This is a genomic window from Brevibacillus porteri (assembly GCF_003013475.1).
Classification (GTDB): domain Bacteria; phylum Bacillota; class Bacilli; order Brevibacillales; family Brevibacillaceae; genus Brevibacillus; species Brevibacillus porteri.
Genome location: NZ_PXZO01000053.1, coordinates 115343 through 157235 on the forward strand (window position 1 = coordinate 115343; position 41893 = coordinate 157235).

General features: G+C 49.9%; 33 protein-coding genes and 1 riboswitch (1 of these 34 only partly in view). Of the genes, 22 read left to right on the forward strand and 11 right to left on the reverse strand.

Annotated features, from left to right (window positions below; genetic code table 11):
* The 13 genes from C7R92_RS25415 to C7R92_RS25475 form a co-directional block, all read left to right on the forward strand.
* A protein-coding gene (locus C7R92_RS25415; protein ID WP_017250500.1) for a DUF6760 family protein crosses the window boundary here: on the forward strand, positions 1 to 93 show its final stretch. The gene continues 99 nt to the left of window position 1, outside the view; 93 of the gene's 192 nt are visible here — the last part of the coding sequence; its start codon lies off the left edge, out of view; the stop codon is at positions 91 to 93.
* A gap of 5 nt (positions 94 to 98) precedes the next feature.
* Entirely contained in the window at positions 99 to 563 is a 465-nt protein-coding gene (locus tag C7R92_RS25420) for a phage tail protein (RefSeq protein ID WP_106836073.1), read from the forward strand.
* Between the two features lie 33 nt (positions 564 to 596).
* Positions 597 to 4484 carry a hypothetical protein gene (locus C7R92_RS25425; protein WP_106836074.1) on the forward strand — a complete coding sequence of 1296 codons (3888 nt, stop codon included), beginning with the start codon at positions 597 to 599 and terminating at the stop codon, positions 4482 to 4484.
* Positions 4485 to 4541: 57 nt separating this feature from the next.
* Positions 4542 to 5177, forward strand: coding sequence for a CIS tube protein (locus C7R92_RS25430; protein ID WP_069847664.1), 636 nt, complete (start codon positions 4542 to 4544; stop codon positions 5175 to 5177).
* Positions 5178 to 5184: 7 nt separating this feature from the next.
* On the forward strand, positions 5185 to 6300 hold the full coding sequence (locus C7R92_RS25435; RefSeq protein WP_106836075.1) for a phage late control D family protein: 1116 nt from the start codon (positions 5185 to 5187) through the stop codon (positions 6298 to 6300).
* On the forward strand, positions 6297 to 7022 hold the full coding sequence (locus tag C7R92_RS25440; protein ID WP_106836076.1) for a phage baseplate assembly protein V: 726 nt from the start codon (positions 6297 to 6299) through the stop codon (positions 7020 to 7022). The genes C7R92_RS25435 and C7R92_RS25440 overlap by 4 nt, the downstream gene beginning before the upstream one ends.
* A 16-nt stretch (positions 7023 to 7038) precedes the next feature.
* A complete protein-coding gene (locus C7R92_RS25445; RefSeq protein ID WP_106836077.1) occupies positions 7039 to 7440 on the forward strand; it encodes a GPW/gp25 family protein in 402 nt (133 codons plus the stop codon).
* A 48-nt stretch (positions 7441 to 7488) separates the two neighbouring features.
* Positions 7489 to 10563 (forward strand): putative baseplate assembly protein, encoded by a 3075-nt coding sequence (locus C7R92_RS25450; protein WP_106836078.1) that lies wholly within the window; start codon positions 7489 to 7491, stop codon positions 10561 to 10563.
* A 17-nt stretch (positions 10564 to 10580) separates the two neighbouring features.
* Positions 10581 to 12821 carry a putative baseplate assembly protein gene (locus C7R92_RS25455; protein WP_106836079.1) on the forward strand — a complete coding sequence of 747 codons (2241 nt, stop codon included), beginning with the start codon at positions 10581 to 10583 and terminating at the stop codon, positions 12819 to 12821.
* Between the two features lie 33 nt (positions 12822 to 12854).
* Complete coding sequence (locus C7R92_RS25460) at positions 12855 to 14954, forward strand: phage tail protein (protein ID WP_244195819.1); 2100 nt, start codon at positions 12855 to 12857, stop codon at positions 14952 to 14954.
* Between the two features lie 36 nt (positions 14955 to 14990).
* The gene (locus C7R92_RS25465; RefSeq protein WP_106836081.1) at positions 14991 to 16628 is read left to right on the forward strand and encodes a hypothetical protein; all 1638 of its coding nucleotides are present in this window, start codon (positions 14991 to 14993) and stop codon (positions 16626 to 16628) included.
* 78 nt (positions 16629 to 16706) lie between these two features.
* Positions 16707 to 17531 (forward strand): aldo/keto reductase, encoded by an 825-nt coding sequence (locus tag C7R92_RS25470; protein WP_069847650.1) that lies wholly within the window; start codon positions 16707 to 16709, stop codon positions 17529 to 17531.
* A gap of 187 nt (positions 17532 to 17718) precedes the next feature.
* Positions 17719 to 18465, forward strand: coding sequence for an IclR family transcriptional regulator (locus C7R92_RS25475; protein WP_017250488.1), 747 nt, complete (start codon positions 17719 to 17721; stop codon positions 18463 to 18465).
* A 71-nt stretch (positions 18466 to 18536) separates the two neighbouring features.
* Here C7R92_RS25475 and C7R92_RS25480 read toward each other — a convergent pair whose 3' ends face one another.
* The gene (locus tag C7R92_RS25480) at positions 18537 to 19502 is read right to left on the reverse strand and encodes an NAD(P)-dependent alcohol dehydrogenase (RefSeq protein WP_106836082.1); all 966 of its coding nucleotides are present in this window, start codon (positions 19500 to 19502) and stop codon (positions 18537 to 18539) included.
* 181 nt (positions 19503 to 19683) lie between these two features.
* Here C7R92_RS25480 and C7R92_RS25485 point away from each other — a divergent pair, with 181 nt between their 5' ends.
* The 3 genes from C7R92_RS25485 (at position 19684) to uvrA (ending at position 23546) form a co-directional block, all read left to right on the forward strand.
* Complete coding sequence (locus C7R92_RS25485) at positions 19684 to 20316, forward strand: TetR/AcrR family transcriptional regulator (RefSeq protein WP_069847647.1); 633 nt, start codon at positions 19684 to 19686, stop codon at positions 20314 to 20316.
* 9 nt (positions 20317 to 20325) lie between these two features.
* Positions 20326 to 20829, forward strand: a complete 504-nt coding sequence (locus C7R92_RS25490; RefSeq protein WP_069847645.1) for a DUF4188 domain-containing protein — start codon at positions 20326 to 20328, stop codon at positions 20827 to 20829.
* A gap of 275 nt (positions 20830 to 21104) precedes the next feature.
* A complete protein-coding gene (gene uvrA / locus C7R92_RS25495) occupies positions 21105 to 23546 on the forward strand; it encodes an excinuclease ABC subunit UvrA (protein WP_106836083.1) in 2442 nt (813 codons plus the stop codon).
* Between the two features lie 60 nt (positions 23547 to 23606).
* Here uvrA and C7R92_RS25500 read toward each other — a convergent pair whose 3' ends face one another.
* The 5 genes from C7R92_RS25500 to acnA form a co-directional block, all read right to left on the reverse strand.
* Entirely contained in the window at positions 23607 to 23930 is a 324-nt protein-coding gene (locus tag C7R92_RS25500) for a DUF3892 domain-containing protein (protein ID WP_017250483.1), read from the reverse strand.
* A gap of 71 nt (positions 23931 to 24001) precedes the next feature.
* A complete protein-coding gene (locus C7R92_RS25505; RefSeq protein ID WP_106836084.1) occupies positions 24002 to 24808 on the reverse strand; it encodes a DUF2785 domain-containing protein in 807 nt (268 codons plus the stop codon).
* A 113-nt stretch (positions 24809 to 24921) separates the two neighbouring features.
* Positions 24922 to 26514 carry an alkaline phosphatase family protein gene (locus C7R92_RS25510; RefSeq protein ID WP_106836085.1) on the reverse strand — a complete coding sequence of 531 codons (1593 nt, stop codon included), beginning with the start codon at positions 26512 to 26514 and terminating at the stop codon, positions 24922 to 24924.
* Positions 26515 to 26593: 79 nt separating this feature from the next.
* Positions 26594 to 27775 (reverse strand): alanine racemase, encoded by a 1182-nt coding sequence (gene alr / locus C7R92_RS25515; protein WP_106836086.1) that lies wholly within the window; start codon positions 27773 to 27775, stop codon positions 26594 to 26596.
* A gap of 236 nt (positions 27776 to 28011) precedes the next feature.
* Positions 28012 to 30741 carry an aconitate hydratase AcnA gene (gene acnA / locus C7R92_RS25520; protein WP_069847632.1) on the reverse strand — a complete coding sequence of 910 codons (2730 nt, stop codon included), beginning with the start codon at positions 30739 to 30741 and terminating at the stop codon, positions 28012 to 28014.
* Positions 30742 to 31027: 286 nt separating this feature from the next.
* On the opposite strand from acnA, the gene C7R92_RS25525 reads away from it, so the two are divergent.
* Genes C7R92_RS25525 through C7R92_RS25535 form a run of 3 tightly spaced genes read left to right on the forward strand, consistent with a single transcriptional unit; the run spans position 31028 to position 34542 of the window.
* Positions 31028 to 32785 (forward strand): ABC transporter ATP-binding protein, encoded by a 1758-nt coding sequence (locus tag C7R92_RS25525; RefSeq protein ID WP_106836087.1) that lies wholly within the window; start codon positions 31028 to 31030, stop codon positions 32783 to 32785.
* A 3-nt stretch (positions 32786 to 32788) separates the two neighbouring features.
* Positions 32789 to 33463 (forward strand): response regulator transcription factor, encoded by a 675-nt coding sequence (locus C7R92_RS25530; RefSeq protein WP_106836088.1) that lies wholly within the window; start codon positions 32789 to 32791, stop codon positions 33461 to 33463.
* Positions 33460 to 34542 carry a sensor histidine kinase gene (locus C7R92_RS25535; protein WP_106836089.1) on the forward strand — a complete coding sequence of 361 codons (1083 nt, stop codon included), beginning with the start codon at positions 33460 to 33462 and terminating at the stop codon, positions 34540 to 34542. The genes C7R92_RS25530 and C7R92_RS25535 overlap by 4 nt, the downstream gene beginning before the upstream one ends.
* A gap of 36 nt (positions 34543 to 34578) precedes the next feature.
* Here the strand turns inward: C7R92_RS25535 and C7R92_RS25540 are convergent, their stop codons facing one another.
* The 5 genes from C7R92_RS25540 to C7R92_RS25560 all read right to left on the reverse strand — a co-directional run bounded on the left by C7R92_RS25540 (position 34579) and on the right by C7R92_RS25560 (position 38496).
* The gene (locus C7R92_RS25540; RefSeq protein ID WP_106836090.1) at positions 34579 to 35604 is read right to left on the reverse strand and encodes a ThiF family adenylyltransferase; all 1026 of its coding nucleotides are present in this window, start codon (positions 35602 to 35604) and stop codon (positions 34579 to 34581) included.
* A gap of 4 nt (positions 35605 to 35608) precedes the next feature.
* Complete coding sequence (locus C7R92_RS25545) at positions 35609 to 36316, reverse strand: molybdenum cofactor biosynthesis protein (RefSeq protein WP_017250474.1); 708 nt, start codon at positions 36314 to 36316, stop codon at positions 35609 to 35611.
* A 103-nt stretch (positions 36317 to 36419) separates the two neighbouring features.
* Positions 36420 to 37238: an SPL family radical SAM protein gene (locus C7R92_RS25550; protein ID WP_106836091.1), complete on the reverse strand. Its 819-nt coding sequence runs from the start codon at positions 37236 to 37238 to the stop codon at positions 36420 to 36422.
* 12 nt (positions 37239 to 37250) lie between these two features.
* Positions 37251 to 37964 carry a 2OG-Fe(II) oxygenase gene (locus C7R92_RS25555; protein WP_106836092.1) on the reverse strand — a complete coding sequence of 238 codons (714 nt, stop codon included), beginning with the start codon at positions 37962 to 37964 and terminating at the stop codon, positions 37251 to 37253.
* Positions 37957 to 38496 (reverse strand): methylated-DNA--[protein]-cysteine S-methyltransferase, encoded by a 540-nt coding sequence (locus C7R92_RS25560; RefSeq protein WP_106836093.1) that lies wholly within the window; start codon positions 38494 to 38496, stop codon positions 37957 to 37959. The genes C7R92_RS25555 and C7R92_RS25560 overlap by 8 nt, the downstream gene beginning before the upstream one ends.
* 172 nt (positions 38497 to 38668) lie before the next feature.
* Between C7R92_RS25560 and moaC the strand changes: the two genes are divergently transcribed.
* The 3 genes from moaC (at position 38669) to C7R92_RS25575 (ending at position 41842) form a co-directional block, all read left to right on the forward strand.
* Entirely contained in the window at positions 38669 to 39151 is a 483-nt protein-coding gene (gene moaC / locus C7R92_RS25565; protein ID WP_047071888.1) for a cyclic pyranopterin monophosphate synthase MoaC, read from the forward strand.
* Positions 39152 to 39154: 3 nt separating this feature from the next.
* Positions 39155 to 40402 (forward strand): MFS transporter, encoded by a 1248-nt coding sequence (locus C7R92_RS25570; protein WP_106836094.1) that lies wholly within the window; start codon positions 39155 to 39157, stop codon positions 40400 to 40402.
* Between the two features lie 60 nt (positions 40403 to 40462).
* A riboswitch (SAM riboswitch) is annotated at positions 40463 to 40577 on the forward strand.
* Between the two features lie 83 nt (positions 40578 to 40660).
* A complete protein-coding gene (locus C7R92_RS25575; RefSeq protein ID WP_106836095.1) occupies positions 40661 to 41842 on the forward strand; it encodes a pyridoxal phosphate-dependent aminotransferase in 1182 nt (393 codons plus the stop codon).
* Positions 41843 to 41893 lie beyond the last annotated feature (51 nt).

Genomic DNA, 41893 nt, shown 5'->3' on the forward strand with positions numbered 1-41893 from the left:
GAACGGCGGCGCTGGTGTGAAGAGATATCCGCGATTAACCGCAAGCAAAATGACGAACCCGAAAACGTTTTTGATGTGTTCAAGCGGAGGTGATTCTGGTGTTCGCCAATGAGAATCCGTATTACACCAACCTCCGATTTCGTGTGGACTTTCTTCCGTTTGGATTGGAGATGGATGGCATCTGGGTCGCTGGATTTAGTGAAGTGTCCGGATTGGCCGTCGAAACAGAGCTGGAGGAGTACCAAGAGGGCGGCGTGAATCATTTCGTCCACAAGCTGCCGAAACGCAGCAAGTTTCCCAATCTCGTCTTCAAACGAGGGTTTGTGAGATCAAACGAGCTGTGGAGATGGTATGAGGACTTCCACTTTGGCCCGCCAGAAAAGCGCAAGCGCAAGCAGGGAGCGATTATTCTGATGGACCCAAACGGAAATGATGTGGGGGCTTGGGCATTTGAAGGGGCTTATCCGGTCAAGTGGGTTGGACCGGAGTTCCGGGCCACGCATGGAGAAGTGGCCATCGAGACATTGGAAATCGTGCACCACGGCTTAAAATCGTATTTTTAAGCCTTATCCCGTCTGCAAGGAGCAAAAGAAACGATGATAACGATCAAGGCGCTCCCACCTTCGCGTGGTCCATCACTGCTGCCAAGGGCGTCCAGCCAAGGCTTTGCACAAAGCATCATGCAGAAGTATCGGCACGGGGAAGGGCGCGATCCCGGCTACCTCGCTTTGATCCATCGTGATTTTTCGCCGAGTATCGGAGGGCAGGAAAACCACTTTCATCAAACCTTCATTCATGTACGCATGCAAGTACAAGTGGACTCCTACCTCGGATTGAATCGAGAAATGTTGCCGAACGGACAGGCTGGTTTCCCATGGCCAAAAGAGCGTGCGGTGATAACGCAAGCATCGGGATCAGGACGAAAAGTACAACCAGCTACTTTGATACATGAGCTTTTTCGAAAGTGGGAGTCATCCAAATTAATCGAGAAGGTTTACCTGCCTCGGATCATGGTTGTCTCAAATGGGAGAGATAGATATCGCTGGTCTAGCTATGTTCAGTCTTCGGTTCAGCGAGCAAGCTCACTTGAAAAATGGTTGCCGCTGGGTCGATTCAAAGAGCAAATAGACCCGGTCGATATTACCTCTCCTCTTTGGAAAGCAATCGTTTCAGACAGCAAAGAAACCGTACGGGAAAGATTCAGGACGCCTGAGACTTCCTATGGTTCACCAGAATTTTTGGTACACGGTGATCCTGGTGGACGCAAGAGCATGCAAATTGCACGTGAGCGGATATGGCTCGAATCAGCGACAAGAATAGACGCGATCTCGAATTCACGTGTCAGAGCGACGCGTTCTGAAACAGGGCGATTCGAACGGTTTGGGGTTCGCAATTTTTGGCAGTTGATCGGTAGAGGAATGGAACCAGAGATTGGGACGTGGTCCTTTCCTGTTTTGCTAAAACGAGCAGAAGGACGGGCTGCGAGCTCTTTTTTTGATCGCGCGGTGTGGACAGAGAGAGCCGGAATTGACGGCAAAGATATCACTAGACGAATCGTTCGTGAAAGTGAAAGTACACGTTGGTCCGTAGCTTCCCAGCAGACTGAGCTTTGGAGGCGCTGGTGGGAAAACCTGAGTCTGTGGCAGAAAAGTAGAGCAACATGGCTACCAAGGACGATGACTGTGCATCCACGTCTACGTGTTTTACAGCCAACTGGTTTCCTGAAAAGCCGTCAACATCCGCAAGCGAAAAGCGCATGGATGCTAGAAACGCTGTCCCCATTAGAACGGAAGATATTTCAGAGCAATGAGCTTTCGAAGATGTTCTCGTCCGTATTGCCTAGCATACTTCATCGAGCTGATGCTGGTCGGACCAAGCAGCAGGCTGTAAGGGAACGGTTCAAACAGCTGTTCCATTTGGCTCAACAGTTTTCGAGGGCAGAAAGTGAACGTCGGCAAGCAGTGCTTGTTTCTCGACAGAGGTTGAAGCAGATAGAAAGCAGGCGGGAAGAACAGTCGAGTGCCTTGGCGCATTTGTTGCGTCACCTCATAAGTCGAGAGCGACAAGCAACCGTGCTTGCATCTAGGGTGGAGCAGGAGCAGCCGAGTAGCATTACATTTCACCCGTCACAACTGCTGCTTCCTTTCGAATCCATCGGAACAAGGAATCAGCAGACATACGCGTTCCTTCAACAACTGATATTTCAGGAAGCTAGGTTGAACGAGATTGTCCGGGAGCAGTCCATTCGCTTGCGATCAAGCCATGAGCAAACTCATCCAGGCAAAACGAACATGATCCCGGTTGTCTCTCATGCATCGTATCAGCAGCTTGACGTGCTACAGCATGAGTGGTGGACGGGTTTGTCGTTACGCCTTTTACACCCCTTGCAGGGGCAACTGTTCCCATTGCGTATGACACGTATCACAGATAGCTCCCAAACAGTTCCGCTTCTCTCGCAGCCAATTGTCAGGAAGTCGATCGCTGCTTATTGGATACAGAGCTTCCAGTCCGCCAATGCTCTTGTTTTCTTTGAAAAACGAGGATGGTTGAACCAGCCTTGGATCAAGGAATATCTTGAAACGCATAACGAAATAGAGCGCGGGCTTGCTGGTATAGCTAGTGCTGCACGATTTGCATGGAATCGCTTCGTACCTGTCTTCCATGTGAATCGCCAACTCTGGCAAACGCTACAGGATCAAATCGTCAGTTCTACCCATCAGGAGACGAACAGGAAGTCTGTGATGGCGTGGGTGCATCTTCAACAGAGAGTGGCAAAACAGCTCAGCGCAAGGGAATTCCTTGCAACTAGAACGCATGCGCCAAGGCACCTTCCGTATGAGCCGAGGAATCAATCTCCGTATCCTGTAGGCATCTCCCAACCGTTTTTTCAGTCACCTATTCATTTTCCGGGAAATAAACACGTGTATCAGTTGCCATACGAGACGGTACGTCAGCTACTGTCGTTCCAGGGTAGGAAAAACAAGCGGGCAGATGTTGCTTTCTTCAAGAATCAAGAAAAGTTCAGCCTACCGGGACGAAAAGCGACGATCTCGATGGTACACGAGCATGAGCATAGACCGATACGGCACACCTTCTCCCTAAAAAATGAACAGAGTACAAGTCGAGCATTCTTGCATACTCATCGTCATGATCGGGCTGCCGTTTCCCTCAGGTTGAACGGCTTTGGTTCTGCAATGCTTCGTGTCACAGAGTGGATTGGACTTGAAAGAACAGAACATCAGCGATTGTACAACACGTCTGCGAAGTCGTTTTCAATCAGAGAGGATGTCTCTGACAGGAACTCATTGCGACGGATCGCTGCTGGATGGAGTGCAGAACTAGGACTCACGATCCTCTTGCAAAAAAGCGCGAAGCTGGCTGCGATGCGCGAGTTTTCAAAGGTAGGCAAAATTAGCACAAGTGGGAAAGCTCCCCCGAGCAGTGAAAAGCAATCGAATGATCATCCAAGGTCTCGCCAGGGCGAAAGCAATCCAATACGAGAAAGCCGTCCATCCCGTGAAAGCTACCACTCCCGTTTCTTGCACGAGACAGCCAGCTTGTGGACAAGCTCCGTTGCCCTGCATGCTCGTCTCTATCTTCAAGTCATGGAGCAAATCAAAAAGGCTATCCAGACTGATTTCCGGACGGAAGCCTATATCCAAAACCATCACTCACTCTCGACAGTACTGAATCGTCACGATACACAAATGGTTGTTCAGAAACAATGGAGACCACTCCCTAGCCTTATGCATGGTCAAAGCGTGAGGGTGCCTGACAGTTTCATGCATGAGAGTGGGAGCATACGTGCAACAGAGCTACTACCACGAAAAGGTCGAGTCAACAGCTGGGAGACTTTATCTCGCCACAGCCGTTTTCAACAAACGAACCATGAGCAGATTCTGACGGTCAATCAGAATGGGCAGATGGTCAAACGGCTAACTCATAGTGAGTCACAGAAGATTGAGATTCAAGACGCTCGACTCACCCCCTTGCAAAGAGCAGGGATATTCAACCTGACGTCAACAACGCCAATGGCGGCGGAAAAAGTGGAGCATGCGAAAGAAAACACATCCCTAGCACTTTTGCCAAAGCCAATGCTTGCGATGGCGAAGCAGCCACCACTCCTGCAAGCTTTGCAACAAGCTCAAAGAGCGCCCGGAGAATCCGAACAGCGCTCCCTGTCCGAAAACGCAACCCATACTCATCGACAATCGTTACGCACAGCAGACAGCTATGCAAGCCCTGCTGCTACCGTTCAGTCCCCGCCGTCTATGGAGTTTCTGAGAAAAAACATTCAGCCTCAAGAAACCGCAGTGCAGCAGACGACAACACTTCCACTCCAACGACAAGTCGATCTAGACGTGCAAGAGAGGGCTGGCAATCAGACGTCGTTATCCCCACAAGAGGTGGATCGATTGATGGATAAAATGATGAAGGAGCTGGACAAGCGCCTCATTCAAGAGCGGCAGCGACGAGGTTTATAAGCAGGAACTGCCGCATTCACAGACGACTATTTCTTCGGTAAAGAGAGGCAAAAGCCAATGATGGGTCAGGAGAAAAAGGCCAAAATTTTAGTCGATCGCAACGGGCAAGGAGACTTCAAGGAGAGTATTTCCGTTCTCTTTAACCCTTCGGAATACAAGGTGGATGCTTCCAATAACTACTCGTGGCAAAAGATATTGGGACAATCGGTACCAGTGGGGATGTTCACGAGCGGAGATATCGAGACATTATCGGTCGACTTGTTTTTTGATACATACGAGGCTGGAGTGGATGTGCGTGCATTCACGAATCAGGTGCTGGGGCTGATGGCCGTAGAAAAGAAAATCAGTACACCACCCCTATGCAAATTCGTCTGGGACAGCTTTCAATTCACAGGCGTGGTCGAAAAGGTTTCGCAGCGGTTTACGATGTTTCTCGATCAAGGGACACCAGTACGAGCCACGTTAGGCGTCACGTTTAAAGGCACGAGTGTGAAAAAATCCGCGGACGATATCGGAGCCGCAAGAGAAAAAGTCGCACAACAAACGGTCAACCAAGGAGACCAGTTGTACTTGATGGCGTATCGCTCGTACAGTGATGCATCGAAATGGCGAAACATTGCGAACGCCAATCGGATCGACAATCCCAGACTTCTAAAACCGGCTACTACCCTGCATGTGCCACTTGTGAGGTGACGAAGGAATGAGCGAATTGAAATTGACGACAGACCGCCACTCCTTCGATGACCTGCGCCAAACGTACAATAACTTTCATTCCCCAGCCTTGGAAATACTCGTTGGAGGGAAAAAGCTGATCAGCCAGGTAGGTGTCGCCATTACCAAAGCAACGATCAACTCCAGCTTGGACGGCAAAGCCGATACGTTTTCGTTTTCGGTAACCAATGCTTTTGATACGGCAAAGTGGGAATTTCGCTGGGCAGATGACCATTTGGTTCCTGGAAATGAAATCGAAATTCAGTTGGGCTACGGAACCGAGCTTTCCAGTCTCTTTTACGGGCATATTACAGCCGTTTCGTTTGCATGCGAGGAGACGCCTACCATTACGGTAAAAGGGATGGACAAATCGTTCCTGCTTATGGTGGATAACAAGTCTACCTCCTGGAATAAAAAGAAATACAGCGATGTCGTGAAAGAGTTGGGACAAAAATACGGCTTGTCGACGCATGTGGATGATACGGTTCAGACAATCGAGACCATTACAAAGACGGTCTCCGAGACTGACTTTCAATTTTTAAATCGTCTCGCAAAAATTTGTAACTACGATTTTTTTATCGTCGGGAAGAATTTATATTTCCGTAAGCCACTGAGCAACATGACGCCGGTCCTCACGTTGATCTGGGGAGTTTCCTTGCGCAGCTTTTCCGTCGATGTCAACATCGCTTCCCAAGCTTCCTCCTATACGGTGCGATGGGTAGACAAGGACAAATCAACGGTGCTCCAAGAAGCAAAAGCAACGAGCACAGATATCGGGAAGCTCGGGACCAATTCGAAGACAAGTGCTGATCTGTTGAAAGCAATCGGTGATTATTTTGATAAATACGAGTCAACGAAAAAACTGGACTCACCTGAGGAGATAAAAGCGGTTGCCAAAGCACGCTTGAATCAACTCGCCATGAACCTTCTCGACGGCAACTGTGAGGCAGTGGGTCTGCCAGAAATTCGGGCTGGCCGCTATATCAAGCTAGAGGGCCTGGGGAAAAAGCTGAGTCAGCCTTATTACATCACATCCGTCACACACACCATCGATGTGGCATCTGGCTACGTCACGACGTTTCATGTGAAGGGAAATACGATATGAGCTTTGATCATTGGTTCTACCAGGATGAAATCACAGAAGAAGAACGGGCGAAAATCCACGGTGTCATTGTCGGCATTGTGACGAACAACGAAGACCCGGAAAAGCTCTCGCGAGTGAAGCTGAAGCTGCCTCTGGTTGATAATGAGCGGGAGACGGACTGGGTGCGAATCGCCACGCTTTTTGCAGGAAAAGATCGCGGCAGCTTATTCATTCCGGAGGTAGGCGACGAGGTGCTGGTCGCATTTCATTGGGGAGATGTACGCGAACCATTTGTGATCGGGATGCTCTGGAATCTGGAAAACAAAGGCCCGGAAATGGCGGAAAAAAACAATATCCGAAAAATCACGACCCGTGCAGGCCACGAAGTGATTTTTGGTGATGATCCGAATGACGGGAAGATCACGATTGCCACGAAAAAAGGACAACAGGTGGAGCTGTCGGACAAGGATGAGAGTATTGTGCTTACGGAGAGCAGTGGAAACAACCAAATCTCCATCAAAGGCGGCAGCACCAACGAGGTTACGGTGAAGAGCGGTTCAAGTACGATTACGTTGAATGCAAAAGGGCAAGTGACCATACAGTCAGACACATCGCTGACAATCAAGTCCACCCAGCTGAATCTGGAGGCGCAGGGAGCCATGTCGATTAAAGCAGGAGCGTCCCTGAACATCAAATCTGACGGAATTGTTGCCGTCAACGGTTCGGTGATCAAATTGAATTAATTCATGGGAGGATTCCATGCAGCAGCCATTCGGTGAAAAAGGATGGAAGTTCCCTATTCAGGTGGATCAGGCTACAGGCCGGATTCGTTTGTCCAACTACGAGGATGACATCGCTGAAGCGATTCGCATCATCCTTTCTACGGCAAAGGGAGAGCGTGTGATGCGACCGAAATTCGGGAGCGGATTGCAAGGCTTCATGTTTGATGGCACGGACGGAACGAGTCTAGCTTTGCTCCAGTCGGACATCGCAGAAGCGATCATGATCTGGGAACCACGTGTGCGAGATGTGCAGGTGGAGGCCAAGGTCGACAAGACTCATTCCGAAACGGTGAACGTTGCGATCAGCTATACGGTACGTGCGACAAACAAAGGCTATCAGCTGTTGTATCCTGTCCATCGTCACGGTCCACATGGATAGCGCAAGAGTCACAGTCGCGTGAAGAAAAATGGAAGGGAGGTGGGTAACGTGAAACCACCTTTGGTTGATCCGCGGGACATGCAGGCAGTCATCCGAAAAATGCGCGAAATGGTGCCATTCTACACCCCGGAGTGGCGCTTCACTCCAGAAGATCCTGATGCGGGTACGGCTTTATTTCTCCTTTTCGCAGACATGCTGATGAATAATCGTGAGCGGTTGAATCAAGTACCCGAGCGAAATTTTATCGCTTTTCTCAATATGCTCGGTGTTGGAATGGATCAGGCTAGATCGGCAGAAACCTTTTTGACATTTGAATTGAGTACAGGTGTGCAAAAGCCAGTGTGGATTTCGGCGGGCACAAAAGTTTCGGGTAAGTCTGCCCTTGGCGATGAAGTGGTTTTCGAAACCGATCAGCCTATGCTGGCTACCCCCTCTCTCCCGACAGATCTGTTGTTTTCCAATGGCAGTCGAGATTTTTTAACAGATGTAACGGGGTGGCTTGGAACAAATGCACCGCTCTCTCTCTTGGACTGCAAGGCTTTGCCGAATCATCAGGAACATTGCTGGTATTTGGGGCATGAGGACTTGTTTTGTTTAGGAGATCGTGCTTCGATCCAGCTCACGATGGTTTCCAATCAGGAACGCTATCAGGAATCCTTGCTGACAGAGAAGCTGGCGAATCCAGAGCTGGTCGAGTGGACGTATCTGTCAGAGGGCGAATGGGTTTTGTTCGACAAAGTCGAGGCTGATCAAAATCGGCTGTGCTTGGAAAAAAAGCAGCGGAAAAAATGGGAGTCTAGTGACGTGCAAGGAATCGAAAATCGTTGGCTCCGTTGCAGAGTGAAGCCAGGCATGATTCATGAATGGGTGAAAAATGGCGGGAGCACCTCTCTGACCCAAATCCAGATGAAGACGGATTATTTGCCAACAGATGATCCGGAGGGCCTTTCACCCGACATGCTTTTCTCCAATGATGTACAGGTTTCTGGGAGCGGTTGTCTTGCGTTTGGCGAGCAGCTCGCACCGTATGGCATGTTTTTTTTGTCCTGTGAAGAGGCGCTGACGAAGCCTGGAAGTACGGTTGCCCTTCGTTTTCGGATGAAGACGGTGGCTTATCCCGCTACGCATCTGTCACAACCGGAACCGAAATGGAAATGGATCATGAAGGAATCTTCCTTTGACCCTCCTGCGACGACACCCGTCACGGTCAGCAAGGTGGTATGGGAATACTGGAACGGCAGTGGATGGATGGTGCTCCTGGCAGGAGAGGATCGGGAGAAGCTGTTTGCTGGCACCGATTCGGATGAAGAGATTGTGGTTATCTTTACGTGTCCAGATGATTTGCAGCCGACAACCGTCCAATCACAGCTAGGTTATTGGATCCGTGTGAGAATTCTTCAGGTGGAAGGTTTATACGGCCCGAATCCTGTATACATGGCCCCGTGGCTGGAAGACATGCGCCTGACCTACTCGTACCGAGAGTCGTTACATGAGCCGGAAGCGATTCTCACACAGAACGACTTGGATTGGCAGCACCCTGTCCGTACAGGTAATCATCAGGCTAGCTTCCAGCCGTTTTTGCCGTCCGAATGCTTGCATCCCGCCGTCTACTTTGGATTTGAACAGCCGCCTTTACAAGGACCGCTCTCTTTCTACTTTTCTTTTCTACCGATGGAAGAATCCCCAGGGCCTGCTCCGGTTGTGCAATGGGAATACAAGCGCAAAGAAACAGGAACAACGTCTTGGGCCAAGCTGCAGACAATTGATCAGACCGCTGGTTTTACGGAAAGTGGTACCGTTCGTTTCGCTGGTCCTTTTGATATCGAAAAAAGCAAAATGTTTGAGCGGGAGCGTTATTGGATTCGCGCCGTCAACGTAGACAATCGTCTGGGAGGAGGCGCTTTGGATGCACGACATCCCGTGCTAAGCGGTTTTTATCCGAATACGATACGAGCCATTCAACAGGAGACGACTCGCAATGAAATGGCAGAGCGGATAGCAGAGGGGCCACAAGCCGAGTACAGACTCATCCGACATCCCGTCATGGGCGAAGAGGTATGGGTAGATGAAACAGGCTTCTTTTTGCCGAGTGAACGAAAGAGCTGGCTGGAACATCCAGAAAATCGGGTGGAACTTCTCTATGATTCGGAAGGGAACGAGCAAAAATGCTGGGTTCTGTGGAAGCGAGTAGAGCATCTGCACGATTCGGGCCCGGATGATCGCCATTACTGCTTGGAGAGCGCTACCGGAATAATTTTGTTTGGCGATGGCAGACACGGTAGGGAGCTTCCACAAACCGGACTCGGTTCCGTGAGGGTGACGTATAAGGTCGGAGGAGGAACAGTAGGGAATCTTCCAGCTGGGCAGTTGAATCAACTGGAACAATCGATTCCGTTTGTCCAAGCTGTCAGCAATCCGGTGCCTGCACTTGGGGGAAGTGAGCGGGAATTGCTGACGGACGCCTTGCAGCGAGGTCCTCAAACCATCAAGCATCGCTATCGAGCGGTGACGGCTGAAGATTTCGAATGGCTCGTCCGTGAAGCGCATCCGGGGATAGCCAAGGTGAAGTGTTTACCGAATCGGAACAGCCGCCTGCAAAGAGAAGCAGGGCATGTCACTGTGATTGTATTACCCGCAGCGGGATGCTTCGGCACACAATTTTTGGAGCTTCGGCGTTCTGTCACGAACTCCTTGCTCACACATGCGGCAGCGACGGTAGCCTCTCCCGAGCGGATTCATGTTAGGGAGCCTGTCTACTTGGAAATTGCGGTGACAGCAGAGCTAGCAGTGGGGTCTTTGGAGGAAATCGTTGAGGTGGAGCTGGAGACACTCAGCAAGCTCGCGCGATTCCTTGACCCGATATCGGGAAATCTGCATGGTGGAGGCTGGGAAATAGGACAACGTGTGCACCCGTCGCTCTTGTTTGCCTTGTTGAAATCTGTAAAGGGCGTCCGCTTTGTGGATCATCTGACCTTGGCTGTATTTCGAACGGAAAGTGGGCAACGAAAGGAAATACTCGCTTCTGAATACGAGACGATCGTACATGGGATCGTCACAGAGGGTGCGCATCGAATCAGCGTCCGCGTTCACGAAAGCCAGGCTTTCTTCCCAACCAAACATTGAAAAAGGAAGTGTGCGCTATGCTTCCATCCAAGAATCTGGATGATCGCCACTTTGAAGAGATCCTAGAACAAGCAAAAAACGCGATCCCCAAGCTGCAGCCAGAGTGGGGGGATCACCGTCATCACGATCCAGGCATTACGCTTTTGGAGATGTTCGCGTGGTTGATGGAAATGCAACAATACTATCTCAATCGGATAACGGAAAAGAACGAACGTAAATTTTTGCAGCTCATGGGTGTACACCCACAAAATCAGTCATGTGCGACGACTGAGGTTACGTTTTTCGACGTGTCAGAAGAAGCGATTCTTCCGGAGAAGACGAGATTGTTCGCGGGGAATCTTCCTTTCGAGACGGAACATTCGCTTGTTCTGGTACCCGCCAGTCTGGAGCGTGTTCTGGTTCATACAGAAAGCGGGACGGCGGATGTGAGTTCATCCAATGCGCATAACGGTGTTTCCTACTACGCATTTGGCCAGGAACCAAGGATAGGGAACAAGATTTACTTAGGCTTTGATCGGCCGCTGCCAGTGGGGGAGGCAGTCTCCATCGGTTTGCGTCTGTTTGAAGACTATCCTGTCCCAATGGTCTCGCTTACACCCACGTCCCTTTTCGTTCCATCGGCGAGTCTCGTTTGGGAGTACTATGGACAGAACGAGCGCACGCAAGAAATGGGATGGAGTCCGTTACCGGTCTCGGATGAAACGATGCATCTCTCCTTTTCGGGACGAGTCCTGATCGAGCTTGAAGGGGCAATGAAGCCAAGCATGCTTTACCCCGCCAATGATCGGCCTCGATTTTGGCTCTGTGCGACATTGCGTGCAGGTCGATTCGAATTGGCTCCACGCATGGAAAAAATCGAGCTGAACACCGTGAGCGTCATCCAACGCGAAACCTTCAGTCAAGTGTGGGAGTACGATGGAACGGGTCAAGTGGATCAGACGATCGTGCTTGCAAGCTCGCTATCGTATGAAGGCACAGTAGAGGTTCAATGCAAAAAGGGGCGTTATTGGCAAAGTGGATGGGATCAAGATGAACCAGATCAAGCCGATACAGGTGCATTCTCTTTTCGCGTTTCGCGCGGCTCAGAACAGGGAGCTACGATGATTCGGTTTGGGAGTGCAATACCTGAGGGCCGCAAAAATATTCGGGTCATCGCCTATCGGAGTGACTTTGCAGGGCAGCGATTCATTGGAGAAAGCAGTGGATTGCCACATCAAATGTTCCGGTTGAATGTCCAATCGATCTTGCCAGAAACGTTTGTCATTCAGGTGGCGCGTCAGGTCGAAGGCAGTCCGTTTCCCGTCTGGGAAGACTGGTCGCTGGTCACTGATTTTGACCGATCGGGACCACAGGACCGCCATTTTATGTTGAATGATTCGGACGGGGCAGAAATCGCGTTTGGCAACAATGAGCACGGAGCCATTCCCGAAAGGCTGGAAGGCATGGCGGGCATTCGGATCATATCGTGTCAGACAGGCCAAGGCGCGAAGGGGAATGTACAGGGTGGCCAAATTACTCAGTTCCTTCCGCTCGCCAGGCAGCGAACTACCACGCAGGTGACGAATCCCCGTCCAGCCAGTGGGGGAAGCGAGCGCGAAACGATCGATCGAGCCAAACGCAGGATGAGAATGGAATGGAAGAAACCCCAGCGGGCCGTTACAGCAGAAGATTATGAGGCCATCGCGCTGTCGACTCCCGGATTGCGAGTGGCCCGCGCGAAGGCCATCCCCCTGTATAAAGTAGGGGAAATGGGAGCAACCGAGCAAAACGCAGCCGCTCAAATGACCGTCGTCATCGTCCCGTTCAGCGACCAGCCGACACCACAGCCAAGTGAAGGCTTCCTGCGGACCGTTCGTCACCAATTGGAACAGCGAAGGCTGCTGACGACAGAAGTCCATGTGACTGCTCCAGCCTATATCAAAGTGACCGTTTTCGCGACAATCGTGGTGGAGCCTGCGTTTGCAGACAAAAAGCAGATCGTGCTACAGGCACTGAAGCGGTATTTGACGCCATTGAATGTCCAAGATTCTTCGACTCATCAAGGAAAAGGATGGGAATTTGGTCGACCTGTTTATAAAAGCGATCTTTACGAGGTGTTAAACCAGATCGAGGGTGTGCTATACGTGACGGATTTGTGGGTTTCCACAGAGGGTACAGGCATCATCAGGGATGAAGGGGGAGATATTCAGATTCCGCTCCATGCACTGGTGTACTCAGGAGAACATGTTCTGGAGCTCGTTGTGGATAGAGAAAGATAGACGGGAACAAACGGAGGAGTGGGCGTGGATACAATGAATCGTTTCTTTTCCCTGAACAATCCGTCCGATTGGCAGCGGGGGGCTTGGTATAACCTTCACGTCTCCAACGAGGGGATCGCGCTGAACAAATCGCCCGAATATGTGATCGATCATGTGCATCAAGCTGGGACGACACATCACTCTCGACTCTTGGATTTTTCCATTGCACGCGTCGGTTCGTTGCTTTGGCTGGATGAAAGCGGGCATATCACGCATTACGATGACAGCAACAACTTCAAGGAGACGGTGTTTCGCGCTGGACGCGGGTTGTTTTCCAAAGACTCGTTTCTCGTCGCTGACGATGAATACGTGTACATCATCGATCCCGAAGCGAGGCGAAAAGTCGGAGCGTATTCCATAGCCAACGGCCAATGCGTTTGGAGCTGGGAAGATGGGGACGGACAGCGATTTTTTCCTTTGGATGCAGGGCTAGATGAAGAAGGGCGTCTTTACATCACGACACCTGTGGTCGTAGATCGAGATAACGAACGGAAGGAAATCGCGGCGGGAACACAAGTCGTCGTCCTTCGGCTGAATCGGGCAGGCAAAATAGACGCTACATACGCGCATGCAGAATTGAAAGTAACAGAGAAAGCTACACTCCGTGAGATCAGGCGAAGAAGGTTGTTTCGCCTGTCCATTGCCGAAGCGGGCGAGGCCTATCTATTTTGGGCACAGACGAATCAAGTGTTTCGATTCTCTTCGGAAGGCTCCGATGTGTGCAGCCTGGCGATCCCGTCAGGCACCAAGCCCGCGGGATTTGCAGTGGGTCCAGGTCCCATTCTCTACGTGGGTGATAGTCGTTCCATCGATTCGGCTCATGATCATACCCGATTCATTTTGCGGTTTCAACCAACGGGAGAAGCACTCGGACCACTAACAAACTACCATGGACGAGCAGACAAGCTCGTTTTTGACAAGCAGCAACGTTTGTATGTTTGGGACGCACAGAAAAATGTTTTGACCATGTTGAGGCTCGTCTCGCGGACGTCCACCTTGGATGCGACCGGAATACCGATGGGCATCTACTTCTCTCGTGCATTGGATAGCGCGGAATTTGAAACGGTGTGGCATAAATTTACGCTGGATGCAGACATACCGGAAGAAACGCAATTACTCATCTCGACGTTTTCTTCTGATCGAAAAGAGCATGTGATTCATGGAGCCGTACACAACCTGGATGATTTTTTGCTGGCACCCGATATGGACTGGAAAACCAAGCTGCAAAGGACGGCCAATCTATGGTCGAAGCCGGTGATCAACGCCTCAGATGCGTTGTTTCATTCAGCAAAAGGTCGTTACTTATGGATCAAAATCGAATGGCTCGGTACTGATCGTCACTCCCCGTTGCTCAGGCAATTGCGGATTTACTCGCCGCGCGACACATTTTTGCGGTATCTACCAGCGACTTATCAAAGTGAACCTGCCAGTGCTGATTTTTTGGAGCGCTTCCTCTCCCTTTTCGGGACGTTTTACTTGGAGCTGGAGGAACAGATTGATACCATCTCGCGGTTGTTCGATCCTGATACGACACCTGGTGAATTTGTCCCTTGGCTCGCTTCCTGGTTAGGAATGGGCAGGGAAGAGCATTGGACAGAGGCGCAGCGACGAGAGCTGATTCGTCGTGCGCCGGAGCTGTACGCAGAGCGGGGCACTCGTGCGGGCTTGGAAAAGATGGTGGAGCTGTATACCGGGGAGCGCCCGATGATCGTAGAGTATTTTCAAATCAGGGACATGAAGGCGATCCCGGAGCTGCACGAGCTGATCTCTTCCTTGTACATGGATCATCCGTATCAATTTTGCCTGATCGTTTCACAGGAATGCGCGAAAACAGAGCGGGAGCAGTCGGTTCTGCAAAAGATTTTGGAAGATCAAAAGCCTGCTTTTACAGAAGCGAAGCTCATCGTTCTGCGCCCGGGCATCTACGCCGACTTCCATAGCTACGTGGGGATTAATTCTTATTTGACAGAGCCGTCGTTCCTAACGCTTGATCAAAATTTATCCATACCTTACAACACGGTACTAAGCGGGAAGGACCGCAGCAGACGAATCGATTATGACACGAGGATTGGCCTGGATGCAGAGCTGGAGTAAGAAGCCGAGATTTTTACGCAAAGTGAGGTGTTCGAGATGAAGAATCTGCGTTATTTTCCACATGAACGGAATGTGTATTTCAAAGGGAAGCTGTTGACCGTCAGAGATTTCGAATCAGAACAGCGCTATTTCAATGACAAACGTCGACTCACCAATCGCTTGCTTCACGGGGGTGGAGTGGTATGCGGTTTGCAAGTGATCGCTGTGGACGAAAAGCAGATTTCGGTCGAGGCTGGAGTCGCTCTCGATTATCTCGGGAGGGAAATCGTACTTCCTGAGCCTGTGAAGCTGAAGCTGTCTATGATGGAAGGCTTTAGCAACAACGATTACGCGAAAAATGTGTACGTCTGCTTGTCCTATGATGAAAAAGGCAAAGAACAGGTCTTCTCCGTCTCCGAAACGGTCGAGCAGGAAATGGCTGAATACAACCGAGTGGCAGAAGGATATCGGCTTTTTATCAAAGAGGAGGCACCACATCCTGCTTCCATCGAAGGGGTGCAACTAGTAGAGCAAAGAGTGCTGCTATTTGCAGATCCACAGGTGCGCATCTGGCAGGCGACCCCACGATACGTCAATCCGGGTGAAGTATTTTCCTTACAGTTGCACATTGAGAAGACGGTACAAACGTCGCGTGTGCAATTCCAATACAAGCTGGATGCACCAGGGCTGACAGTCTTGGAGAGCAGTGACGGTAGTGTATCCTTCTTAGAGCCTGTTGACGCGAAAGAGACAGATTACGTCATCTCCATTCCGATCAAGGCTGGCTGGGATCGTGGAACGGTGGAGCTGGCAGTGCTGGGGGGCAAGGCAGAGGTTCAACTCGGCGATCGCTTGGTGCATACCGATCTCGGTTCTGTAGGAAAAATCGAAATCACGCCAGACGATCTGGTAGAGCGTCTCGTGTCCGATTACTACAATCGCAAGCTGGATCAGGTGACACATGCAAACGAACAGCCTTTTCTTTATTTGGCAAAAGTATGCTTGCTGCAAATGAATGCGACCTATGTCATTGAGAAGGTTGTTCCTGTTCCGTTTGGTGAGTACGTGTATACCCCAGCGCTTTTGCAAAAGCTTGCGTTGCGTGCACAGAAGGGGAAGCAAGTCGAGCAAGGGTCCCATGCGGATTCCTTCCGGGTGACCACGCGTGTGAAAGAAATCGCGGCAGGCGATAAGCCGCAGTTTGATGTGAGCTACGATAATCTGGCGTCCGTCTACCAGTTTGAGCTTGGTCTGCCCCGACCCGGAAAGGCAAATGAACAAGTAGCAACTGGCGTGGTGGAAATACCGATTGAGCCATATTCGTCCAACTGGCCGTTTGGAGTCAGGATCGGCAATCGATATTTTTCTGACGAGATCAAGCACTCCCTCGGAAAAGGGAACGTGTATGCCAGTGCAGGAGTCGAGGATTTTCATGCAGATGTGATCGATGAGTTGCTTTCCCAACATGAGCAAGTGATGTACGGGCATAGTAGTGTTTTTGTTGATTCAGAGTATGCGACAGATGCAGCGCATTTTGCCGTAGGGGTCATCGTTTATCCGCAGAAAGGAACGTTTCGGATCGGCGTTCAGGTAAAGGGACCTGTTCAGACAGATCGGGCAAGGATCAGGTGGTGGGCGATCAAACCACTGGCAGCTGAGACAGAGGACGTGGCGCATCAAGATTCACAAGAGTAGCAAGGTTTGCTTCATTCTGTATTTATGCTACACTTTCTTAATGTAAGTACATATCAGCGTTAGACGGGAGGAGATCCAATGGCAACACATATCACAGATCATTCCGTTTTGAACAACGGGGTGAAGATGCCCTGGCTGGGTCTGGGTGTCTGGAAGGCAAAAGACGGAAACGAAACGTTGGCCGTCCGTTCCGCGATTGAGGCGGGCTATCGCAGTATAGACACGGCAGCCATCTACGGTAACGAAGCCGGCGTAGGCGAAGGAATCCGTCAAGCCGGGATTGATCGCGATCAATTGTTCATCACGACCAAGGTGTGGAATGCGGATCAAGGCTACGAGTCAACGCTGAAGGCTTTTGATGAAAGTATGAAAAAATTGAGTATCGATACGCTGGATTTGTACCTGATTCACTGGCCCGTAAAAGGCAAGTACGTAGATACATGGAGGGCTTTGGAAAAGCTGTACCGCGATGGATATGTACGTGCGATTGGCGTCAGTAATTTTCATAGCCACCACCTCGAGGATTTACGCCAACATAGCGAGATCATTCCGGTTGTCAACCAAGTCGAGTATCATCCATTGCTTACCCAAAAAGAATTGCATGCGTATTGCAAAGAGCACCATATTCAACTAGAAGCATGGAGCCCGTTGATGCAAGGAAACCTCGATCATCCTCTCTTGGTGGAATTGGGACAAAAATATGGCAAGTCTCCTGCACAAATTGTGCTTCGCTGGGATTTGGAAAACCAAGTGGTCACGATTCCGAAGTCGATCACACCAGAGCGGATTCGCCAGAACGCAGATGTTTTTGACTTCTCCCTCAGCGCAGAGGATGTAGAAAAAATCACTGCCGTAAATGACAACAAGCGGTTTGGGCCAGACCCAGATAACTTTGATTTTTAAAGGGACAACGATAAGGCATAAAAGGGGAGCCGCAACAGGTCGGCTACCCTTTTTTTCATTCCTGTCTTTGGGTGGTCCTTGGATTCGCTCTTTACTATGCTTTATTTTTTCGTATACTGAAAAGTAGCATATTCGTTTCATCAGACGAAACGATCGGAACAAAGTAGGAAGCAGGTGTCAAACACTTATGGAAGAAGAACAAAAAGCAAACGTTCGGGCAGTCGATCGGGCTTTGGATATCCTGCTCTGTTTTACAGACGCTACGGATCTGGGCCTGAGTGAGATAGCGAGTCGACTCTCCTTGCATAAAAGTACCGTGCATCGTTTGCTGGCAACGCTGGAGAACAAAGGGTTTCTGATACGTGATGTTCAGACGGAGAAGTATCGACTTGGGTTTCGGGTTTGGGAGTTATCCGCCAATTTGTCGCAAAACGATGATCCAGCGATATTGCTGCTGCCGGAGATGGAGCGATTGCGGGATTTGGTGGAGGAAACAATCAGTCTGTACGTGCGGGATGGAAACGAGCGGATACGCGTACAGGCAGTCCAAAGCAAGCAGCCGATTCGCAGGGTGGCGCCAATCGGAGCGCGTATGCCACTCACGGTGGGGGCATCCAGCAAAGTACTTGTGGCATATGCAGAGCCTTTCATTTTGCAGGAAGTCATCAGCGACCCGAATTGGCCTGACTATGTGAACAAGGAGTCTTTTATTGAGCAATTGGATCAAATCAGGAAGCAAGGCTTCGCGACTAGCGTGGAGGAACGGGAGCTGGGAACAGCAGCCGTAGCCGTCCCGATATTCAACCGCAACGGACAATTGGTAGCGTCTATTGCAGCGTCGGGTCCTTCCAACCGCCTGACTCCTGAAAAAATGAGCCAATACGCGCCTTACATCATGGAAGCAGCCTATCGGATGGGGAAAATGATGAAATAACGAAGAAGCCAGTCAAAACACGAAGAGAATGTGTTTTGGCTGGCTTTATTTATTGAACGATCAATGCGTAATCATTGTCGCACGGTTAACACCACGTTTCCTTTCTTATGTCCCAACTCCACATAAGAGTGGGCCTCCACTGCTTGCTCTAGCTGATAAATGCGATCGATGACGGCACGCAGCTTGCCAGCCTCGATCAGCTCCTTTACATACCTCAAGTCTTCCGCGTTTTCCTTCGCGGTCCCACCAATCACCTTCTTACCACTCGTCATGTTCGTCCATAAACCGCGAACGATTGGCAGAGGGCTAAAATGGACCGCTCGCAGGTAGTAACCGTTCGGTGTCAGTCGCTCGACGCATGCCTGAAACGGACTCTTTCCGACCGTATCGAAAATGATATCGTAGATCGTATCGTCGTCCTCGAAGTTTTCTTTTGTATAATCGATGATTCGGTCGGCCCCCAACGATCTTACCAGCTCCACATTCGATGTGCTGCATACTCCGGTCACTTCCGCACCGAAATGCTTGGCGAGCTGTACCGCATACGTCCCGACACTGCCAGAAGCACCGTATATGAGCACACGCCTGCCGTGCTGGATATTGCCCTTCCGGAGAAATTGCAAGGCAGTATAGGCACCGACCGGAACCGCGGCTGCTTCCTCAAACGTCATGTTCGCAGGCTTCAGCGTAATACAACCGTTCTCAGGTAAGCATTTGTATTCGGCATACGCGCCGAAGCCGTTTCCGCAGGCAGCATAGACGGCATCCCCCGGTTTAAACTGAGAAACACCACTGCCCGTTGATTCGACCACCCCGGCTAATTCGAAGCCGAGAATCTTGATTTTCCTCGGCTTCCACAGACCATTGAACAGACGTGCCAGGAAAGGATCTGCCTTGCGTAAACGCCAATCCCCCGCTGCGGCAGTTGCAGCATAGACTTTGATTAATACTTCGTCGTCCTTTGGTACCGGCTTGGCGACATCCCGGAGCTGTAGGACATTGGGCGGTCCGTATTGCTCGTATACGATCGCTTTCATCTCTTCGCCCTCCAATTAGCCTTGGCTGTTTTCCTATTTTATACGGAGTCATTTGATTAAAGTTTTCATTTTTTTGAATAGGAGAGCTGATTTTTTTGCTTACTTGAATAAAAAACTTTACTTAAGTTAATTTATATACTATTATAAATTTAAAGTAGAAATATGGAAAAAGGAGTTCAAGATGGCAGAAGCATTATCGCTACGCGAGAAAAAGAAAGCCAAAACTAAATTCGCCCTTCTGGACGCTGCCTTGGAGCTGATAGGCGACGGGAGCTTCCGAAATGTCCTAGTGGATGACATTTGCGAACGAGCAGAGGTGTCGAAGGTCACATTCTTTAAATTTTTCCCGCAAAAGGAAGAGCTCTTGATTTATTACATGAGCATATGGCAAGCAGAGTGCTTTGTTGAGTTGCGGAGTACAGGTAAGAGGGGATGGGAAGCCGTTCGGCATATTTTTGCCAAGGTTACACGCGATAGTGAGAAGCAACCTGGGATCATGCTTAGCCTTATCAGCTTTTTAGCCGAGCAACAAATGCACCCGTGTGTCCCACTTTTATCTGATGCTGAATTGTATTTGCGCTTCCCCGAGGAAGAGGAGAGAGAAGCCATTCGAGCTACTGATCTGCATGAAATGTTGCAAAAGTGCGTGCAAGAAGCAGCCGAAGATGGACAGCTTGCCCTTCACTTGTCGGAGGAAGAGGCCGTTATTTTGCTATTCTCGATCTTTTACGGAGCCTATCTGACTGCACATTTGTTTCATGTGTCTGATTATATGGCGTTTTACGAGTTGCACCTCAAATCTTTGATAAGGTAGGGGAGTCGGATGGCAAAAGTAGTTCCGGGGCGTTTTACAGCACAAATGGAAGGACCTTTCGTCGTATTTATCATCGGGATGCGAATCAATCGTAGGCTGGCGGTTCACAAATGGATGCCAGTAGCCAACGCCATGGGAGGCATGATGCGAGAGTTGTATCAGCACCCGGAGCTCGGACTGTTGGGTCACACTTCGCATTTTAATCTGCGTGAAATCACCCAAATCCAGTACTGGCGATCCTATGAGCACTTGGAAAATTACGCGAGAAAAAGCCACAATCATTTGAGCGCTTGGAAGAAGTTCAACCAAGCGGTAGGAACGGATGGAACGGTTGGGATTTTTCACGAGACGTACTTGGTTGATGCTGGAAAATACGAATGCCTTTACGGAAATATGCCTGTCTGGGGATTGGCCAAGGCAGGTGAGCATCTACCGGCAGTGGGAAAAAGGGAGACGGCACGCCGGCGTTTGGGCGGTGAGAACGAGCCAGCGGTACCTTCTCCTACACAATAAAAGCTTGTCGCAAACAAGCGGCCCTTTCTTCTTTTTTGAGCGATGCAGCATTGGACTGAGTGTCCAACTGCTGCAAGGTCTAAGGAAGAGAGGGTCGTTTTGTTCGAGAAAAACATTAAAGCTCCATGACGTGATACTTCGTCTTTCTAGCAGTAGTAAAAGGGTCGTTTTTGCAGTAACCTTGGCACTTGCATGAATGTTGTATAGTAGATCAAGCAGGTCGGTCTTCGTCAGCGAAAGGGACTGACATTTCAATCATGAAGGAGGTTTTTTGCATGAAAGACTTGATTCGCATTCGGGGAGCAAGAGAAAACAACTTGAAAAACATTTCTCTCGAGATTCCCAAGCATCGTCTCGTGGTGGTAACCGGACCATCTGGATCGGGTAAATCGACACTGGCACTTGATATTCTGCAACGAGAATGCCAACGACAATATATGGAGTCCAGTGGAATGTCATCTGAATCACTAGCGAAGCCTCGCGTGGATTCGATCGAGGGACTGTCTCCCTCCATTGCAATCAGTCAACATGTGACCAACCGTAATCCTCGATCGACAGTGGGAACCGTTACAGACATGTATACCTATCTGCGGACAGTCTATGAAAAGAAGGGGGAGAGACACTGCCAGAAGTGTCACGCACCAATAGCATCTGCTGCCAATGGCAAAGAAACAGAAGCCGTCACGTGTCCGGTATGTGCCTATATTCATTTCCCTCTGACCAAAGCAGATTTTTCGTTTAATACGCCCCAAGGTGCTTGCCCGACTTGCAGTGGATTGGGGACGGTCGTCGATATTGATGTGGAAGCCGTGTTTGATGAAACAAAGAGCATTCGGGAAGGAGCTGTTACCTTTTGGTACGAGGCGATTAATGAATATCAGGCCAGCGTGATGGAGGCGGCAGGAAAACATTACGGCTTGTCGATGAATCTGCCTTTGAACGAGTACAACGAAGCGCAGTGGGATTTGCTCAAATATGGCGTGGAGAGCGAGGAGTTTTCTCGACACTTCCCTTCTGTTCAGCCTCCGAAAACGGTAGGAAAGGGAAGGTTTAAAGGTGTGATCACAGGGATGTGGCAACGCTATAAGGAAAAAGACGGACAATCGGGTGAAGCTGCTTACTTTCTGACCCAGCCTTGTCACGACTGCCATGGTGAGAGGTTAAAGGAGGAGAGTCGCCTCGTTACAGTGGAAGGGAGGACCCTGCCGAGCCTATCCAAGAGCTCATTGGAGGAGCTGGGGGATTGGGTGGAGAGTGTGCTTGTACGAGCTGTCCGTGAAGGAGACACGATTTTGGAGGCTGTCCTTCATGATTTGCTCATCAAGATCAGGCGCGTCATCCATGTGGGGCTGGGCTACTTGACCCTCGATCGACAGGCCATCTCTCTTTCTGGCGGTGAAGCACAGCGATTGCGGCTCGCTTCCATTCTCGGCTCTGGCTTGACGGGTGTACTTTATTTGCTGGATGAACCAACATCGGGATTACATCCAAAGGACACGGATGGACTCGTGAAGGTCATGAAGGAGCTGCGTGATTTGGGCAACACTGTGCTGCTCATCGAGCATGACCAACGAGTCATTCAAGAAGCGGATCACGTGATTGATGTGGGGCCAGGAGCAGGACGTTTTGGCGGCGAAATCGTCGGGCAAGGTTCGCTGAAAGAATTGCTGAACCAACCGCATTCTGTCACAGGCCGCTACTTGAAAGAACAGAGAGTGCTGTCGTCCAAAGAGCGCAAGGGAACAGGCGAGTGGATTACGATTGAAGGGGCCACGTTGCACAATTTACGGGATGTGACGGTAGCGTTCCCACTGGGAAGGCTGGTAGCAGTTTCGGGTGTCTCTGGCTCGGGTAAATCGACACTCGTCTACGATTTGCTGGCAGCTGCTGCCGAGAAGCGAACGGGAAAAGCAGCAGGATGCCGCGCAATTACAGGACTCGAAGCCATTCAAAGCGTCATAACAGTGGATCAGTCGCCGCTATCACGCATGCAGCGCTCCAATGTCTCCACGTACGTCGACTTGTACACGCTCTTACGCAAAATATACGCTGCCTTGCCCGCAGCCAAAAAGCGTGGTTTGGATGCCAAACACTTTTCATTTAATACGCCGGGCGGAAGATGTGAGCGATGCGAGGGACTGGGGCGAGTGGAAGTGGACATGCACTTTCTATCCAACTTACAGGTCGTCTGCCCGGATTGTCGCGGAAAAAGATTTCGTTCAGAGGTCTTGGAGGTATCGTACCAAGGCTATTCCATTTCCGATATATTGATGCTTAGTATTGAGGAGAGCCTCTCCCTGTTCAGCGAGCAAAAGAAGATGATGCAATTGCTGACCCTGCTGTGTGAGGTAGGACTCGGCTACTTGCAATGGGGGCAGTCCGTGACGACCTTGTCCGGTGGTGAAGGACAACGGTTGAAGCTGGCTAGGGAGCTGAGTGCATCTTCTACAGGGCATACGCTGTACTTACTGGATGAGCCATCGACAGGACTGCATCCAATTGACGTCGAGAAGCTCCATGTCCTCTTGAGCAAATTGGTCGACGCCGGAAATACCGTATTTATGGTCGAGCACAACACAGAATTGATCGCCGCTTCTGACTGGGTGATTGATATGGGACCTGGAGGCGGTAGTTCTGGAGGGAACGTGGTTGCGAGCGGGACACCAAAAGAAGTGGCGGCCACGAAAGAGTCGATTACCGGAAAGTTTATCCACTAATCCAATACGCGTCGATACAAAAAGGTCGCCCCGATTCTGCTGTGGGCGACCTTTTTTCCGTCAAAAGTCAGGTAGACGATCCAAATTGTTTTCCTTGATTCCGTCTGGCTCACTCCGCAGAATGTCTCTCCCATACTTGTGAAACACGTCTACATGAGCCAGCTTGCCAGCCTTTGCATCGTTGAGTGCGGTGATATAGTCGAGCTCACGGCCTGTGTCTGTTTTAAAGGCGATCAAGTCTCCATCGTCGTTTTTCCTGACAGCCACGATTTGCTCTTTTCCTGTATTCGTCAGTGGGCTGTTATCTCCATTTTCCTGGATCGCCTGTTGTTCTCCAGCATTTTTGTAGGCCTCATAAATTTGTTCAAAGCTCCGTTGATCCATGCATCATCCCTCCTCATCAGTAGGGTGCCTAAAACAAAGGAGAACATGCATTCGTTTTTTGCTTTCGGGGACTATGCTCGCTGTGCACTAAGAGGAAGTAAGGTCGCTGCTATCCGCTTATATTTTTCCTGGTCGTGGATGCGATAGTACAGGCTCCGCAAAAAGTTTTTCGCATTGATTCGCCCCGTATACGCTTCGATTGAATAGCTACTATCCAAACGATTCGCAAAACTCCGAACCCATCCATCGATATCATCCAAGGAGAGTTCATCACGATTCCAGACAGAAAGGACAGCAGTCACCAAGCGCTCATCTTCTTCGTGCGCATAAACTGATTTCGCCCCTGTGATTGTTTCGCGGATGACTCCGAGAATTTGCTTCAGGTCAGTCTGATCCAGTTCACTGCATTGGGCCAGGTCATCGAGAGCGTCAGCAGCATGAGCGGTAGCATGTGCCCAGCCCTTTTCTTCCACATAGCCTCGCAGGTCTGTTTCTTGCCGTATGTAAGCGAAAAGTTTGTCTTTCACGTAAAGGATCGCTTCTTTGGCGAGAAAAGGATGATTCCGATGCAGGATCAGGATAAGGGGGAGCAATAAAACGGAAAAGGAGCGCGTGAATACCGAGTCAGTCCCATTTTCACCTATGCGATAAAATAAATGCTGGTCGTCGAGTGCAATCGCTAGCAGCTCTTGTAGCTGTTCAGGGGAGAGCACACCTTCCTCTATCCAATGAGAAAACGTGGAATAGATGAGCTCATCACGCAGTTGGGGATCGGGGGAACCGATGTGCGTAACCATTTCGAGCGCCAATTCAAAAGCATGTGGCGGCGCCAGAAAGCTATTCGCCCGAATCGCGAGCAAGGTTTCTTTTAATGACATCTTCTCAGCTCCTTTATTTTCTTAATTTTACAACATTGCTGGAGACGGCGGCGAAATAAAAAGAGAAGAGGGCAGATTTGCCGATACTGCCCTTTCTCTAAAAGCTGATTCGCTCATTCGGTTGTCAGGCGTAGCAGCCAATCTTTCAAGTCGACGATACGCAAAGTTTGGGGTCCTGTGGCGATCCCGGTTACCAGCAGGGGAACGAGTGAATCTACCTCGTGCAAGGAACCGTGTGCCGCTCCGCCGATATGGGTGGGAGAACTTTCGGTAATGAGCTCATGCCCTGGTTGAACAGTAACGACCACATATCTGCCTTCATGCGAATTCATCGCACCGTAGAGCCTCGCCAAAACGTCCGGATATTTCCCATACGTGATCCGGTTCTTGTTCATGGTCATATCGAGCAGACGAGGATCGCCGCTGAAGGTCCATGTTTGCCCATATGGATCGGTAAAGGGACCGTTTGGTTGATAGCTAAACTCTCGGTTGATTTTGCCTGCTGTAACGATAATCTTTTTGTCTTCCTTTCTTGCAAGGATGTCCAGCTTTGGTTCACGCTGCAAACGTTTTACGATATCGGATAACGGAATACGCGAGTCCAGGGCATAAATATAGGCCATCCGTTCGTTGGCCGAAATCACGATTTGGTCAGCGGGTGTGACAGGCTGACTGATTTTGGCTATTTGATAGTCGGTCAATAAGCTGCGCAAGTCAATGGTAGCGGCCTTGCGATCATCCAGAACAGCACTCTGGGCACTGTCTCCCATGACGATCCACCGCGCTTCTTTGAGTGCCTTGTCCCAAGATCCAAATGCATCGAGTACGGCTTGAAGCGCTTTATCCGCTTTTTCAATTCCTTCGATCGTAGCGGGGCCATTCTTATGTACTTCCATATCATTTTCCGGCAAATAGGTGATGGTAAGAGGCGGGAGCTTCTTGTTGGCGATGAGATAGGCAGCCTCCTGCGCGGAAAACTCATCATTCATCCCGTATTTTCGCCAAATGCGCTTTTCACTCTTTTGATTCGGATCCAGCTGGACAAATGCTGCATACGACATCAGTTTTGGTCCGGTCACATTCAGTTCGTCTGGCAAACGCGTGCCGAAATCAATGAGACGGGGGATTTGTAAGGCGTGCGGCGTTTTGCCTCGCCATAGAATAGCATTGATGGAAGCAGTATCCTTGCCTTTTTCCGCCAATTCTTCATGGATGGTTTTCGTATCACGATTGAGCTGGACCAGGTTCAATTGATGAAGGATATCTAGCAGCACTTGGGGCTGATCGATCTTCAGACCTTCTTTGGGACCATACCCGTAATAAATCATCCGCTTTTCCTTGTTGCTGAACCAGGATAATCCCGGTACATGATGCTCATTGGCATACGTTCCTGTAAGGAGCGTGCTGTCGATAGTTACCGACATGGTGGGAAAAGAACTCACAACTTGCGGGTAATAGCGCCCGTTTGCAAGCAAATAACCTAAAGCAGGAGCGCGACCTTGCCGGATCGCTTCTTGAAGTGGTTTGTCCATTAACGAATCAATGAGAATGAGCAGGACAGGCTTTTGCGATTTATTTCTCTCAGCTGAGGGTTGAGCCTTAAGGCTATGCTGACGGATTTGGGAGGCTGAGTCTGGCTTGCAGCTGATCACAGTCAGACTCAGCGCCAACAGGAGAAGGATGGCGTATGTGAATCGCGACTTCATGTTTCCATTCCTTTTTTGCGAATTTGATTTTCCCTATTTTTTGTTTTCGCGGAAAAATTATTCACCAAGCCTGCCTCATTTAACCTTCCGGCAACAGATGAGAGATCTCGACAACCACCCCTTTTTCCAAAAACAAGCGAGGGATGCGATTACTAAGGGTGGCAACGACTTCATAGTTGATCGTCCCGAGCATTTCGGCAATCTCATCGACAGTAATCTCACGGTTTCCTTGCTTGCCGTAAATCACGACTTCATCGCCTTGCTTTCCACTGCCTTCTCCCAAGCTGACCATCATCTGATCCATCGTCACTCGCCCTGCGATCGGCAACCGTCTGCCTCGATACAGAACAAATCCCCGGTTAGAGAGTGCGCGGGAATAACCATCGGCATAACCGATTGGAATCGTCCCGATGACCTCTCCGCGCTTTGCTATGTATGTAGCACCATAACTGATCGTATACGGTGGCGTCAGCATGGTCTTTACATAGGAGAAGCGCGATTTCAAGCTGAGTGCCGGAACGAGCTTGACGCGATTGAGTTGTCGGATATAAGTGGATGGATACAGCCCATACATGCCGATTCCGAGGCGGATCATATCGGCGCTGTATGCGGGAAAAGCAATGGTAGCAGCGGTGTTGCACATGTGTACGGTCGGAAGCTCGAACCCTTTTTCCTTCAGATAACGAAGATATTGAACAAACAACTCGTGTTGCGCTTTGGTCAATGTGTGATCGGGTTCATCCGCAGTGGAAAAATGAGTGAAGATTCCGGTCCATGCAAGGGAAGAGCTTGACGTTAAGGCCTTCACGACTGAAAGCAACCCAGATCTTGTCCGTACGCCCAAACGTCCCATACCTGTATCGATGTTGATATGGATGTTCAGACGATTGGAGAAAGCTGTTGATTTGACAATTTTATCGGCTTTTTTGATCCAATCAGTCTGGAAGGCAGACAGCTCAATATTCCAGGCGACCGCCTCTTTGACACGTGAAAGAGGAGTGAATCCCAGCACGAGTATAGGGGCTACAATTCCTGCCTTTCGTAAGACGATACCTTCTTCCAGAATGGCGACAGCGAGGGAAGTAGCCCCGTTTTCGAGGGCATGGCGGGCTACTCCAACAGAACCATGGCCATAGGCATTCGCTTTTACAACCGCCATGATTTTCGTCTGTTTAGGAATATGCCGACGTATCGCTCGAATGTTTTTCTTGATGGCATCGAGATTTACCTCAATCCAGGTTTCGCGAAACAACTGTTTCATCACGAATCCCTCCCTTTTTCTGGCAAACGGTTCCCTCTTCCATGCGTATTCACCGTATCTTCCACTTAAGCGTGGCCTACCGGGAAGAGATAATAAAAAGCAGGCCATGTGTAGAGGCCTGCAAACGACAACCATGTGTCTGGCTGGAAACGTAAAAAGAGCAGACTGCCGAATACTCGGAGTCTGCTCTTTTCGTTGGGTGGGTGCTGATACGAACTTATTTTTTAATCGTTTGCTTACGCAGTTACTGGTTTACCTTCATCCAGCAATTGACGCAGAACCGTTTGCAGGATACCACCATTGCGGTAGTAGTCTACGTCTACCATGGAATCGAGGCGCACGATTGCTTCGAATTCGAAAGTGCTGCCGTCTTTCTTAGTAGCTTCTACTTTTACGCGTTGGCCAGGTTGAACATCATCGGAGAGGCCTACAATGTTGAAGGACTCAGTACCGTCGATGCCGAGAGACTTCCAGCTTTGGTCACCAGCGAATTGCAGAGGCAGAACGCCCATACCAACCAGGTTAGCACGGTGGATACGCTCGAAGCTCTCAGCGATAACCGCTTTGATACCCAAGAGGAATGTACCTTTTGCTGCCCAGTCACGGGAAGAACCAGTACCGTACTCTTTACCAGCCAGTACAACGAGTGGAGTACCGTCTGCTTGATACTTCATGGAAGCATCGTAGATGGACATTACTTCGTCAGTTGGCAAGTATTTGGTTACGCCGCCCTCAGTTCCAGGAGCTACTTGGTTGCGGATACGGATGTTTGCAAATGTACCGCGCATCATTACATCGTGGCTACCACGACGAGCACCGTAGGAATTGAAGTCTTTGCGCTCTACGCCGTTTGCTTGCAGATACAGACCTGCTGGGCTAGTTGGCGAGATGTTACCAGCTGGGGAGATATGGTCAGTTGTCACAGAATCACCGAAGAGTGCGATCGTGTTCGCTGCTTTGATGTCTGCGATTTTAGCGATTTCTCCAGCCAGGTTTTGGAAGAATGGCGGCTCTTGGATGTACGTGGATTTTTCATCCCACTCGTACAGGTCGCCAGTTGGAACGTCGATTTTGTTCCAAGCTTCGTTTTGCGTGAACACTTGGCCGTACTCAGCGCGGAACAGAGCAGGATTCATAGCTTTGTCCATTGCAGCTGCGATCTCTTGTGGAGAAGGCCAGATGTCTTTCAAGAATACAGGTTGACCGTCTTTGCCAGTACCGATTGGCTCTGTAGTCAGGTCGATATCTACAGTACCTGCCAGTGCATAGGCGATAACCAATGGAGGAGAAGCGAGGTAGTTCGCTTTTACCTGTGCATGGATACGGCCTTCGAAGTTACGGTTACCGGAGAGTACCGCTGCAACTGTCAGATCTTCGTCAGCGATTGCTTTGCTGGTTTCCTCTGGCAATGGACCGGAGTTACCGATGCAAGTGGTGCAACCATAACCTACTACGTTGAATCCGATAGCATCCAAGGAGTCGATCAGACCAGCGTCAGTCAGGTATTGCGTAACTACGCGGGAACCTGGAGCCAGGGAGCTTTTTACGAAAGCAGGCTTTTTCAGGCCTTTTTCCACAGCTTTTTTCGCCAGGATACCTGCACCCAGCATTACGCTAGGATTTGATGTATTGGTACAGGAAGTGATCGCTGCGATAACAACTGCACCTGTTTTCAGCGTAGCTGTTTCACCGTTTGCATAAGCAACTGGTGCGCTAGCTGCGATTTTCTCTTCGGAGAGACCAAATCCGCCTTTGTCGATCGGCGTACGCAAGCTGTTATTGAAGGATTCCTTCATAGCAGTCAGTTCTACGCGGTCTTGAGGACGTTTTGGACCAGCCAAGCTAGGTACGACAGTGGACAGATCCAGTTCCAATGTTTCGGAGAATACTGGGTCAACAGTCTCGTCAGTACGGAAGAGGCCTTGTGCTTTGGTGTAAGTTTCAACCAAGGAGATGAGGTCTTCTTCACGACCAGTTTGACGCATGTAGTTGATTGTCTCAGCATCTACTGGGAAGAAGCCCATTGTAGCGCCGTACTCAGGTGCCATGTTCGCTACGGTAGCGCGGTCAGCCAGCGAGATGTTGGACAGGCCTGGTCCGTAGAACTCCACGAATTTACCTACAACGCCTTTTTTACGCAGCATTTGCGTAACAGTCAGAGCGAGGTCAGTTGCAGTTGCACCAGCATTCAGTGTGCCAGTCAGTTTGAAACCAACTACTTCTGGCGTTACGAAATACAGAGGTTGGCCGAGCATTCCTGCTTCTGCCTCGATACCACCAACACCCCATCCAAGAACACCAAGACCGTTGATCATAGTGGTGTGGGAGTCAGTACCTACGAGAGAGTCAGGGAAAGCAACCAATTCGCCATCAACTTCGCGAGTAGCGATTACAGTAGCGAGGTACTCCAAGTTTACTTGGTGAACGATACCGGTAGCTGGAGGAACCGCACGGAAGTTGTCAAACGCAGTTTGTGCCCAACGCAGGAAGCGGTAGCGCTCTTGGTTGCGTTCGAATTCCAATTTCATGTTGTTGTCCAGAGCGGACGCGTTACCGAAATCGTCAACCATGACGGAGTGGTCGATAACGAGGTCAACTGGAACCAATGGGTTGATTCGTTTTGGATCTCCACCAGCGCGTTTCATCGCGATGCGCATTGCTGCCAAGTCAACTACAGCTGGTACACCAGTGAAGTCTTGCAGTACGATACGAGCAGGCATGAGAGGTACTTCTTGGTTTTCGTCGCGGCCTTTTGTCCAGGTCGCCAATTGTTGTACGTGTTCTTTCGTGATTGCACGGCCGTCGAACTGACGAACAGCAGCCTCGAGCAGAACTTTAATGGAGAACGGCAGTTTGGAAACATCGCCCAAACCTTGTTCTTCCAACCCTTGCAGGCGATAGTAAGCAAAAGACTTGTCGCCTACTTGCAGGGATGACTTTACTTTGTAAGCATCTTTGTTAGCCAATGTATACAACCTCCCTATAATAACTTGGAGTTTCACCAGGTGAAACGTTGTTTCGTTTCTTCATACGAACCTATTATATACGATTTGTTTCCCGGCTTCTACCCCAAATTCATCATTATTATACAAAAATCATAGGTAAAGAAAAGTGGATCACGAACGTCTTCTTATTATAAAGAAGAAAATTGCACGCACTTCAATTATTATCCCGTTTATATTTCGTTTACATTCATGCAGTATCTTATCTCTTGCAAGAGAAATGAGTGAGGAAAAAGGGGAGAAATAACGAATGGAACAGACCAATCGCGTAGCGAAATGGGGAAACTGGAGGCCTTTCTTTCGATTAATTAAGGAAACAAAACCATCCAAGCTAAAAATCGGTGTCGCATTGTTCATGAGCATCGCCACCACACTGGTTACTTTAGTGATTCCGCTCTTTACAAAAGACTTGGTCGACAGCTTTTCCCTAGCTACGATCACGACAGGACAAATTGTGCTTTTGGTCGTCGCTTTTGTTGCACAAGCCATTGCGGGAGGGCTGTCCATCTACTTATTAAACCATGTTGGCGAAAGTGTGGTAGCTTCGCTCCGTGAACGACTCTGGAAAAAGCTCCTCGTCCTGCCGATCTCTTATTATGACAACAACCGGACAGGTGAGACGATCAGTCGAATGACCAACGATACGGGCGTCGTGAAAAGCCTGATTAGTGATCAATTGTCCAGCTTTTTCACCGGATTGATCACGATTGTTGGTTCCGTCGTGACGTTGCTATACCTCGATTGGCAAATGACCTTAACGATGCTCGTTGCTGTTCCGTTGTGCATGGGGATTCTCATGCCGCTTGGCAGCCAAATGTACAAAATTTCAAAAGGATTGCAAGATGAGACTGCGAGCTTTACAACGATCATGAATCAGGTGCTTCAGGAGATGCGGCTCGTAAAATCCTCCAATGCCGAGGTGTACGAATTGGGGATGGGGACAAAGGCAATCGGAAACCTGTTCCGATTCGGGTTGAGAGAAGGAAGAGTCCAAGCCATCATTGGACCGTTAATGTCCTTTATCCTGATGGTGCTGCTCGTGGTTGTCATCGGCTATGGCGGCATGCGGGTGTCCTCGGGAGCATTGACAGCTGGTGAGCTGGTCGCGTTTATTTTGTATCTGGTGCAAATTGTCATACCGCTGGGGCAATTCACACAGTTTTTCACCTCCTTGCAAAAGGCCATGGGGGCAACAGAGAGAATCATTGCGACACTGGAAGCAGAGGAAGAAGATCTTCTGGCAGGACGGACCCTTGCTAACGCAGGGCTGCCGATTCATGTGAATCATGTTAGCTTCGCGTATGAGAACGGGGAAACGATTCTTGACGATGTCAGCTTTACGATTGGGGCCGGAAAAGTAAATGCGATTGTCGGGCCGAGCGGCAGCGGCAAAACGACGTTGTTTTCAATGGTCGAAAGGTATTATCAGCCACTGAATGGAGAAATCAGGCTGGGCAATGATCCCATCACGGATTTTTCCTTGAAGTCATGGAGAAGTCAAATCGGCTACGTATCCCAGGAAAGTCCTTTGATCGCAGGAACCATCCGAGAAAATATTTGCTACGGGATTTCACGGACGATTAGCGAGGAGGAACTGAAGGAGGCGGCAAAGATGGCCTATGCGGATCAATTTATTGAAGAATTGCCGAATGGCTATGAAACAGAAGTAGGGGAGCGAGGTATGAAGCTATCGGGCGGACAGCGCCAACGAATCGGCATTGCCCGTGCACTGCTTCGTGACCCGCAAATCTTGATGCTGGATGAAGCGACCTCTAGCTTGGACAGCAATTCCGAGATGATCGTCCAGAAGGCGTTGCAAAATTTGATGAAGGGACGTACCACCCTCGTGATAGCCCATCGCTTGTCGACTGTGGTGGAAGCAGATCAAATCATCTTTTTGGAAAAGGGAAAAATCACAGGGATGGGTACACATGAAGAGCTTTTTCAAACCCATGCGATGTACCGTGAATTAGCTAGTCAGCAATTGCTCGTAAAAGAGAGGGTGTAGAACGTGACCACAATTATGGTAGTCGACGACGATCCGCATATTCGCGAGCTCGTCAGCGTCTTCTTGCGCAATGAAGGCTTTACGATAGTGGAAGCCGCAGACGGACAGGAGGCACTGGATAAACTAGAGTCGGTTCAGGCACAACTGGTGATTCTTGACATTATGATGCCGAACATGGATGGCTGGGAGCTGTGTCGAAAGCTTCGCAAGCATTACGATTTTCCCTTACTCATGCTGACTGCCAAGGGAGAGACATCACAAAAAATCAAAGGCTTCGAGTTAGGGACAGACGATTATTTGGTGAAGCCGTTTGATCCGCAGGAGCTGGTCGTCCGGGTAAAAGCGCTGCTCAAGCGTTACCGGATTGCCGCTTCGCATCAGGTTCAAGCAGGAAGACTGCTGCTTGATCGTAAAACGTTTGCAGTCGCCAGTGGCACGAAAACATGGAGCATTCCACTAAAGGAGTTCGAGCTGCTGTTCAAACTGGCCAGCTATCCCGGGCAGACCATCTCCCGCGAGCAGCTGATCGAACAAATATGGGGCTATGATTTTGAAGGCAATGAACGTACGGTAGACGTGCACATCAACCGATTGCGGGAGCGATTTCCGGAAGCGATGTACGGCTTTTTGATCCGGACAGTCCGGGGACTTGGTTATCGTTTGGAGATCGTCGTATGAAAAAGAGGAGGCCAGAACGTCCCCATGTTTTGCTGAAAATCGCAGGCGTAGTGGGCTTATGTGCTGTTTTTGCTTTGTGCGGGCTAGGTGCATTCGGAATTACCTCTCTCTTTTATGGCTATATGGACTATGATCCCCATGATCTTGTAAAAACGTTGGTCAATTCAGTTTTGAGCTGCATTCTGTTTATTGGAATAGGCATGATCATTTCTTTCTTCACCATGCCAAGACATCGGGGCAGGTTTCAACCATTGATTGATGCGCTCAGACGGATTGCCATGGGGGATTTTCGGGTCAATCTCGATATCAAGCTGGCGCACGAATGGGGGGAGTTGGTGGAGGGCATTAACCACGTGGCGGAGCAATTAAACGAGATGGAGAAGCTGCGGCAAGAGTTTATCTCCAATGTTTCCCACGAAATTCAATCGCCCTTGACGTCGATCAGCGGGTTTGCTCGCGCCCTGCATAATGAAAGACTGAGCCCAGAAGATCGTAAACGTTACTTGGAGATTATCGAGTCGGAAAGCAAGCGCCTGTCCAAGATCAGTGACAATCTGCTTAAACTCACTGCGCTAGAGGGCATCCAGCATGATTTAGAGCGGAAGCGGTATCGGCTGGACACGCAACTACGCGCAATCATCCTCGCATGCGAGCCGCAATGGATGGCGAAAGAGATTGAAATGGACATAGACTTGGAAAAAGTCGAAATCGTCGCCGACGAAGATATGCTGAACCAAGTCTGGACTAACTTGCTTGGCAACAGCATCAAATTCACGGAGGCAGGCGGGAAAATTAACGTAAAGCTGGAGAGGGTAAACGGAGAAGTACTCGTGAAAATAATCGACTCGGGAATCGGGATATCCAAGGAAAATCAGGAGCGCATTTTCGAAAGGTTTTTCAAGGCGGACCCATCGCGGAACCGAGCCAATTCGGGCAGTGGCCTGGGACTGGCAATCGTGAAAAAAATAATCGATTTGCATCATGCCACGATCGTCGTTGAGAGTGAAGTAGGGATTGGTACCACGTTTACGATTACATTTGTTCAATCAGATAAAAAAGCTGCCCCTTCGTCCGGATGACGGTCTGGGACAGCTTATTTTCATTACGGGTACCAGTTACGCGCCGATATACTTGGCATGGAGCGAACGTGCTAGGCTAATGTCATCTGTGCCTTGCACGAGGACACGACCATCCGGGAAAATGACGAGCGTGTACGTATCGACACGGAATCGCAGCAAAAATTTGTTTTGCTCGATTTGTCCCAAAGGGGAGAGTCTATCAGCCAATGCATTCAGATCAAGTGTCATGGCATCGGCGGGCGAGATTTGTACGGTGTCTCGACCGCAAAGCGAAACGGCTTGTCCATCCTGGGTATCCGGCTGCAAAAACGAAAATTGCTTGTGCCCACATGTCGGACAGTCGTCTCGGCGGGCATTGACCACCTTGATTTGCTGATGGCGGTTATGCCAAATCTCAAAGTGCTCCAAATTCGGATTAAGCTGATTCGTTGCATCAACTAACAGCTTGAATGCTTCTGTTGCCTGATAGGAGGCGACGATGTGAATGATTGGTCCGATGACGCCAGCCGTGTCACAGGTAGGCATCTCACCCGGGTTTGGTGCTTCAGGGAAAAGACAGCGCAAGCAAGGCGTGATCCCCGGACGAATCGCGGTAAATGTTCCAGTCGCACTCACAGCACCACCGTACACCCACGGAATACTATGCTTAACGCAAACATCGTTCACGAGATATCTCACCTGAAAATTATCCGTCGCATCCAGAACGAGATCGACATCTGCCAGCAATTCCTCTGCATTGTAAGCGGTGAGGTCTGCGACAATCGGTTCGATCGTGACAGCTGAATTGATCTTTGTCAGCTTGGCGTGAGCGGCGATTGCTTTTGGCAAATGCTCGGCTGCATCTAATTCGTCGTAGAGCATTTGACGCTGCAGGTTGCTCGGCTCGACGAAGTCGCGGTCAATGATGCGGACAAAACCTACTCCAGCACGGACCATATGATTGGAGAGAACAGTTCCAAGTGCTCCCATGCCGACGATCGCTACGCGGCTTTGTCCGAGCTTTTCCTGTCCACTGCGCCCGATCGGATGAAACAATGTCTGACGGGAATAGCGAGTGTCCAAGGCGTTACTCCACCTTTCCTTCTGGCATCGCAAGCGGATTCCACGGTCCTTGCTGATGTCCCTTCCATTCGCTTCCATCTTCCCACATTTCTTTTTTCCAAATGGGAACGATCTCTTTGAGTCGCTCGATGGCATAACGGCCTGCTTCAAACGATTCATTACGATGCGCTGTTGCAACGGCACAAACAACCGCAATTTCTTCTACAGCCAAGTTACCGATACGATGGTGCATCGCGACTTGCGCTCCCGGCCAGCGTTCCTCGATCTCTGCTGCGACCTGCTTCATTTTTTCAACAGCCATAGGGGCATATGCTTCATAGGACAAATACACGGTGCGCTGACCATGGGTAAATTCCCGAACAGTTCCGACAAAAGTAAGGATTGCGCCTGCATGCGGGTTGCTCACCAGACGAACCAACTTGTCCGCCGAAATGGGCTCCTCGGTAATGGCGAAGCGCGGGTCTTCTTCTCCGCCGCTTACAGGAGGTAAGAGGGCAATCTCGTCGTCGGCTGAAATCACCTGATTTTTCGCCGCATATTCATGATTGATGGAGACAAAGCAACTGCCCAAAAGCGCAGAGAGCGCAGGATATTCTCTTTCCACTGCTTGCAGTAGGTCGCTAACGGTCGCGCCTTCAGATAGGGTCAACTGTACTTCCCGGGCATTCGCTCGTTCAGCGAGTCCGGCAAATAACAAGATCGTAATGGTCAAGACAATTCCTCATTTCCCTGGATGATACTACACTCTAGGCTAGACGATATCATAAACCGATCAAAGTTGCCAATGAATGGGGTGTTTCAATCAGCGGTTGATTCTAAGGAGCGAAGCCTTCCTGACTCAAATAGATCTGGTTCGGGGGAAAAATACGTAATAGCCGATCATAGACGATCCGATAGGCGGTAGGATCATACCATTCTTCCAGTCCAAGCTGTTCATAGAGAGCGGGAATGCCGTTTCTTTTCGTTCGTTTACCGCCGCTGCCATCTCCCATATAAAAGTCGTCGACACAGACACGTGTTACCAAGGGGCGCAAAATCTCCGGGAATGACTCACTGCTAGGCAAAACAGGGGCAATGGTTGCTTGTGTAGGGATGCCTGCTTCCGCCAAACGCTGGAGTGTTTTTAGCCGCGCTTGAATGGGGGGAGCTTGTGGGCTAAAGTGCCTGCGAATCTCCTCCAAATCGGTCTCGACGGTCATGCTGACGCGGATGCGATCACCCAGCAGGAGCAACAAATCGGCATCTCGCCAAACCAAGGGACTTCTTGTCTGCACCAGCAAAAAATCGGGTGGATGCTCTACCATGACTTCGAGTAAAGACCTCGTTACCTTTTCCGTTTGTTCGATGGGCTGGTACGGGTCTGTACTCGAAGACATGAAGATGGTCACCTTTCCTTTTTTCTTAGCCCGCATTAGCTCCTTGCGCAATAAATCGGCAGCTTGCTGCTTAATGTCAACCCATGTGCCCCATTGCTCGTTGCGAAACAAAGAGACAGGCATTTGCCGAACATAGCAATAAGAGCAGGCGAAAGAGCAGCCCGTATACGGATTGAGCGAGTGGGTGTAATCCGCAAGAAATCCGCTTCCTTTATTGAGGAGGGTTTTCGGCATTTTATAGGAAAGGATGCTCTTCATATTGTGCGTTCCTCACTTTGCATCATGAAAAATAATTCCGAGGCTGTAGCGCTTTCCTGAGGTAATCGTGCTGACACCGTGGCGCAGCGTGTTTTTATAGAAGCCTCGCGTTCCCTGCACAGGACGATAGGATGTCGGGAAAATCAGTCCAGCGCCTTGGTCCAAGGTTATCACATGTCCCCGGCTCTGCGCGCGCGGCCGTTGCTCCATCAGCAGAAATTCTCCGCCAGTGTAGTCCTTCTCCTTCTGATTCAAGGCAAACACGACTTGAAACGGGAAGAACACCTCGCCGTACATATCCTGATGTAAACAATTGTAGCCACCCGTTTCGTATTTCAAAATCAATGGAGTAGAGCGCAGCTGCCCCTGGTCGTGACATTGCGCCAAAAAATCAGGGAGGGTAGCAGGATAAACAGCTTCACGTCCAAGCATTTCCAGCCACCGATTCGCAGTCTGCGCAAGCATCGGATAAAAGCCTTCGCGAAGCTCCTGCAAAAGTGAGGGAAGGGGAGCCTGATAATAACGATACTCCCCTTCACCGAAACGGTACCGTGCCATCTGGATCGTATTGCGAAAAAGATCATCCTGTCCATACGAAGCGATTAATTCTTCGCACGCATCCGAGCTTATTAAGGAAGGAAAAGCTGCATACCCTTGTTCGTCCAACTTCTGTTGCAGGGAATGCCAGTCAAGTGCAGCGATCCTTTCTGTCAGTGAACTAGCCATGCTTCACACCCCGATTCGACTTTTGCTCCAGATCAAGCAGAGTTGTCTTCATGGGCAGTCCTCCACGATAGCCAGTCAGTGAACCGTTTTTACCGACAACGCGGTGGCAGGGAACTGTAATGAGAACCGGATTGGCACCGATTGCTGCACCGACTGCACGAACAGCAGCAGGCTTTTCAATGATGTTTGCAATGTCGGTGTACGATGCTGTTTGACCGTATGGGATTTGACGGAGTGCCTCCCAGACAGCGAGCTGAAAAGGCGTTCCAGAGAGGTCGCAATTCATGGAAAAATGCTCGCGCGTTCCCTGCATATATTCCATCAGTTCTGTTGCAAAAGGCTTTAACCATGGATCGTCTTGCACCAGTGAACTTTGTGGGCGATGCTTTTCAACCCAGGCTTCCAATTCAGCAAAAGGCTGGTTGACCGAGCCGACATAACAAAGTCCGGCAGCCGTTGCAGCCAAATAAATAGTCCAATCACCATGCACAAGCATTGACCAACGTACCGTCTGATCCTTCATCGTTTCCATTTCCATACGCCTCCTTTGAGCTGTGTACGCACAGTATACCTCCAGCACCTGTTCTGCGTACGTTTTTGGGAGTGGATGAGCAAGATAACGAAACGATGTCTTCTACATTCCCATTGCTTTTATCCAGCGGCGGGAGTAAGGTAGGAGAAGATAGAGGAGGAAAGATACTCGTATGACTGATCAATTAACACATTTTAATGAACAAAATCGAGCGCGGATGGTGGACGTGTCTGAGAAGGACGTCACAAAACGGGTGGCTGTAGCCGAGAGCCAAATCAGCATGAAACCCGAAACACTCGCCCGAATCCGTGAAGGTCGAATCGAAAAGGGCGATGTACTCGCAGTTGCGCAGGTAGCAGGTGTCATGGCTGCCAAAAAGACGTGGGAAATCATCCCGATGTGTCATCCGCTGCCATTGACTGGCATCGACATACAATTTGCTTTTGTAGATGAAACGACGCTTGCGATTACAGGAACCGTGAAGACGACAGGGAAAACAGGCGTCGAGATGGAAGCGTTGACCGCAGTCAGCGTAGCGGCTTTGACGGTGTATGACATGTGCAAAGCCATGGATAAAGAAATGATAATCGGTCCGACCAGTCTGCAATCCAAAACAGGCGGAAAAAGCGGCGATTTCCATCGGGGTGAGAAGTAAGCCATGAGGCAAAAGTGGGAATCCTATCCGAGCAGCATTCGTTTATTGGCGATTGCTGCCGTCATTTTTTCTACCGGAATGGCGTGTATTTGGCCGCTGGTCACGATCTATATTCACAACCATCTCGGAAAGCCGCTGACTGTAGCCGGCTTCTTGTTGCTTTTAAATCAAGGCGCATTCCTGATCGGGAGTATTGTCGGCGGGATGATGTTTGACCGCTGGGGTAAAATGCGCACTATTGTTGTGGGCTCCATCGGTGGAATGATTATTTCGGTCTGTTTAGGTGTTACACAAGATTTTACCGTATATGTCCTACTGTTATTATTGAATGGTCTGTTTTATGGATCCCTTTCTCCCGTTATGAATGCGCTGGCAGTGGTTTTATGGCCGGAGGGAGGCCGTAAAGGAATCAATCTGATTTACGTCGCCCTCAATGTGGGTGTAGCTGCCGGCTCTGCTTTAGGCGGCTTCTTGGCAAGCGTTTCGTTTGCTTGGACGTTTTTCGGAAATGCGATCACACAAGTAATTGTGCTGACGATGTTTATGCTCATTTTGCCGCGTCAGTTAAAACTGGCAGAGCAAAAACGTCACTTGCAGACGACTGCTCCCGAACAAGCAGAGGGAGAACTTCTACGAGAACCACAGCAAGAGACCAAGGTCGTATGGGGAGCATTGCTGCTCTTATGCGGAGGGTTGCTCATTAGCTGGATTGTCTATGTACAATGGACAACGGTGCTGTCGACCTACATGCAATCCCTGGGCATTTCACTCCGTCAATACAGTCTGTTGTGGACGCTGAACGGCGGTTTGATCCTGTTTGGTCAGCCATTGATTGCGTGGGTCATTCGACGCTTTGCCCGTACGCTAAAAGCACAAATGCTCTTGGGCGCTTATATTTTTGCCATGTCGATGTTGATTTTGTCTCAATCAACGGTTTATGCAGGCTTTGTTGCAGGCATGTTCATCATGACGCTGGGAGAAATGCTCGTATGGCCAGCGGTGCCGGCAGTAGCGGCACAGTTTACGCCAGAGGGACGAGAAGGCTTCATTCAAGGTCTGATTGCAGGGACTGGATCTGCTGGGCGGATGCTCGGACCACTTCTCGGCGCCTTCATTTTCCAATCGATTCATGCGCAGGGACTATTGTTCGTGATGGCGGGCTTGTGTCTGTTGTCTGTCGCATTCTTTGCCTTCCACACATCTTTTCAAAAAAGAAGGCATCAGGTACCCTTACAGAATCAAGCATCTTGACACGGTTTACGTGCTCAAGTAGTATGATATAGACGAAAAAACAGTATATTCCGTGTGTTTGACTTATTCAGAGAGGTGGAGGGACTGGCCCTATGAAGCCCGGCAGCGGATCTGTTCTATGTGATGGACAGATGCTGTGCCAATTCCAGCAGGATTTTTTCCTGACAGATAAGGACGTGACCAAGCTGATCTCCCCCTTTTTCTGTATGGAAAAAGGGGGTTTTACTGTATTGGGCCCAAGAAAGGAATGGAAGAAAGATGCGCATTCAACCCTCCGACATGATTGATCGACTCCCTACCCAGTTTTTTGCGACCCTGGTGGCAAAAGTAAACAAGGTCATTGCGCAAGGCCATGACGTCATAAACCTAGGGCAGGGCAATCCTGATTTGCCGACACCGCCACACATTATTGAAGAATTACAGGCGCAAGCGGCACAACCACTCCATCACAAATATCCGCCTTTTCAGGGACGCGTGGAACTGAAGCAGGCAGTGGCTCATTGGTATAAGCAAGAATTTGATGTGGACCTCGATCCGGAGGAAGAAGTCGCGATATTGTTCGGCAGCAAAACCGGACTCGTAGAGATTTGCCAAGTCCTTATGAATGCAGGCGATGTTGCACTGGTTCCAGACCCAGGCTATCCGGATTATTGGTCGGGTGTTGCTGTCGTAAACGGACGGATGGTCATGATGCCGTTGAAGGCGGAAAATGACTTCTTGCCAGATTACAGCCAGCTCTCCCAAACTGATTTGGATCGAGCGAAACTGATGTTTCTCAACTATCCGAACAATCCGACAGCAGTCAACGCACCACTGGAGTTTTATGAGGAGACCATTCGTTTTGCCCGAAAACATGAAATCGTCGTCTGCCACGACTTCGCCTACGGGGCGATCAGCTATGACGGGAAAAAGCCGGTCAGCTTCATGCAGGTTCCGGGTGCAAAAGAAGTGGGTGTAGAATTTTATACCTTGTCTAAAACGTACAACATGGCAGGCTGGCGTGTTGGTGCTATGGTAGGAAATCGCGAGCTGGTTCGTCTGATTAATCTCATTCAGGACCATTACTTCGTCAGTCTGTTCGGAGCGGTACAGATGGCGGCAGCGAAGGCGATGACAGAGTCACAGCAGTGCGTTCGCGATCTCGTTGCTGTCTACGAAAGCCGCCGCAATGCTTTGTACTCCAATCTGCATCGGATTGGCTGGCAGGCGCCACCATCTCAAGGGTCGTTTTTTGCTTGGCTTCCTGTTCCAAGCGGCTTCACATCCGTGGAGTTCTCTGACCTGCTTTTGGAAAAAGCGCATGTCGTCGTAGCGCCAGGAAATGGCTTTGGTCCGACAGGTGAGGGTTATGTGCGAGCAGCTTTGTTATCAAATGAAGAGCGTCTCGCAGAAGCGGTTCAGCGAATTGAGCGGTTGGGGTTATTTACGAAAACAAAATAAAGGCGAGGTAATTCGGCCACACTACCATACATGAAGTGCACCCCTTAGAAT

Bases quoted from the DNA above. Each gene is read 5' to 3' on its own strand.
- C7R92_RS25445 (WP_106836077.1), top strand. From the start codon at position 7,039: ATGCAGCAGCCATTCGGTGAAAAAGGATGGAAGTTCCCTATTCAGGTG.
- C7R92_RS25555 (WP_106836092.1), bottom strand. From the start codon at position 37,964: ATGGCTAGTTCACTGACAGAAAGGATCGCTGCACTTGACTGGCATTCC.
- C7R92_RS25485 (WP_069847647.1), top strand. From the start codon at position 19,684: ATGGCAGAAGCATTATCGCTACGCGAGAAAAAGAAAGCCAAAACTAAA.
- uvrA (WP_106836083.1), top strand. From the start codon at position 21,105: ATGAAAGACTTGATTCGCATTCGGGGAGCAAGAGAAAACAACTTGAAA.
- C7R92_RS25475 (WP_017250488.1), top strand. From the start codon at position 17,719: ATGGAAGAAGAACAAAAAGCAAACGTTCGGGCAGTCGATCGGGCTTTG.
- C7R92_RS25455 (WP_106836079.1), top strand. From the start codon at position 10,581: ATGCTTCCATCCAAGAATCTGGATGATCGCCACTTTGAAGAGATCCTA.
- C7R92_RS25560 (WP_106836093.1), bottom strand. From the start codon at position 38,496: ATGGAAACGATGAAGGATCAGACGGTACGTTGGTCAATGCTTGTGCAT.
- C7R92_RS25470 (WP_069847650.1), top strand. From the start codon at position 16,707: ATGGCAACACATATCACAGATCATTCCGTTTTGAACAACGGGGTGAAG.
- C7R92_RS25500 (WP_017250483.1), bottom strand. From the start codon at position 23,930: ATGGATCAACGGAGCTTTGAACAAATTTATGAGGCCTACAAAAATGCT.
- C7R92_RS25505 (WP_106836084.1), bottom strand. From the start codon at position 24,808: ATGTCATTAAAAGAAACCTTGCTCGCGATTCGGGCGAATAGCTTTCTG.
- C7R92_RS25525 (WP_106836087.1), top strand. From the start codon at position 31,028: ATGGAACAGACCAATCGCGTAGCGAAATGGGGAAACTGGAGGCCTTTC.
- C7R92_RS25465 (WP_106836081.1), top strand. From the start codon at position 14,991: ATGAAGAATCTGCGTTATTTTCCACATGAACGGAATGTGTATTTCAAA.
- C7R92_RS25490 (WP_069847645.1), top strand. From the start codon at position 20,326: ATGGCAAAAGTAGTTCCGGGGCGTTTTACAGCACAAATGGAAGGACCT.
- C7R92_RS25460 (WP_244195819.1), top strand. From the start codon at position 12,855: ATGAATCGTTTCTTTTCCCTGAACAATCCGTCCGATTGGCAGCGGGGG.
- C7R92_RS25425 (WP_106836074.1), top strand. From the start codon at position 597: ATGATAACGATCAAGGCGCTCCCACCTTCGCGTGGTCCATCACTGCTG.
- C7R92_RS25535 (WP_106836089.1), top strand. From the start codon at position 33,460: ATGAAAAAGAGGAGGCCAGAACGTCCCCATGTTTTGCTGAAAATCGCA.
- C7R92_RS25570 (WP_106836094.1), top strand. From the start codon at position 39,155: ATGAGGCAAAAGTGGGAATCCTATCCGAGCAGCATTCGTTTATTGGCG.
- moaC (WP_047071888.1), top strand. From the start codon at position 38,669: ATGACTGATCAATTAACACATTTTAATGAACAAAATCGAGCGCGGATG.
- C7R92_RS25480 (WP_106836082.1), bottom strand. From the start codon at position 19,502: ATGAAAGCGATCGTATACGAGCAATACGGACCGCCCAATGTCCTACAG.
- C7R92_RS25510 (WP_106836085.1), bottom strand. From the start codon at position 26,514: ATGAAGTCGCGATTCACATACGCCATCCTTCTCCTGTTGGCGCTGAGT.
- C7R92_RS25435 (WP_106836075.1), top strand. From the start codon at position 5,185: ATGAGCGAATTGAAATTGACGACAGACCGCCACTCCTTCGATGACCTG.
- C7R92_RS25430 (WP_069847664.1), top strand. From the start codon at position 4,542: ATGATGGGTCAGGAGAAAAAGGCCAAAATTTTAGTCGATCGCAACGGG.
- C7R92_RS25440 (WP_106836076.1), top strand. From the start codon at position 6,297: ATGAGCTTTGATCATTGGTTCTACCAGGATGAAATCACAGAAGAAGAA.
- C7R92_RS25575 (WP_106836095.1), top strand. From the start codon at position 40,661: ATGCGCATTCAACCCTCCGACATGATTGATCGACTCCCTACCCAGTTT.
- alr (WP_106836086.1), bottom strand. From the start codon at position 27,775: ATGAAACAGTTGTTTCGCGAAACCTGGATTGAGGTAAATCTCGATGCC.
- C7R92_RS25550 (WP_106836091.1), bottom strand. From the start codon at position 37,238: ATGAAGAGCATCCTTTCCTATAAAATGCCGAAAACCCTCCTCAATAAA.